At 35.7% G+C, this 57,671-nt stretch carries 51 protein-coding genes and 1 pseudogene (1 of these 52 running past the window's edge); 28 read left to right on the top strand and 24 right to left on the bottom strand.

Features of this window, described 5'->3' with window-relative positions; all coding sequences use genetic code 11:
* From murG to yfbR, 8 genes are all read left to right on the top strand, one after another.
* On the top strand, positions 1-981 hold the 3' portion of the coding sequence (gene murG, locus ACGH4F_RS02815) for an undecaprenyldiphospho-muramoylpentapeptide beta-N-acetylglucosaminyltransferase (RefSeq protein ID WP_411589922.1). 72 nt of this gene lie to the left of the window's left edge; only the last 981 of its 1,053 coding nucleotides appear in the window; its start codon lies beyond the left edge, outside the window; it ends in the stop codon at positions 979-981.
* Between the two features lie 167 nt (positions 982-1,148).
* Entirely contained in the window at positions 1,149-2,597 is a 1,449-nt protein-coding gene (murC, locus tag ACGH4F_RS02810; protein ID WP_411589921.1) for a UDP-N-acetylmuramate--L-alanine ligase, read from the top strand.
* Positions 2,597-3,505 carry a D-alanine--D-alanine ligase gene (locus tag ACGH4F_RS02805; protein ID WP_267352338.1) on the top strand — a complete coding sequence of 303 codons (909 nt, stop codon included), beginning with the start codon at positions 2,597-2,599 and terminating at the stop codon, positions 3,503-3,505. Before murC ends, ACGH4F_RS02805 begins: the two co-directional genes overlap by 1 nt.
* Positions 3,506-3,518: 13 nt before the next feature.
* A complete protein-coding gene (locus ACGH4F_RS02800) occupies positions 3,519-4,358 on the top strand; it encodes an FtsQ-type POTRA domain-containing protein (protein ID WP_411589920.1) in 840 nt (279 codons plus the stop codon).
* A gap of 14 nt (positions 4,359-4,372) precedes the next feature.
* Positions 4,373-5,626, top strand: a complete 1,254-nt coding sequence (ftsA, locus tag ACGH4F_RS02795) for a cell division protein FtsA (RefSeq protein ID WP_065558886.1) — start codon at positions 4,373-4,375, stop codon at positions 5,624-5,626.
* Between the two features lie 81 nt (positions 5,627-5,707).
* Positions 5,708-6,847, top strand: coding sequence for a cell division protein FtsZ (ftsZ, locus tag ACGH4F_RS02790; protein ID WP_065558885.1), 1,140 nt, complete (start codon positions 5,708-5,710; stop codon positions 6,845-6,847).
* 67 nt (positions 6,848-6,914) lie between these two features.
* The gene (gene lpxC, locus ACGH4F_RS02785) at positions 6,915-7,829 is read left to right on the top strand and encodes a UDP-3-O-acyl-N-acetylglucosamine deacetylase (protein WP_267352337.1); all 915 of its coding nucleotides are present in this window, start codon (positions 6,915-6,917) and stop codon (positions 7,827-7,829) included.
* 81 nt (positions 7,830-7,910) lie between these two features.
* Positions 7,911-8,504 carry a 5'-deoxynucleotidase gene (gene yfbR / locus ACGH4F_RS02780; RefSeq protein WP_267352336.1) on the top strand — a complete coding sequence of 198 codons (594 nt, stop codon included), beginning with the start codon at positions 7,911-7,913 and terminating at the stop codon, positions 8,502-8,504.
* Positions 8,505-8,606: 102 nt separating this feature from the next.
* Here yfbR and ACGH4F_RS02775 read toward each other — a convergent pair whose 3' ends face one another.
* The 19 genes from ACGH4F_RS02775 to ACGH4F_RS02685 all read right to left on the bottom strand — a co-directional run bounded on the left by ACGH4F_RS02775 (position 8,607) and on the right by ACGH4F_RS02685 (position 29,503).
* Complete coding sequence (locus ACGH4F_RS02775) at positions 8,607-10,226, bottom strand: ATP-binding protein (RefSeq protein ID WP_411589919.1); 1,620 nt, start codon at positions 10,224-10,226, stop codon at positions 8,607-8,609.
* A gap of 215 nt (positions 10,227-10,441) precedes the next feature.
* On the bottom strand, positions 10,442-10,573 hold the full coding sequence (locus tag ACGH4F_RS02770) for a hypothetical protein (RefSeq protein ID WP_411589918.1): 132 nt from the start codon (positions 10,571-10,573) through the stop codon (positions 10,442-10,444).
* Positions 10,574-10,815: 242 nt separating this feature from the next.
* Positions 10,816-13,260, bottom strand: coding sequence for an autotransporter outer membrane beta-barrel domain-containing protein (locus ACGH4F_RS02765; RefSeq protein WP_411589917.1), 2,445 nt, complete (start codon positions 13,258-13,260; stop codon positions 10,816-10,818).
* A 103-nt stretch (positions 13,261-13,363) separates the two neighbouring features.
* The gene (gene citG / locus ACGH4F_RS02760; RefSeq protein WP_411589916.1) at positions 13,364-14,248 is read right to left on the bottom strand and encodes a triphosphoribosyl-dephospho-CoA synthase CitG; all 885 of its coding nucleotides are present in this window, start codon (positions 14,246-14,248) and stop codon (positions 13,364-13,366) included.
* Between the two features lie 125 nt (positions 14,249-14,373).
* Positions 14,374-17,337, bottom strand: coding sequence for a DNA translocase FtsK 4TM domain-containing protein (locus ACGH4F_RS02755; protein WP_411589915.1), 2,964 nt, complete (start codon positions 17,335-17,337; stop codon positions 14,374-14,376).
* A 102-nt stretch (positions 17,338-17,439) separates the two neighbouring features.
* Positions 17,440-17,961, bottom strand: a complete 522-nt coding sequence (locus ACGH4F_RS02750) for a gamma carbonic anhydrase family protein (protein WP_411589914.1) — start codon at positions 17,959-17,961, stop codon at positions 17,440-17,442.
* Positions 17,958-19,205: a Bcr/CflA family multidrug efflux MFS transporter gene (locus ACGH4F_RS02745; protein ID WP_411589913.1), complete on the bottom strand. Its 1,248-nt coding sequence runs from the start codon at positions 19,203-19,205 to the stop codon at positions 17,958-17,960. The genes ACGH4F_RS02750 and ACGH4F_RS02745 overlap by 4 nt, the downstream gene beginning before the upstream one ends.
* A 123-nt stretch (positions 19,206-19,328) precedes the next feature.
* Entirely contained in the window at positions 19,329-20,021 is a 693-nt protein-coding gene (gene rsuA, locus ACGH4F_RS02740; RefSeq protein ID WP_411589912.1) for a 16S rRNA pseudouridine(516) synthase RsuA, read from the bottom strand.
* Between the two features lie 13 nt (positions 20,022-20,034).
* Entirely contained in the window at positions 20,035-20,772 is a 738-nt protein-coding gene (locus ACGH4F_RS02735) for a class I SAM-dependent methyltransferase (protein ID WP_411589911.1), read from the bottom strand.
* Positions 20,759-22,786: an oligopeptidase A gene (gene prlC, locus ACGH4F_RS02730; RefSeq protein WP_411589910.1), complete on the bottom strand. Its 2,028-nt coding sequence runs from the start codon at positions 22,784-22,786 to the stop codon at positions 20,759-20,761. The genes ACGH4F_RS02735 and prlC overlap by 14 nt, the downstream gene beginning before the upstream one ends.
* 89 nt (positions 22,787-22,875) lie before the next feature.
* Positions 22,876-23,133: a BolA family protein gene (locus ACGH4F_RS02725; protein ID WP_220216609.1), complete on the bottom strand. Its 258-nt coding sequence runs from the start codon at positions 23,131-23,133 to the stop codon at positions 22,876-22,878.
* 86 nt (positions 23,134-23,219) lie between these two features.
* Positions 23,220-23,492, bottom strand: a complete 273-nt coding sequence (locus tag ACGH4F_RS02720) for an STAS domain-containing protein (protein ID WP_065558874.1) — start codon at positions 23,490-23,492, stop codon at positions 23,220-23,222.
* A 6-nt stretch (positions 23,493-23,498) separates the two neighbouring features.
* The gene (gene mlaC, locus ACGH4F_RS02715) at positions 23,499-24,143 is read right to left on the bottom strand and encodes a phospholipid-binding protein MlaC (protein ID WP_411589909.1); all 645 of its coding nucleotides are present in this window, start codon (positions 24,141-24,143) and stop codon (positions 23,499-23,501) included.
* Positions 24,144-24,155: 12 nt separating this feature from the next.
* Positions 24,156-24,740: an outer membrane lipid asymmetry maintenance protein MlaD gene (mlaD, locus tag ACGH4F_RS02710; RefSeq protein ID WP_267352325.1), complete on the bottom strand. Its 585-nt coding sequence runs from the start codon at positions 24,738-24,740 to the stop codon at positions 24,156-24,158.
* 11 nt (positions 24,741-24,751) lie between these two features.
* Positions 24,752-25,531 (bottom strand): lipid asymmetry maintenance ABC transporter permease subunit MlaE, encoded by a 780-nt coding sequence (gene mlaE / locus ACGH4F_RS02705; protein ID WP_065558871.1) that lies wholly within the window; start codon positions 25,529-25,531, stop codon positions 24,752-24,754.
* A 3-nt stretch (positions 25,532-25,534) separates the two neighbouring features.
* Positions 25,535-26,347 (bottom strand): phospholipid ABC transporter ATP-binding protein MlaF, encoded by an 813-nt coding sequence (mlaF, locus tag ACGH4F_RS02700; protein ID WP_267361458.1) that lies wholly within the window; start codon positions 26,345-26,347, stop codon positions 25,535-25,537.
* A 263-nt stretch (positions 26,348-26,610) separates the two neighbouring features.
* Entirely contained in the window at positions 26,611-27,309 is a 699-nt protein-coding gene (locus tag ACGH4F_RS02695; protein ID WP_267380858.1) for a methionine ABC transporter permease, read from the bottom strand.
* Positions 27,310-28,353: a methionine ABC transporter ATP-binding protein gene (locus tag ACGH4F_RS02690; protein ID WP_411589907.1), complete on the bottom strand. Its 1,044-nt coding sequence runs from the start codon at positions 28,351-28,353 to the stop codon at positions 27,310-27,312.
* Positions 28,354-28,366: 13 nt separating this feature from the next.
* Positions 28,367-29,503 (bottom strand): amidohydrolase, encoded by a 1,137-nt coding sequence (locus ACGH4F_RS02685; RefSeq protein ID WP_411589906.1) that lies wholly within the window; start codon positions 29,501-29,503, stop codon positions 28,367-28,369.
* Positions 29,504-29,685: 182 nt separating this feature from the next.
* Between ACGH4F_RS02685 and ACGH4F_RS02680 the strand changes: the two genes are divergently transcribed.
* Positions 29,686-30,534: a MetQ/NlpA family ABC transporter substrate-binding protein gene (locus ACGH4F_RS02680; RefSeq protein ID WP_411589905.1), complete on the top strand. Its 849-nt coding sequence runs from the start codon at positions 29,686-29,688 to the stop codon at positions 30,532-30,534.
* A gap of 33 nt (positions 30,535-30,567) precedes the next feature.
* Here ACGH4F_RS02680 and ACGH4F_RS02675 read toward each other — a convergent pair whose 3' ends face one another.
* Both ACGH4F_RS02675 and pepN read right to left on the bottom strand, forming a co-directional pair.
* Entirely contained in the window at positions 30,568-30,900 is a 333-nt protein-coding gene (locus ACGH4F_RS02675; RefSeq protein ID WP_411589904.1) for a rhodanese-like domain-containing protein, read from the bottom strand.
* Positions 30,901-31,034: 134 nt separating this feature from the next.
* A complete protein-coding gene (gene pepN / locus ACGH4F_RS02670; RefSeq protein ID WP_411589903.1) occupies positions 31,035-33,671 on the bottom strand; it encodes an aminopeptidase N in 2,637 nt (878 codons plus the stop codon).
* Between the two features lie 251 nt (positions 33,672-33,922).
* Here pepN and pncB point away from each other — a divergent pair, with 251 nt between their 5' ends.
* From pncB to ACGH4F_RS02645, 5 genes are all read left to right on the top strand, one after another.
* A complete protein-coding gene (pncB, locus tag ACGH4F_RS02665; RefSeq protein WP_411589902.1) occupies positions 33,923-35,116 on the top strand; it encodes a nicotinate phosphoribosyltransferase in 1,194 nt (397 codons plus the stop codon).
* A gap of 163 nt (positions 35,117-35,279) precedes the next feature.
* Positions 35,280-36,683: an asparagine--tRNA ligase gene (gene asnS / locus ACGH4F_RS02660; RefSeq protein ID WP_065558865.1), complete on the top strand. Its 1,404-nt coding sequence runs from the start codon at positions 35,280-35,282 to the stop codon at positions 36,681-36,683.
* A 287-nt stretch (positions 36,684-36,970) separates the two neighbouring features.
* The gene (locus ACGH4F_RS02655; RefSeq protein WP_065558864.1) at positions 36,971-38,110 is read left to right on the top strand and encodes a porin; all 1,140 of its coding nucleotides are present in this window, start codon (positions 36,971-36,973) and stop codon (positions 38,108-38,110) included.
* A gap of 293 nt (positions 38,111-38,403) precedes the next feature.
* Positions 38,404-39,546, top strand: coding sequence for a porin (locus tag ACGH4F_RS02650; protein ID WP_267352315.1), 1,143 nt, complete (start codon positions 38,404-38,406; stop codon positions 39,544-39,546).
* Between the two features lie 134 nt (positions 39,547-39,680).
* Positions 39,681-40,139, top strand: a complete 459-nt coding sequence (locus ACGH4F_RS02645) for a methylglyoxal synthase (protein WP_267352314.1) — start codon at positions 39,681-39,683, stop codon at positions 40,137-40,139.
* A gap of 428 nt (positions 40,140-40,567) precedes the next feature.
* Here the strand turns inward: ACGH4F_RS02645 and ACGH4F_RS02640 are convergent, their stop codons facing one another.
* The gene (locus tag ACGH4F_RS02640) at positions 40,568-41,347 is read right to left on the bottom strand and encodes a class II glutamine amidotransferase (RefSeq protein WP_267380851.1); all 780 of its coding nucleotides are present in this window, start codon (positions 41,345-41,347) and stop codon (positions 40,568-40,570) included.
* Positions 41,348-41,926: a D-sedoheptulose 7-phosphate isomerase gene (lpcA, locus tag ACGH4F_RS02635; protein WP_267352312.1), complete on the bottom strand. Its 579-nt coding sequence runs from the start codon at positions 41,924-41,926 to the stop codon at positions 41,348-41,350. It abuts the gene before it with no gap.
* Positions 41,927-42,310: 384 nt separating this feature from the next.
* Between lpcA and ribE the strand changes: the two genes are divergently transcribed.
* The 10 genes and pseudogenes from ribE to gorA all read left to right on the top strand — a co-directional run bounded on the left by ribE (position 42,311) and on the right by gorA (position 50,933).
* Positions 42,311-42,781, top strand: coding sequence for a 6,7-dimethyl-8-ribityllumazine synthase (ribE, locus tag ACGH4F_RS02630; protein WP_411589901.1), 471 nt, complete (start codon positions 42,311-42,313; stop codon positions 42,779-42,781).
* Positions 42,782-42,785: 4 nt separating this feature from the next.
* Positions 42,786-43,205 (top strand): transcription antitermination factor NusB, encoded by a 420-nt coding sequence (gene nusB / locus ACGH4F_RS02625; protein WP_065558858.1) that lies wholly within the window; start codon positions 42,786-42,788, stop codon positions 43,203-43,205.
* Between the two features lie 21 nt (positions 43,206-43,226).
* Entirely contained in the window at positions 43,227-44,285 is a 1,059-nt protein-coding gene (locus ACGH4F_RS02620; RefSeq protein WP_267380850.1) for a TrmH family RNA methyltransferase, read from the top strand.
* A 161-nt stretch (positions 44,286-44,446) separates the two neighbouring features.
* Positions 44,447-45,382, top strand: a complete 936-nt coding sequence (gene nadR, locus ACGH4F_RS02615) for a multifunctional transcriptional regulator/nicotinamide-nucleotide adenylyltransferase/ribosylnicotinamide kinase NadR (protein WP_267352310.1) — start codon at positions 44,447-44,449, stop codon at positions 45,380-45,382.
* A 61-nt stretch (positions 45,383-45,443) separates the two neighbouring features.
* Positions 45,444-46,220 (top strand): bifunctional demethylmenaquinone methyltransferase/2-methoxy-6-polyprenyl-1,4-benzoquinol methylase UbiE, encoded by a 777-nt coding sequence (ubiE, locus tag ACGH4F_RS02610; protein WP_267380849.1) that lies wholly within the window; start codon positions 45,444-45,446, stop codon positions 46,218-46,220.
* A 13-nt stretch (positions 46,221-46,233) separates the two neighbouring features.
* Complete coding sequence (gene ubiB / locus ACGH4F_RS02605; protein ID WP_411589900.1) at positions 46,234-47,775, top strand: ubiquinone biosynthesis regulatory protein kinase UbiB; 1,542 nt, start codon at positions 46,234-46,236, stop codon at positions 47,773-47,775.
* A gap of 69 nt (positions 47,776-47,844) precedes the next feature.
* Positions 47,845-48,066, top strand: coding sequence for a twin-arginine translocase TatA/TatE family subunit (tatA, locus tag ACGH4F_RS02600; RefSeq protein WP_267352308.1), 222 nt, complete (start codon positions 47,845-47,847; stop codon positions 48,064-48,066).
* Positions 48,067-48,069: 3 nt separating this feature from the next.
* Positions 48,070-48,405: pseudogene (gene tatB / locus ACGH4F_RS02595) on the top strand (Sec-independent protein translocase protein TatB); the annotation flags it as partial.
* Positions 48,405-49,151 (top strand): twin-arginine translocase subunit TatC, encoded by a 747-nt coding sequence (gene tatC / locus ACGH4F_RS02590; protein ID WP_267352306.1) that lies wholly within the window; start codon positions 48,405-48,407, stop codon positions 49,149-49,151. The pseudogene tatB and the gene tatC, both read left to right, overlap by 1 nt.
* 429 nt (positions 49,152-49,580) lie before the next feature.
* Positions 49,581-50,933: a glutathione-disulfide reductase gene (gene gorA, locus ACGH4F_RS02585; protein WP_411589898.1), complete on the top strand. Its 1,353-nt coding sequence runs from the start codon at positions 49,581-49,583 to the stop codon at positions 50,931-50,933.
* Between the two features lie 68 nt (positions 50,934-51,001).
* Here gorA and ACGH4F_RS02580 read toward each other — a convergent pair whose 3' ends face one another.
* Positions 51,002-52,354, bottom strand: a complete 1,353-nt coding sequence (locus ACGH4F_RS02580) for an MFS transporter (protein WP_411589897.1) — start codon at positions 52,352-52,354, stop codon at positions 51,002-51,004.
* 234 nt (positions 52,355-52,588) lie between these two features.
* Here ACGH4F_RS02580 and ACGH4F_RS02575 point away from each other — a divergent pair, with 234 nt between their 5' ends.
* From ACGH4F_RS02575 to ACGH4F_RS02560, 4 genes are all read left to right on the top strand, one after another.
* Positions 52,589-53,152, top strand: a complete 564-nt coding sequence (locus tag ACGH4F_RS02575) for a DNA-3-methyladenine glycosylase I (protein WP_411589896.1) — start codon at positions 52,589-52,591, stop codon at positions 53,150-53,152.
* 12 nt (positions 53,153-53,164) lie between these two features.
* Positions 53,165-53,752 (top strand): YdcF family protein, encoded by a 588-nt coding sequence (locus ACGH4F_RS02570; protein WP_267380845.1) that lies wholly within the window; start codon positions 53,165-53,167, stop codon positions 53,750-53,752.
* A gap of 124 nt (positions 53,753-53,876) precedes the next feature.
* Positions 53,877-55,238, top strand: a complete 1,362-nt coding sequence (mnmE, locus tag ACGH4F_RS02565) for a tRNA uridine-5-carboxymethylaminomethyl(34) synthesis GTPase MnmE (RefSeq protein WP_267352301.1) — start codon at positions 53,877-53,879, stop codon at positions 55,236-55,238.
* Between the two features lie 448 nt (positions 55,239-55,686).
* On the top strand, positions 55,687-57,671 hold a 1,985-nt coding region (locus ACGH4F_RS02560), incomplete at its 3' end, for a toxin VasX (protein ID WP_411589894.1).

The raw sequence follows: 57,671 nt of genomic DNA, 5'->3' as shown, positions 1-57,671 counted from the left end.
TTAATGAAACAAGGCTGGCAAGTCAGATGGCTTGGCACAGCAGATCGAATGGAAGCGCATTTAGTCCCTGAAAATGGCATCGAGATTGATTTTATAGAAATATCAGGTCTACGCGGTAAAGGAATTGGTGCAATGCTAAAAGCACCTTATAAAATCTTAAAAGCGGTTCTACAAGCCAGAAAAATCTTAAAAACTTATCAACCGGATGTTGTACTTGGTATGGGAGGGTATGTGTCTGGGCCGGGTGGCATTGCAGCGAAGACATTAGGAATTCCTGTCGTATTACATGAGCAAAATGGTGTAGCAGGGTTAACTAATAAGTGGCTTGCAAAAATTGCAACTAAAGTTTTACAAGCATTTCCGACAGCTTTTCCAAAAGCTGAAGTAGTAGGAAATCCTGTTCGTGACGATTTATTAACTATTGCTGAACCTAACGAACGTTTTGAAAATCGTCAAGAACCAATTAGAGTTTTAGTCATGGGCGGAAGTCAAGGGGCAAAAGTACTCAATGATGTTGTTCCTCAGGTAATGACAAAATTATCCGATAAATTTGTTGTTTGGCATCAAACAGGAAAAGGCATGCTAGAACCTGTTATGCGAGCTTATCAAGATTGTGATATGACAAAAAATAAAGTGACTGAATTTATTACTGATGTAGCAGAAGCCTATCGTTGGGCGGATATTGTGATTTGTCGCAGTGGGGCATTAACGGTAAGTGAAATCGAAGTTGTCGGCATTGGTGCGATTTTTGTCCCTTTTATGCATAAAGATCGCCAACAATTTTGGAATGCTAAATCGCTTTCAGATATTGATGCTGCAAAGATTATTGAACAACCTGACTTTAATAGCGAATCATTGATGAGTGTGTTAAGAAATTTAAATAGAGATAAATTAATCGAAATGGCGGTTAAGGCGAAAAGTCTATCTATTACAAATTCTACCGAAAGAGTGGCGGATACGATAAAATCAGTGATAAAATAATTAGTTTTTGATATAACTTTATGTAATAATCGTGTCAAGATGTTGCAGGTTAGATCAATGTTTAGATAATAATAGCTTTAAATGCATAATTAGAATTTTACAAAATTAAAAAAGCTCAATAAAAAATAAACAAAATACTCAACTACAGAATATTTAGGAGTTAGATTGTGAATACAAAGGAATTAGCAGAATTAAGAGCAATTATTCCTCAAATGAAACGTGTCAAACATATCCATTTTGTGGGTATTGGTGGCGCAGGTATGGGAGGAATTGCTGAAGTTCTTGCTAATGAAGGTTACGAAATTAGTGGCTCAGATATTGCAGAAAATGCTGTTACTGAGCATCTAAAAAAATTAGGTGCGAAAATTGTGATTGGTCATGCAGCTGAAAATGTGATTAATTCAAGCGTTGTCGTAATCTCTTCCGCAATTTCACAAGATAATATTGAAGTTGTAGCAGCGCGGGAAGCTCGTATTCCTGTTATTCAGCGGGCTGAAATGTTAGCCGAGCTTATGCGTTTCCGATATGGTATCGCTATTGCGGGTACACATGGTAAAACAACGACAACCGCCATGGTCACCGCTATTTATGCCGAAGCGAAACTTGATCCAACGTTCGTTAATGGCGGTTTAGTTAAAGCGGCAGGCACGCATGCTAAATTAGGTAGTAGCCGTTATTTTATTGCTGAAGCAGATGAAAGTGATGCTTCATTTTTACACTTACAACCTATGGTTTCTATTGTTACCAATATTGAACCAGATCATATGGACACCTATCAAGGTAGTGTGGAAAATCTTAAACAAACATTCATCTCTTTTTTGCGTAATTTACCTTTTTATGGTCTAGCGGTGATGTGTTATGACGATCCAATTAATCGTGAATTATTACCGATTGTTGGACGTAAAATTATTACTTACGGTTTTAGTGAAGAAGCGGATGTGGTAATTAAAAATTATCGCCAAGAACGAGGCGTCAGTTACTACACTGTGTGTCGTCCAGATCGTAATGATTTAGAAATCGAATTAAATGCACCTGGTAAACATAATGCTTTAAATTCAGCGGCCGCAATTATTGCAGCGACTGAAGATGGCATAGATGATCAATCGATCATTAATGCATTGGCAAAATTTGCTGGTACAAGTCGGCGTTTTGATTTACTAGGCGTTTTTCCGCATGCTAATGGTAAAGACATTATGATGGTTGATGACTATGGTCATCATCCAAGTGAAGTTAATGCAACGATACAAGCGGCTAAAAATGGTTGGCCGGATCGTCGTTTAGTTATGCTATTCCAACCTCATCGATATACACGTACTCGTGATTTATTTGATGATTTTGCTCAAGTGCTATCTCAGGTTGATGCGCTTGTAATGTTAGACGTCTATTCTGCTGGTGAGCAACCGATTGCCGGAGCAGATAGTCGTTCTTTGTGCCGTTCAATTCGTAATCGGGGCAAAGTGGATCCGATTTATGTTTCAGATTTAGATCTCTTACCTGAAATGATGAAAGAAATTTTAAAAGGTGGAGATCTGTTATTAACTCAAGGCGCGGGTAGTGTAGGTCGTATTGCACGTCAGTTAGCCGATGCTCAAATTTTTTCAGGAGAAGGTCTATAATGATTGATAAAGTTGCGGTATTGTATGGTGGAACATCTGCAGAGCGGGAAGTATCGCTTAAATCAGGTCAAGCTGTACTAGCAGGATTATTGGCTAGTGGAGTTGATGCCCATCTTATAGATACTAAAGATCAACCAATTACCAACTTAAAAGAAGATGGCTTTACTAAAGCATTTGTCATTCTTCATGGTCGTGGTGGTGAAGATGGTATTGTTCAAGCAATTTTGACTTATCAAAATATTCCTTATACCGGTAGTGATGTTTTATCGTCTGCACTAACTATGGACAAGTTAAAAACTAAATTAGTTTGGAAAGCGCTAGGTTTACCAGTTGCTGATTATGTTATGGTAGAAAAGAGCTGCTCAATTGATACTGATGCCATTGTGCAAAAGCTTGGGCTTCCTTTATTTGTAAAACCAAGTCATGAAGGTTCAAGTGTAGGAATGACGCGAGTTAATCACGCTAATGAGCTTAAGACAGCTCTCGAACATGCTTTTAAATATGATAATTCTGTTATGGTTGAATCATTTTTATCTGGCCCAGAATTTACCGTTGCTATTGTTGGAGAAGACGTTTTACCGTCAATTCATATCAAACCGGCGACAAAGTTTTATGATTACGATGCAAAATATTTGTCAGATTCTACGCAGTATTTTTGCCCAAGTGGATTATCTGATGAAAAAGAGCAAGAGATCCGTAAGTTAGCACTTGATGCTTATAAAGCGGTTGGCTGCCGAGGTTGGGGACGAGTTGATATTATGTTTGATGCTAATCAAATCCCTTATTTGTTAGAAGTTAATACCGCACCAGGAATGACAGATCATAGTTTAGTTCCCATGGCTGCAAAACAATATGGCTGGTCATTTAAAGAGCTTGTTAGTCGAATCTTGAATTCAGCAACAATATAACTGGCCTTATTTTATGAAACAAATTCGGCAAGCCGCTCATAGAAGGGAAAACCTAAAAACTAGGCGCTTGCTTATTTTTAGTAGCAAAGAGCAGTTGATTGGCTTTTTGTTTCTACTAACAATTATTGTTATTAGCGTTTGGGTCATTCAAAGTGTTAAAAATTGGATGGATGATCCAGAGCAGATGGTATTGTCACAATTAAATTTTAGTGGCGAATACACTTATACGACCGAAGATGACCTTAGACAAGCGATTCTGGGATTAGGGTTACCTAATACTTATATTGGTCAAGATGTAAATGATATACAACAAGAAATATTAAGATTTCCGTGGGTAAAGCAGGTTAGTGTACGTAAGCAATGGCCAGATAAATTAATTGTTTATGTCGAAGAGTACAAACCGGTCTTTTATTGGAATGATTTATTTTTACTAGATAAAAATGGAAATGTATTTAGTGTGCCGCTAGATCGTATTGGCGAGTTAAAATTACCCAGACTTTATGGTCCGGAAGGTAAAGCAAAACCAGTATTAGAAACGTATTATAAATTAGATGATCTTTCAAAAAAATTAGCTAGTAATCAATTAGCTTTGCATATTCAATCTGCGATAGCTGATGAGCGAAATGCTTGGCAGCTAATGGTGAAACAGTGTATAGCCGATTTTTGTGAAGAAAATCATGAAATAAAATTGATGTTAGGTAACGAACATATCGAACAACGTTATCAACGATTTATCAAATTATTTCCTGAAATTCAATCAAGAATACCAGCTGATGAAAGAATAACGGTCGCTGATTTACGTTATGAGAATGGCATTTCAGTACAAAGAGAAAAATGGCTCAGTAGGGAATAATTTAAGGCTGAAATATGAAAGCAACAGAAAAAAAATTGGTGGTTGGACTAGAAGTAGGTACATCAAAAGTACTCGCTCTTGTTGGCGAAGTTCTTCCCGATGGTATTGTCAATATCATCGGCGTTGGACATTGCCCATCAAAGGGGGTTGATAAAGGTGGTGTAAACGATCTTGAGTCTGTAGTTAAATCAATCCAACGTGCAATTGATCAAGCTGAATTGATGGCTGATTGCCAGATTTCCTCTGTTTATTTAAGTCTTTCTGGCAAACACATACGTTGTCAAAATGAGATAGGCATGGTGCCAATTGCCGATGAAGAAGTGACTGCCGAAGATGTTGAGAATGTTGTTCATACTGCCAAATCAGTAAGAATACTAGATGAACACAGAATATTACATGTAATTGCGCAAGAATATTCTATTGACTTGCAAGAAGGAATTAAAAATCCAATAGGATTATCTGGCGTTCGGATGAAAGCGAAAGTGCATTTAGTCACTTGTCATAATGATATGGCAAGGAATATAGTAAAAGCAGTTGAACGTTGTGGATTGAAAGTTGATCAGCTTATTTTTTCGGGGTTAGCATCAAGCTATGCAGTATTAACTGATGATGAAAAAGAGTTAGGGGTTTGTGTCATTGATATCGGTGGTGGAACGATGGATGTGACAGTTTACACAGGCGGAGCATTACGCCATTCAGTTGTCATCCCTTATGCAGGAAATGTCGTGACGAGTGATATCGCTTATGCATTTGGTGCTCCTCCAATGGATGCAGAAAATATCAAAATTCGTTATGGATGTGCTGTTGGTTCATTAATCGGTAAAGATGAAGTTATTGATGTGCCAAGTGTCGGTGGTCGACCGTCTCGTTCTTTACAACGTCAAACACTGGCTGATGTCATTGAACCTCGCTATTCAGAATTATTATCGTTAGTACAAAAAGAATTATTATCATTACAAGATGAATTGAAAAAACAAAATGTAAAATATCAATTAGCTGCAGGTATAGTATTAACTGGTGGTGCAGCACAAATAAAAGGAATGGTGGAGTGTGCTGAAAAAGTTTTTCAAAATCAAGTTCGTGTAGGACAGCCGTTAAATATTTCAGGATTAACTGATTATGTACAAAAGCCTTATTGTTCAACGACAGTAGGATTATTACATTACGGGAAACAAAGTTTATTAAGTGATGATGGCAAAGATAATCATAAGTCATCATTAAAAGGGATAGCTAAACGATTGACCGGTTGGTTTAAAAAAGAATTTTAGCTAATATATTTCAAGAACTTCGTGGACATTGTTGGCGGTTATATGTACAATGTCCTTAGATCGTATATTTGGAGATAAGTTATGTTTGAGCCTATGGTTGCAGATGATGAACCAGCAGCAGTCATTAAAGTTATTGGTGTCGGTGGTGGCGGTGGTAATGCTGTCGAACATATGATTGCTGAGCATATTGAAGGTGTTGAATTTTTTGCGGCAAATACTGATGCGCAAGCATTGAAAAGAATTAAGGTAGGTCAAACTATCCAAATCGGCACGAATGTGACTAAAGGTCTTGGTGCAGGTGCTAATCCGGAAGTGGGTAGAAACTCTGCCGAGGAAGATCGTGAGGTCATCCGCAGTGCAATTGAAGGTGCTGATATGGTGTTTATTGCCGCTGGTATGGGTGGTGGCACAGGTACGGGCGCTGCTCCAGTTGTTGCCGAAATTGCTAAAGAATTGGGTATTTTGACGGTTGCTGTTGTGACTAAACCATTTGGATTTGAAGGTAAAAAGCGTATGGCTTTTGCTGAACAAGGCATCGCTGAGTTAGCAAAACACGTCGATTCACTTATTACTATACCAAATGATAAATTGTTAAAAGTTTTAGGTCGTGGTGTTAAACTATTAGATGCATTTGCCGCAGCAAATGGCGTATTAAAAGGTGCTGTGCAAGGTATCGCAGAATTAATCACCAAACCAGGACATATCAATGTTGACTTTGCTGACGTTAGAACAGTGATGTCAGAGATGGGATATGCTATGATGGGTTCTGGACGTGCAAGTGGCGATAATCGAGCTGAAGAGGCGGCTGAAATGGCTATTTCAAGTCCACTACTTGAAGACATCGACTTATCTGGTGCGCGTGGTGTATTAGTTAATGTAACCGCTGGTTTAGATCTTGGTTTGGAAGAGTTTGAAACAGTGGGTAGCACGGTAAGAGCTTTTGCTTCTGATAATGCAACAGTAGTTGTTGGTACAACTTTCGATCCAGATATGTCAGATGAAATTCGTGTTACTGTGGTTGCAACGGGTATTGGTATGGATAAACGTCCTGAAGCGAAAATAACCAAACCAATTCAACAAAACTCATTGTTTAGCCAAAATAACAATTTGGGTCAACAAGAAGAGAAATTAGCTAAAGTAGTGAATGAACAAGCAATTTCTCCGCTTGAAGAAAATAAGATTTTAGATATTCCTGCTTTTATTCGTAAACAAGCGAATTAAAAGTGAACTTAATTGATTTTTTATTGTCATAGTTCAATAGAAACAAATAAAAAAACAGTAGGTGCTAATGAAACAAAGAACATTAAAAAAGACAATTCAAGCAACTGGTGTCGGTTTACATACTGGCAAAAAAGTTACTTTGACGTTGCGTCCTGCTCCTGAAAATACGGGTGTTATATATCGTCGAACTGATTTGAATCCTTATGTTGATTTTCCTGTGGATGCTAAATCGGTTCGCGATACAATGCTTTGTACCTGTCTGGTTAATGAAGATAATGTGCGTATTTCGACGGTTGAGCACATCAATTCAGCATTAGCAGGACTGGGTATTGATAATATTATTATTGAGGTTAATGCACCAGAAATTCCTATTATGGATGGTAGCGCAAGCCCGTTTGTCTATTTGCTGCTTGATGCTGGCATTGTTGAACAAAATGCGCTTAAAAAGTTTTTACGCATCAAAGAGACGGTACGTGTTGAAAATGGGGATAAATGGGCTGAAGTGAGACCATATAGTGGATTCAGATTGGATTTTACAATCGATTTCCATCACCCAGCAATTGATAATAGTTCTCAACGTTATCAGTTGGATTTTTCATCTGAATCTTTCATTCGTCAGATTAGCCGTGCAAGAACGTTTGGTTTTATGCGAGATATCGAAGCATTACAATCTAAAGGTTTGTGCTTAGGTGGTAGTTTAGATTGTGCCATTGTGGTGGATGATTATAAAGTTCTCAATGAAGATGGTTTACGATTTGAGGATGAGTTTGTTCGCCATAAAATGCTAGATACTATCGGCGATCTGTATATGAGTGGTCACAACATGATAGGTGAAGTGATTTGTTACAAATCAGGACACGCATTAAATAATCAATTATTACAAGCGTTGTTAGCTAAACAAAGTGCATGGGAATATGTTACATTTGCTGATGATCAAACTGTTCCGCTCGCATTGGGTACAAAACAGCTTGTTTTAGCTTAACAATTTGTTTTAAAAATGAATTTAAACGCTTCCATTTTTTAATGGGAGCGTTTTTGTTTTTATAACTCATGAGATGATGATATGAATAAAAGCCATTTTTTTGCTCATCTTTCACGATTAAAATTAATTAATCGTTGGCCGTTAATGCGCAATGTCAGAACAGAAAATGTATCTGAGCATAGTCTTCAAGTTGCTTTTGTTGCACATGCGTTAGCAATCATCAAAAACAAACATTTTGATGGAAAAGTTAATCCTGAAAGAATCGCTTTATTAGCTATGTATCATGATGCATCTGAAGTGATTACTGGAGACCTTCCTACACCGACAAAATACTATAATCCTCAAATTACAACAGAATACAAAAAGATTGAAAAAATTGCACAAAACAAGCTAATTAATATGTTACCGCAAGAGTTACAAGATGATTTTAGAACGCTCATCGATGATGACTTTTATGATGAAACAGAAAAAAACATTGTCAAACAGGCTGATGCGTTATGTGCTTATCTTAAGACGATTGAAGAGCTTAGTGCCGGTAATAATGAGTTTAGATTGGCTGAGCAGCGTTTGAAAAAGACATTGTCTGAACGTGGAAGTCCTGAAATGAATTATTTTTTAGAAATATTTGTGCCAAGTTTTAGTTTATCGTTGGATGAAATCACGTTAGATAAATAATAAATGTTAAAGCCTAATTGCGGTTAACTACAATTAGGTAACTTATATGTTATTTAATTTCATTTTCATGAGACATATTTATAAATTATCAGGTCATTACAATTATGATACTTCTCGATAAAGGACTGCTAATGACAGTGATATTTTAAAGCATGTTCCTTTTTTCTTACCAAGATTGAATAACTGAATATTACCGCCAAGTTCATTAACACAAGATAAAACCAAATATAATCCCATACCACGATTATCTCCTTTGGTTGAATAGCCTTTTTGGAAGATATGCTGTACCTCTTTTTCAGAAATACCTATCCCGTTATCAATGATTTCGATGTAAAAATAGCCGTTTTGGACAGTAAAATTTATCTCTATTTTTTTATCAGCTAAACTATGAACGGCATCTAAACTATTATCGATTAGATTGCCAAGAATAGTGATTAAACTATGAATGACTAAGTGATTAGAAATAGGGGCGAGCATTCCATTAATGTTAAAAGTTAACGATACCCCTAATTCTTTTATTCGACTCAATTTACTATTGAGAAAGCCAGCAATAATGGGGTCTTTAATGTACTGACTAATCTCATCTAATTCTGGTTGTTTATTGCCAATAATACCTTCTAGATAATTGACTAATTCCTTTTTATTGTTTTGATATGCTAGCCCATAAATTACATGCAATTTATTACTAAATTCATGTGATTGAGAACGTAATGTGTCGGCATCACGATTAATGCCTTTTAATTTCTCTGCTAACTGGCGTATTGCTGTTATATCACGAAAAGAAGCAATGGCTCCGACTAATTTATTTTTTACATATAATGGAATACGATTAATCAAAATTACCACACCATCAATATTTTGCTCACAATCATATTCAGCAATCCCCTTGTTCATAACTTCATTTAAACGTGTATTAGGAATCAGGGTGCTAATAGATTTGCCAATAATGTTTTCCTTACTCTTATCCATATGTAATATTCTAATGGCTTCATCATTAATTTGTGAAATTAATCCATTTCGGTTAATCACCACTATGCCTTCTTTGACGGTTCTAATAATGGCATTATGTTCTTCAAAAAGTTGAGCCATTTGGGTAGGTTTAAATCCATACAATCGTTTCGAAATATGACGCGATAACAAACAAGCTAAAATAACAGCTAACGTAAAGGATACAAATAATGATAACCCGATTGGTTGGCTTGACTTTGAAGCCAGATAATTAATTTTTTGTCGTGTTTGTCCAACTAAAACCATACCAATTTGTTGACGTTTATCATTGAATATCGGACTCATTGCGCTAATTGAATCGTCAAATGTTCTTGTTGATGAGGATTGATGGGGCGCTTCTTGTAACGTTTTTTGTTCATTGCCACCTACTCTAGGTTCTCTTATATTATTTATATCGGGATGCGAATACCGTACACCTTGCATATTAAAAATGACAATAAAATCGACTAAAGAAAGTTGGCGAACTTGTTCGGTATAATGTTGGATTGCTTGTAAATTGTCTGACGTGGGATTACTGACTTGATCAATGAGATTATGATTAGTTGATACTAATTCGGCAATATCTTTAAATCGTTGAGAAGACAGATAAAAATACTCTTTGTTTATCACATAGATAATATAAATATATTGAACAACAACTGAAAATATAAATACAGCGCAAATCAAACTGATAAGCTTAGTTTTAAGCGTTAATTGATTAATCATAGATTTCATATTTTATTCTTCAGCAATAAAGTTGATGGTTCAAGAATATGAATGCAGATGAGATAAAAGTTATTAATTAAATACGCTATTTACAGATTTCATACTCTATCGATTTAATTAATGATTTTTTGGCTATGGGTTGTATTGTTGACTTATTCATCAATACGTTAGCAAACTTGGATTCAAATGCATTCGGTAAAATAGATTCAGAAGCAAGGTTATCATCAGTATTGGATCTTAAATAAAACCTTATCCGTGGCTAAAGTGGTATATTGAGGCTGATTATCTAAAGCATGATGAAATTTACACTGCAGTTTTGTACTTAATGCTAATGCTTTTTCTTCAAAGATTGTCATAACGCATTCCTTATGTTTGATAATAGTGTTAAGTGCTAAAATCAGAAGAGTAAATAAGTAAATAGCTAATTTTTATTAAAGACATCAGTGATAAATGTACGTTTTTATCATTAAAAGGCAGTTTACGAATGATACTGAATATCAAGAACGATTGAAAGATATTATTTAATATAAAACTAAGGTGATACATTTTACCACCATAGTTTTATATTGCGAACTTTAATACAATCAAGTTTGAAATTTTAGAAATCTATCTTAGCACTTGCTGTAAAATAATGACTATTCTTTTTACTTTGACCAAAGTATTGATAATCAAGATTTAAATTTATCAACTGATATTGATAATTGATTCCAGCCCCTAAATTATATTGATTTTTCGTTCTATTTGATGAATAGTTATGCATTTTAGATAATCCATTAATGCCATTAAGGGTAATATCACTATCAAATTTATTGCGACTAAAATTAAAAGTATAGCCGGTTTGACCCGTTAAAGTTAATTGACTATCCTTATTTTTGAAGAAAGAATATGTTGTGGTCAAATCAAGCGGCATCAATAGAGCAGAATTTGTCGCTTGACCATATTTGACTAAGTTGATCTTATCATAGCTAACATTGTGAGCACTGTTTTCGGTATAAATATAAGTTAAGCCAATACTTGGAATCATTGCAAATTCTTCGGTATTTTGCCAATGATAGCCAATAGCACCACCAAAATTCCATGTTTTGTTATTGAATTTTTCCTTGATAGTATTAAAACTATCGTGAGTTTTTAAATCATTTTTTCCGAAAGAATAGCCTGCGAACGTAGACCCAAGCATATTATTAGGAAATTTATAACTGCTGTATAACTGAATTTGATATTGATGGATATCAGAATCATTTGATGAAGCCGCTTTATCCTTATATTTTCCAGTGGAATAACCAATGGCACTACCCACTAAAAAATTATCGATAACTTCTTTATCAAACCCGAGCATAAAGCCATTAGAGGTGTATTTATATCCAGAAATGCCCTGATTATTATCGGTATTTTCATAATGGTGAGTCAGGTTAACCCATAAATTATTTTCTTCACCTTGATTTAGATGAAATTGGTGAGCTCGTTTATCTAAAATGGCTTTGGTATCATTCAGTGAATTCATTGCGATTTCAGTTAAGTGTAAACCATGATTGTTATTATAAAGCCCAGCGATATTTTGATTAAAAAATAGTGTCGTTCCTTTTGATTCAATGGCTAAATTACCACGTGCCATATTGCTGAGTATTTGCCAATTTAATTCCCCAGCTTTGGTATTAGTTTTACTTATCATTTCATTATTATTTGTGTTATACATTGATTCATAAGCGACTTTTACCAAATTATCAGTCAATCGTTTTGCGACATTTTTTGAAGAAATACCTGATTGTTGATAATAACGTGAGATTTGGCGTTTAGCTGCATTTTGTGCATTTTTTACATCATCGAAATTGGTGACATTGCTCGCATTGACAAATACAAGTTCATTTCCCGATTGCTTAAAGTTCAAGTCCCCATAAATATTTTGAACAAGTGGTTTTAGTTGACCGTCTTGAATAGAGTGTATAGTTAATTTATTATTTGCGGCTAAAACTGTCGCATTTACATCGGTTGTCGTATATTTCAATCCATTTTTGATAAAATCATCTGTTACTGAAAATTTGGCATTAGATGAAAGATTGATGTTATCACCGCGTATTACATTGACCTGTTTGGTATCAGAAATACCAAAGCTAACGATACCATCAATATTGAGTTGAGATGTTTTATTGGTTTGATCGCTAATTGACAGTGAACCCTTAGAGGATTCGATTGTCGCATTTTTACCAACATTTACTTGTCCATTTGGTGCGAGTTTTATAAAACCATTACCTCGGCTTGCACTCAAGATTCCTTGATCTACAACATCGAAATTACCACCACGACTGACATCAACCGTTCCCTCTCGCATGACAATCATTTTGCCTGTTTTACCTATTAAAACAGAAGAACGATTAGAATCCTTGTTTGTCGTTTCTAATACTGTTTTTGCACCAATGATTTCAATGTCTCCGCCCGTTAAATTAAAGGTACGGGTGGTCAGTCTTGCAGGGGCAGAGGCAGTGCCAGCTAGATGATTATCGCCACTACGAATATTCGTATCACCGTCAACAATAACCGTTGTTTTTCCTGTAGAATTTGGGCCGGCGCGCATTACGTTACCGGCTAAAATCATCAAACCACCTCGTTGTTTATCTGCACCTAACTCAACATTAATATCACCCGAAACATGAACGTTAATATCGTGCTCTATAGGATCAAAAGGAAAATCACTGTGTAATCCTAAATATTGGGTAAAGAATTTGGTATCAAATTTACCAATCCACGTGTCATTATAGATTTGAAAATTGCCTTTGATGAACATGTTAATGTCACCTTGTGCATTTGAGGCGGATTCGGTAGCTGTTTTGCCACTAAAACCCAAATGGAAAGATGCATCATCTTTAATCGTTAAACCATTTTCTGCAATAATATTCACTGGTGTAGTGCTGCTATTTGTTAAAAAATAACGTTCATCGATTTGGTTGAAAGGTAAAATGATGTCTGTAGTCACATCATGATTGTAAGCTTGTACACAATTGGCGCTAAAAGCACTGATTACTAATAAAGATATTGATTTCAATTTCATTGTTTTTTTAAGTTAATTTAATACTTTGGGGGGTGAAATAATATATTATTAGTAATGATAATCAATATTATTTTAAATTTTTTTTGATCAATATCATTTTTTGCTAGTAATGAGATAAAAACCAGGTTATTGCAATAAGATCAGCAGAACCACCAGGGCTTAAATTGCGTTCAATCAACTTATCATCAAGTTGAGTTAATAGCTGAATGCCATCTGGGTGTGTAATGCCACCTTGCAAAATAATCTGCTTAGCCTGTTGTTTGACAAAGTTTAAACCCTCAAGACCACCTCTTGATACCAAATTGGTATCCTGATTATAGGCAAGCAAGTATAGCAATGCTTGTAATAAGGAATCTTCTTCATTATAACCATTATGTTGCATCTGTTTGTAAATAGGGAGCGAGATATTTATTGCTGTAGCATAACCTGATTCTGCTTCTCCTCGTGCGCCAGATAGGTTGTGTAGTTTAAATAGCTTTTCACCCACGGATTTTATTTGATGATTTTGTTTAAGCTCATGATCAACAATGCCTTGGCAAATTGTCGACACTTCGTGGCTGATACTTTGAATATTGATTTGTCGTTGTTGTTTCGTTAATCTACCGATAGCGCCAAGTAGCAAACCAAAAGCAAAAATCCCACCTTTATGAGTATTAATTTGATGTGTAGCATGGTACATCGCTTGTTCACACTGTATCCCAATAGGTCTTATATCAGTTAAAAAAAGATGAGGATCTTTATTAGCTGAATCCATTCCATACTGATAGAAGGGTTCAAACCAACACGATATTGCCTCAATACTGGCAATAAAAGTTTGAAAATTCATATCACGGTGAGCACCGTTATTATTCATATCAACCAGCCCGGGTTTGGGTGATAAGCATATCTCTCTGATTAAAGCTTTAATGGCAAATTGTACTGGTAAAGATTGCTGATCTTTAATCAGTTTTGATTCTATGAATGCCACTTGCTTTGAATAATCGTTCATTATTGATTAATACCTATATGAAATGTCAAACTTGCTTGTCTTTTTGAAATTGTTAGAAAAGGTAACTGAATGAATTAAACCGGTACATTACCAATCTATTTAAAAATAGATTGGTAATTAAAGAACTAGTAATCATTATGCGATGATGTAGCAAGTACTTCACGATTTCCATTGTGGCTTGGCGCACTGATAATGCCTTCGACTTCCATTTGCTCCACAATTCTTGCTGCTCGGTTGTAACCAATTCTAAATTTTCGCTGAACGCTTGAAATTGAGGCTCGGCGAGTTTCAACAACAAATTCTACAACCTGATCGAATAGGGGATCCAGTTCTTCGTCAAGACTATCTGAACTACCGCTTTCGCCGTCATCGGTGGCTACGGTGACATTTTCAATGTATTTTGGCGTACCACGCGCTTTCCAATCTTGAACGACCGCATGGACTTCTTCATCACGGACAAATGCACCATGAACACGTATCGGAATTGAACTATTAGGCGCAAGATATAGCATATCTCCCATACCAAGTAACGATTCTGCCCCCATTTGATCCAAAATAGTGCGTGAGTCTATTTTACTCGAAACTGTAAAAGCAATACGCGTAGGGATGTTGGCTTTGATTAAACCTGTAATTACATCTACGGATGGACGCTGCGTGGCTAATACAAGGTGAATACCCGCAGCCCGTGCTTTTTGAGCAAGCCTTGCAATTAATTCTTCGACTTTTTTACCTACTGCCATGATAAGATCGGCAAATTCATCAACCATGACAACAATATAAGGTAATTTTTCCAATGTCGGCATATTGAGATCCATACTGTCGGTTGGTTTCCAAAGTGGATCGGGAATCGGTCTACCCATTTCTTCAGCTTGTTTAATTTTTTCATTATAACCGGCAATATTGCGTACACCTAAAACTGACATAAGTCGGTAACGCTTTTCCATCTCATTAACACACCAATTAAGGGCGTTAGCGGCGTCTTTCATATCGGTGACGACTTGTGTTAATAGATGCGGGATCCCTTCATAAATTGACAGCTCAAGCATTTTTGGGTCAATCATAATAAAGCGAACATCTTCTGGCGATGATTTATATAAGATGCTTAAAATCATAGCATTGACACCAACGGATTTACCTGACCCTGTGGTACCAGCAACCAATAAATGTGGCATTTTGGCTAAATCGGCAACCACAGATTGCCCTGAGATATCTTTACCTAACACAACCGTAAGTGGCGATTGAGCATTTCTAAATTGTGGGCTGTCTAAAACTTCTCTAAAGTAGACTGTTTGTCGATTTTTATTCGGTAACTCTATGCCAACATAAGGTTTGCCTGGAATGACTTCTACCACACGTACAGATGGCATTGAAAGCGAACGTGCCAAATCCCGATCTAGCGTAGAAATACGAGCAGCTTTGATACCCGGTGCAAGTTCAATTTCAAAACGAGTAATAACCGGACCCGGCATATAATCGACAACTTTCGCTTTGACTCGATAGTCAGAAAGGCTTTTTTCGATCAATTCTGACATCGCATTTAAGGCTGCATGATCCACTTCAATGCGTGCTGTTGGTGGTGCAGTAAGTAAGTTTAATGACGGTAGCGGTGTAGTTGGTTTTGGTAGTGGTTTATCATCACGTCTTAATAATGGGTGAATCAAACTTTCTCCATCATCATTTTCTTCCTCTTCGCTGTCACTATCACGCAATGTTAAAGTGTGTACTTGAGTCTCCTCTAGCCTTACCTCTTCTGGATAAATGTCATCTATAATTGGGTTTTCTTGTTTAAGAATGTCTATATCGACATCTTCAGGTGGTTGTGTTACTTGGTTTTCAACCTCAAAATTATGCTGAGTTTCAACTTTTGTGTTATAAGGTGTATTTATTTCTTTGAAATATGATATTTCTCTCGTTAGTTCATCTTGTGTTGCAACGATTGGACTATCAGGATTAGCTTCGTGCGCATTATGCGTTAAGGTAAATAACGGTTTGATCGGTGCATCGGTGATCGTGTATTTATCTTCTTCAAAAGGCTCTGTTATTTCAAGCTTTTTAGCTTGAAAGTCTTGACCGTCAGTTTGAATTATCTGGTCTTGATTTTGTTGTTCATTGATGTTTTTCAAAATCAATTCCATACGAGCTAAGATATCACTTTGATTAAGTTCAGTGCTATTCTTTTTGCTCGATGTTTTTTTAGATGATTGCGTTTGTTTTGATGTTTCTAATGTTTGTAGTAGCTCTGCTGCTGTTTTGATGAGTTGTTCATTATCGTTAGCCGCTAAAGAGGTTGTTGAATTATCAGATTTTTTATTAATGCTTGTTTCTAATGACGGCTCACTATTTTTACTGCCTATATTTGTTTGAAAATCATCCATAGTATCTAATTGACTACTATTTGAATTGATTGACAGTGTTATTTGAGGTTCTTGGTCTTGAGATAATTTTTGATTTTTGGGTTCAGTATCGATTTGATTAACGTGATTGACACGACGGGATAGCAATAACCATTTTACTGGTGTAAGCAAAACCATAACAAAAGCACCAAGTTTTTCAATTATGTAAAGCCAAGATAGCCCCGTTAATAAAGTTACACAAGCAAAACAAACAGCAAGAAGAATCAAAGAAAGAACAAAGTTATTCATCATAGGTAAAAGATTTTCTATGACGATTGAACCAAGATAACCACCAGCTTCAAATTCGCTTGGATCACTAATATTTAATGCAAAAAAACCCGTACTACTAAAAACAAAGGCTAAAATACCAATTATCCGAAAAGAGACACTGAAATAATTAATCGGTTCGTTAGCATGTCGATAAAAATAACCAACTAACTGTACACAAATTAATGCAATAATGACAGGTAAACTAAATGCAATATAGCCTAGAAATTGGAACAAAATATCGGAAGCATAGGCACCAATTAAACCGCCAAAATTACTGACAGGATAATGCCAAGCCGTACGTGACCAACCCGGATCCGATGAGTTATAAGTCGATAGTGATAAAAACAAGCAAACGGATAATCCTATTAACGCTAATAGAATAAGTTCAATTATTATCTGTTTTCCTGTGATTTTTTGCTTTTTCAAACATGTACCTTAAAAATATCGCAGTAAATGGTTGGTATTTTACCATAAATTGCAATCTCTCACAGAGTGAATATGTTTAAATCACAATTTATTGGGCTACGATTAATCGACAAGATTGAGCGTTTTATTGAATCTTTCGCCATTTTGAACATAATGTTGTGCATTTTCAATATTGGCTGCGATTTCTGCTTGCGTTAATTTACGTACGATTTTAGCTGGGGAGCCAAGAATTAAGCAACCTTCTTCATAGGGTAAGCTATGCGTAACAAGGGAATTGGCACCGACTAAACAGTTTTTGGCAATTTTAGCCCCATTTAGAATGGTACTGCCCATACCAATTAGAACGTTATTGTCAATGGTACAGCTATGAAGAATAACATTATGGCCTACGGTGACATTTTCACCTACGATACACGGAATATTCGTTTCAATATGTATCGTTGAATTATCTTGTATATTGCTATTTTTGCCAATGAGAATGGGTGCGATATCACCTCGTAAAACGGCATTAAACCAAATTGAAACACCTTCTTCTAAAACTACATTACCAATGATATCCGCCGAATTAGCTATAAAACAGCGTTGATGAATTTGTGGTTTTAAATCACCCAATTGATAGATCATTGTTCATTCCTTCTGAAAGATTTTATACGCAAAAATAAACTGACCGCAATAAAGTTACAGATTACCATTGAACCAACCATGAACCATTCGCTCATGTTATGATTAACGGTTGTCTGGGGATGAGCAGCGACTAACGTAGAAAGTATTACACCAATAGCCCCCGCTACCGCAAATCGAAGCGTGCCTGCCAGCGAAGATGCCGTGCCTGCGATATGAGAATAAAAATCTAACACCACCGCCATGCTATTTCCGCCAATGGTTGATATACAACCAATATAACCCGCTATACAGATAACTAAATAGATAAACCCTAAATTGGTTATAGTTACCACTGTAAGTGCGATAGCCATGATAAATTGAATTAAAAGCCCAAATTGCATCATTTTGATTGAACCGACACGGCGAACAAAACGGCTATTAATCGTATTCATTATAATCATTACGGTAATATTGAGGGCAAAATAATAACCAAAATGAATCGATTCGACACCATGCAAGTTCATATAGACAAATGGCCCTAAACTAAGAAATGAGAATAATCCAGCCCCTGAAAATGCGCCGATCATCATATACATCAATACTTGTCTATGCCGAAATAACGTTATGAAATTACTGAGAATGCGCGTTAAACTAAATTTATCTCGTTTAGATTGACTTAATGTTTCTGGAATAGTCGTAAAAACGAATACCAAACACAACAATGCAATTAATCCAAGGGCAAAAAAATTGGCTTGCCAATTAAACCAATATAATACAAATCCGCCAATAATCGGTGCAAGTAGCGGAGCGACATTTGAGATTAACATAACAAAAGACATCATTTTAGAAAACTCATCACGATCACGATAAATGTCTTTCATTAATGCGTTCACAACGATAGCTGTTGCAGCAGCAGCTATACCATGAAAAAATCGAGCCGTAATCAATTGATGAATGTTGGCCGCAATTCCACAACTTATAGAAGCTAATATGAAAATAATTAACCCAAAAATTAAGACATAACGGCGCCCATAGCTATCAGTTAAAGGACCAAAAATGAGTTGACCAAATGAAAATCCCAATAAATAACAACTAATGGTGAGTTGTACTGTTGCATCAGAAACATGAAAATTTTCGGCGATGGTTGGCATACTTGGTAAGTACATATCTATGGATAGTGGCATTAACATAGATAATAATCCAAGAATAAAAATAAGTGCTTTTTTCGAGATGTTGATCTCTATTGGTTTGTCATAGGGCTGCACGTAGCGATTCCTTCATGGATTGTTGGCTTTCATTAATTATTAACTTTTCATTTTTTGATAATAATGGCTCGATTAAATTAGCTTGATCATTAAATTCACTTATTAATGAAGGCTTTATATTGGCTATTTACAAAATGATTTAATCTCATCTTCCGTAAGCGGACGATATTCGCCTTCAGGAACATCGAGAATAATATTGCCAATTTGTTTGCGATGCAATGCAATAACATGATTATTTACCGCCGCAAACATTCGTTTAACTTGATGATAACGTCCTTCACTAATTATTAATTCCGCATGAAATTCATCGATAATTGTCAGTTTAGCCGGTTTTGTCAGTGTTTTTTCACTTTTTAACTGGATGCCATTGTGAAATATTTCAATTAAATTATCGGTTAATGGGTGTTCAACAGTCACTTGATATACTTTTTCGCAATGGTGCTTAGGAGATGTAATGCGATGTGACCACTGACCATCATCGGTTAATAACACAAGTCCAGTCGTATCTAGATCCAGTCGTCCTGCTGCATGAAGTTTTTCAGACATGGGTTCATCAATAAAATAGAGAATTGTTGGATGATCAGGATCATCCGTCGAGCAGACATAGCCTTGAGGTTTATTCAACATAAAGTAGCGGTTTTGTGTGATGGGTATGATTTCATAACCATCGTATTCGACAAGTTGTTCTGGACTAAGTTGATAAGCTCCTGATTTTATGATTTCACCATCCACGGTAACTTTTTTCGCTTTTAATTCTTTATTAACAATTGTACGGCTAATGCCTAAATGATGAGCGAGAAATTTATCTAATCGCATAATATTAACATTCCTATAGTGCACTGACAGGGGTATATATATCAAATCGGTGATTTTTGGTTTTAATTTCAGCGGTTGGTTTTTCATTGGCGAGAAAAGGTGCAGTATCTGGTCTTTTTACGACAACCCGTTTTTTAGCTAAGCGCCTTGCCGGTTCAAGTAGACTATCAGCATCACTATCACTCCCCACCAATTGTTGAAAAATACGCATTTCTTTTTTGACTAGCGCACTTTTTTGACGATGTGGAAACATCGGGTCAAGGTAGACAACATCTGGTTTTTCTGGATAGGACTCAAGTCCAGTAATACTCGAATGATAGATAAGATGTAAATGCTGCTGAAGCCAACTACCTATATTGGGATCTTGATAGGCACGTTGTAGACCATCGTCTAACAAAGCCGCAACGACAGGATGTCTTTCAAACATAGTAACATGACAACCTATAGCGGCTAATACAAATGCATCACGTCCAAGCCCAGCCGTTGCGTCCACGACGGTAGGTAAGTAATCACCTTTTACCCCAACAGCTTTTGCTATCGCTTCACCGCGTCCTCCACCAAATTGACGGCGATGCGCCATGGCGCCAGAGGTAAAATCAACAGCGATGGCACCTAATTTAGGCTCATCTGTTTTTTGTAGCGCTAGCTGATCATTTTGATTAAGTAGGACAAAAGGAAGATCTGCATGTGTGGATAACCACTGCTCAGCTAATTGGCTTAGCTGAGCGCAATGAGAACTAGTGGATACCATAATGACGTAGTAAAGCCTCTAGTTGGGGTTCGCGACCTCGGAAGTTTTTGAACAGTGTCATAGGTTCATCGCTTCCACCTTGCGATAAAATATTGTCGAGGAAAGCATTTCCCGTTTTTGTATTAAAAATGCCTTCTTCTTCAAAACGAGAAAAGGCGTCAGCAGATAATACTTCAGCCCAGAGATAGCTGTAATAACCTGCGGCATAGCCCCCTGCAAAAATATGGCTAAAGGCGTGAGGGAATCGTCCCCATTCAACAGTTGGAACCACAGCGACTAATTCTCGAACTTGCTTTAATGTTTCTAAAATATCAGGATCTTTTTGAATGTGAAGTTTAAAATCAAACAGTCCAAACTCTAACTGACGTAAAATAAATAGCGCTGCTTGATAATTTTTAGCATCTAACATTTTTTCAAGCATTTCAGCAGGTAAAGGTTCACCTGTTTCATAATGTCCAGAAATAAACGCTAATGCTTCGGGTTCCCAGCACCAGTTTTCTAAAAATTGGCTTGGTAATTCAACTGCATCCCATGGCACACCATTGATTCCTGCAACAGAAGAGACATCAATTTCAGTCAGCATATGATGAAGTCCATGTCCAAACTCATGAAATAGCGTTGTGACTTCATTATGTGTAAATAGTGCAGGTTTATCGCCAATAGGGCGGTTAAAATTGCAGGTTAAATAAGCAACTGGTTTTTGCACGTGACCATCAGCAAAACGCATACGACCAATACAATCATCCATCCATGCGCCTCCTCGTTTATGTTCACGAGCATATAAGTCAAGGTAAAAGCTACCTTTTAATTCACCATCTGTATTATAAAGGTCATAAAATTTAACTTCAGGATCCCAAACTTCGACGCCTTGTCGTTGTTTTGCTGTAATGCCAAATACACGATGAACAACTTCAAATAGACCATTTATAACAGTTTGCTCTGGGAAATAAGGGCGCAACTCTTCATCATTGATGGTATAAAGATATTGTTTTTGTTTTTCACTGTAATAAGCTATGTCCCAAGGTTTAATATCACTAGCGCCAAAAAATTCGTAAGCATAACGTTTTAAATCGGCTAGTTCTTTTTCGCCTTGCGGTTTTGCCTTACTTGCTAAATCAGTTAAAAATTCGATGACTTGCTGTGTAGATTCAGCCATTTTAGTTGCCAAGGATTTATCGGCATAAGTCTCAAAGCCTAATAAATGTGCTAGCTCATCACGCAATGATAAAATTTGTTTTATTATTTCAGTATTATCCCATTTACCCGCGTTGGGTCCTTGGTCTGATGCTCTTGTATTATAAGCTTGATAAAGCTCAAAACGCAGATCACGATTATCACAGTAAGTCATAATAGGTAAATAACTTGGGATATCAAGGGTGAGTAACCAGCCTTCTTGACCTTTGGCTTTGGCTTGCTCTTTAGCTGCTGCTAATGCACTTTCTGGCATGCCTTTAAGGTCATCTAAATTTGTGATTAATTTTGTCCACCCCATGGTCGCATCTAAAACATTGTTACTATATTTAGAGGAGAGTTCCGAAAGTTTAGCAACGATTTCACCATAGCGCTTTTGTTTATCTTCCGGTAATCCGATTCCGGATAACTCAAAGTCACGTAATGCATTATCGATCACTTTTTTTTGCGCTTTAGTCAGTTTGGTATACTCTTCACTTTCTTTAATCTGTTTATAGGCTTGATAAAGCGGTTTATGCTGTCCAACCCATGTGCTGTATTCTGATAATAATGGCAAACAAGCTTCATAGGCTTCTCTAAGTTCAGGGCTATTTTTTACAGAATTAAGATGGCTAATAGGAGACCATGCTCGACTAAATTTTTCGTCCATTTCATCAATGGGTTGGATTAAATTATCCCAAGTGTATTGACTATTTTTAGTTAATACGGTTTCAATCGTATGACGACAATTTTTCAAAGCCTCTTGAATTGCAGGTAAAACATGTTCAGGCTTGATTTGTGAAAATAAAGGAAGTGGTGTAGTTTTTAGTAATGGGTTTGTCATGTTGCGATACCTTTGTACAATGATATTGTTGTTTTATAGAACATCAGGTTATGGAAATAGCCATTCATTTAGTTTTGATGAAGAGGGCGCTATAATCCCATTAATTTCCGCTCACGTTGCCATTCTGTTGGAGTATAAGTTTTAATTGATAAGGCATGAATACGGTTATCATTAATAAATTCTGCGAGAGGAGCATAAATAGCTTGTTGCTTTTTTACTCTGCTTAGATCTGCAAATAATTCACCAATAGCAATGACCTGAAAATGACTACCATCATTAGTCATGACATGCACTTCCTCAAGATCAAGTGAACTTTTTAATTTATCTATTATTTGCTGTTTGTCCATTATTAAAACTCATTATTTTTTGTGATTTTATGTTGAATATTATTCATATTATCTTAATTTGTCTTTTGATTAAAGATGAGCGTAACTTATTTTAGTATCACTGGTTGTAAATCATAAAGCGCAATTAAAGTAAGTAACTGAGGATTCACACTGTCTAAAGTAACATTATATTTATTACAAAAATAGACAAGTGTGGCAAGTCCCGAAGAGTCAACACGAATCAGCTGTGCCACATCAATTTTTTTCACCTCTTTTAATAGTGTATTTTGTATTGACCATATATCACTTAAGGAGTGAGCATCAAGCTCACCCTTTAGATATAATATATCTTGTTGCTTTTCGGTTGTGATTCGTGACATGTTAAGTTAACCTTTAGGTTTTTGATTCGGGTCTATTTTACGATTGGAAAGATCATTTAATTGCTTCGTTAATGCATCAATACCATTTTGTCTTAAAATAGTTGACCATTCATTTTGCTTGGTAGTAATCATACTTACCCCTTCGGCAATTAAATCGTAAGCTTTCCATTCACCCGTCACCGAGTTCTTTCGCCATTGAAAATCAATACGTAATGGTTGTTGACCTTTGTCTGGTTGATTTAATAATACTCGAATAGAAATTAATGTTTTTCCAGTTAAATCTTTTGCTTTTTCAACTTGGTAAGATTGCCCATTATACATAGATAATGCTTGCGCAAAAGCTTGAACGAGATAGTTTTCAAAAGCATTAAAATAGGCTGTACGTTGCGCATCGGTCGCATCTTTATAGGCGTTGCCTAGAATTAGCGCACCCGCATATTTGACTTGTACATAAGGCAATAGGTCAGATTTCACAATATCTTTGAGCAAATTAGGATTTGATTTGATTGCTGATTGTTGTGCTTTCATGGTACTAAAAATTTTGTCAGCGGCCACTTGCATTTCATCATAAGGATTATTTTCAGCAAAAGCTGACATACTAACTGCTAAAGCGAAAATTAAAAAAATAGTTTGCTTAAATTTGGTTAACATAATGACAACTCCTTACTGTTCATTTGTATCTTGCGTATTTTGTTTCTTTTCTTTATTTGATGAATCACCCATACTATAAAGAAACTGACCAATTAAATCTTCTAACACCATTGCTGGTTTAGTATTGCTAACAACAAATCCTTCTTGAAAATAAGGTGGTTTGTCATTTTTTTGAGCCGTTGTATTAGTGGCATCAGGGGCATCTAATGCGTCAATGGCGAATTCGGTCGATTGATCTAACCCCAAATTGATATCAATAAATTGTTCACCTAAAATTCCTGAGGTTTTGATTGATAGCGAGCTGGAGCTTGGAATTTTATTGTACTGACTATCGATATCCATTGTTACATACGGTTTATAAATATCACTTCCTGATGATGTTAAGCTAATATTGGTTATTCGCCCAATTACCACCCCACCAATTTTGATTGGTGATCTAACTTTTAATCCGCCAATATTGTCAAATACGGCGTATACTCGATATGAATTATGGCTAGTAAAAGATGTAGGATCGGTAACGCGAAAACATAAAAATAGTACTGAGCAAATGACTAGTACCATGAATAATCCAACTGTAATTTCGACTTTACGACTCATGTTTAATGACCTCAATGACTAAACATTAATGCGGTTAAAATAAAATCTAACCCCAAAATAACTAATGATGAATAAACAACTGTATTGGTAGTTGCTCGACTAATTCCTTCAGATGTTGGTACGCAATCGTAACCATTAAAAAGTGCAATCCAAGTACTGGCAATTGCAAAGGCAAAACTTTTTACAAAACAGTTGCCTAAATCATGCCACCAGTCAACATTACTTTGAATGGAAGACCAAAAAAATCCTGCATCAATACCTTTCCAATCAACGCCAACTAATACACCACCTAAAATACCAACTGCGACAAAAATAGCCGTTAAAAACGGCATAGAGAAAAATCCAGCCCAGAAACGGGGTGCAATAATACGCCGTAAGGGATCGACTGCCATCATTTCCATGCTTGATAGTTGTTCGGTAGCTTTCATGAGACCAATTTCAGCTGTTAACGCCGACCCGGCACGTCCAGCAAATAATAATCCAGCAACAACAGGGCCTAGTTCACGCAATAAAGCCAGCGCAACCATCATACCTAAACTTGCCTCAGCACCAAATGTGGTTAAGATAAAATAACCTTGTAGTGCAAGCACCATACCAATAAAAAGTCCAGATACAATAATAATCGTTAAAGATTGTACGCCAACAAAATAAAATTGTTTGACCAGTAATGGGAACTGTTTCGCAAATTGTGGACGTCCAATGAGTGCTCCAAAAAGCATCATCCCTGAACGCCCCATTAAAGCGATAAGATTAATTAACCATTTTCCCAATCTTTCAAGTAAATTAAACATATGTTATATACCTCGGCTTAGGTCTAATTTATAGTCATCAGCGGGATAATGAAAAGGGACTGGTCCATCAGCTAAGCCTTCAAGAAATTGTTTTACACGCAAGTCGTCATTTTCGCGTAATTGCTGTGAGGTTCCGCCTGCAATAATGTGTTGTTCAGCAACGATGTAAGCATAGTCCGCAATACTAAGAACTTCATTCACATCATGACTGACAACAATACAGGTTAATCCAAGCGATTGATTGATTTCTGAGATTAATTTAACAATGACGCCCATTGAGATTGGGTCTTGACCGGCAAAAGGTTCATCAAACATAATTAAATCAGGGTCAAGGGCAATGGCTCTGGCTAGCGCGGCTCGCCTTGCCATACCTCCGGATAATTCTGACGGCATCATATGGGCGGCGCCTCGAAGACCAACAGACTGGAGTTTCATCAATACTAAATTGTGTAATACAGGCTCAGGTAAATCAAGGTGTTCACGAATCGGGTAGGCAACATTATCGAAAACAGAAAGATCGGTAAATAGTGCGCCAGATTGGAATAGCATGCTCATGCGTTTTCTAACTTCATAGAGTCGGGCGCGAGACATACTTGGAATATCTTCACCATCGAATAATATTTTTCCTGATTGAGGTTTTAATTGACCACCGATTAGACGCAGTAGCGTGGTTTTACCAATACCTGAAGGCCCCATAATCGCTGTCACTTTGCCTTTTGGGACATTCAAGCTCATATTTTTATAAATTGGTCTTGTTCCTCGATAAAATGACATATCATGAATTTCAACCAAATTTTGCTGTAATGAGTCAGTCACTATGATTCCTACACTACCTTAATTAATTAAAATTAACGTTATTTTACTTGATAATGGCAAATAAAGAAATCGATAAAACATATTGTCAATCCTTATATTATGGTAATGCTTAAGGTAAAAAGCATTTTTTAATTAAAAATCACTGAATCTTGATTTGTAATAGTCAAAAAAACTAAATAAGGTTTTTAGCGTGTTAAATCATTTTTTAGTCTGGCATTAAGCTGCGTTTCTAATCGGTTCAAATAATAATCACATATTCTGATTTATTCATGCCTTGCTTTGCGAGCTAAAAAATTACCTGTGCTTTGCACCAATTGAATCACAATAACTAAAATGACCACGCAAATATAGGTAACTGTGGTATCAAAACGTTGATAACCATATGAAATGGCTAAGTCACCAATACCGCCTGCGCCAACTGCACCCGCCATTGCTGTCGCTCCAATTAAGCCGATAGTGGCAGTGGTTAGGGTTAAAATCAATGAACTAAATGCTTCAGGTAATATAAAGTACCAAATGATCTGGATTGGTGTTGCCCCCATTGATTCAGCGGCTTCAATAATGCCACTGTTTACTTCAAGTAAAGAATTTTCAACTAAGCGAGCAATGTAAGGGGCGACATAAAATGTTAAAGGCACGATAGCTGCTGTTGTACCAATCGAACTACCCACAATAAATTTAGTAAAAGGGACAATTGCCACTAGTAAAATAATAAAAGGTAGCGAACGAACTAAATTAATAATAGGATTCATAATCCGATATATTCGATTATTTTCAAGCAATCCTCCTGGGCGAGTTGTCACTAAACAAACACCGAGTGAAATACCAATTAATGAACCCAGTATTAAAGCGAAAAACACCATATAAAATGTTTCATAACTCGCTTGGATAAATTGCTCAACTGTCACGGTGGTTGAAATATTAGCTTTGAAATATTCAAGGATATTGGTGAAAATTTGCATTTAGTTTTCCTCCCAGTGGTTTATTTCAGTAACTTGTACGCCATGTTCTCGAAGGAATTGTACGGCTTCTTGGATATTGCTATCGTTACCTTTTAACTGAATAAACATACTGCCTAAAACCGTTTTTTCAATTTCAGACATATGAGCAAATAGAATATTAACGACAACAATTTGTTTTAAAATGAGTGAGTTGATAACAGGCTCTGAAGCTGAGCGACCTAAAAATTCAAGTTTAAATAGTTTAATATTGTCTTTTTTGCCTTCTAGCTCTAACAAATTTTCAACAACACCCTTTGGGATTTGATTACTAATGACTGAATTGACAAAATTTCGAGTTGTTTGGTGTTGTGGGTGTCCAAATACATCCAGCACGTTGCCTTGTTCAATAATTTTACCTTTTTCCATTACGGCTACCTTATGGCAAATTTGTTCAATAACATGCATTTCGTGAGTGATTAAAACTACCGTTATTTTATATTTTTCATTGATTTTTTTGATTAAATCTAAGATTGCTCGTGTAGTTTGAGGATCAAGTGCCGAAGTCGCCTCATCACAGAGTAAAATATCAGGATCGTTAGCTAACGCTCTTGCTATGCCGATTCGCTGTTTTTGTCCACCAGACAGCTCTTTAGGATAACTATCTGCTTTGTCACTTAATCCAACAAATTCTAATAATTCATTTACTTTTTGTTTAATCGTATGTTTATCTTTTTTGATTAGAATTAAAGGAATAGCAATGTTTTCATAAACGGTTTTTGATTCAAGTAAATTAAAGTGCTGAAATATCATGCCGATCTTTCGCCTAACTTGGCGTAAATCAGAACTGGATAGTTGATTTAAAATTTGATTTTGTACGATCACTTGACCTTGTGTCGGTTTTTCAAGGTAATTAATTAAACGAACTAAAGTGCTTTTACCTGCACCACTATAACCAATGATGCCAAAAATATCCCCTTTATCAATAGTTAAGTTGATCTTGTCTAAGGCTTGAGTGGTGATGCCGTTTCGCTCATATTGCTTGGATACATTTTCAAATCTAATCATTCTTGCGTCCCTATTAACTTTGGTCTATTTGGATAAGCGCTTGTTTGGCAAGTTTAGCTAAATAGTTTGCTGCAGGTATTATCATGTCAGGATTAATTTGAAATTTAGGGTGGTGAAGTGCATAAGGGCTTTGAGAACCAAGGTTAATAAATGCGCCCGGTACATGATGTAAATAATGGGCAAAATCTTCACCGCCTAATTGAGGTTGAAAATCAATGATTTCATAACCTTCTTGTCTTGCAATATTTTTTGCAAGCTCGACCCAATTTTCTACATTTATGATTGAAGGAGGGCCTTCGAACCATTTTAATTCAGCTTTTGCGCCCATTGCAATAGCAATATGTTCAATAATAGACCTTAACTGTTGTTTGACTTTAGCTCTGATTTGCGGTGTAAGAGTTCTTACCGTGCCTTCCATTTCAACCTTTTCAGGTATCACGTTCCAAGTATTTCCACCTTCAAATTTAGTAATGCTGACAATTACAGCATCAAGACCACTTACAGAACGACTTGAAATAGTTTGTATGGCGTTTACAATTTGTGCACCAATAACAATAGGATCAATACCCGATTCAGGTCTTGCTGCATGTGCTCCAACACCGGTTATGGTAATTTCAATGCGATCGACATTAGCTGAAAAAGGGCCAGCTCGTGATGCCATTTGATTAATGGTTAAATTAGGGTTGTTGTGTAAACCGAGTATGGCATCGACTCCTTTTAATGCCCCAATTTTGATAAACTGTAGAGCTCCACTAAAGTTTTCTTCCGCAGGTTGGAATAGTAAACGAATGGTCCCTGTTAAATCTTTTTCGTGTTCTTTTAAAAGATAAGCCGCTCCCATCAAAATTGAGGCATGTACATCATGCCCACAAGCGTGCATAACATTTTTATTTTGGGAACGATAATCACAATTTGTTTGTTCATGGATGGGTAACGCATCAATATCAGCTCGTAAAGCCAGAATAGGGGAGCCTGTTCCAATTTCGGCAATGACCCCCGTTTTAGCACCTAATTCTATTATTTTAATGTTTGCTTTTTCTAAATAGGTTTTCAATATTTTAGTCGTTTCGAATTCTTGATTTGAAAGCTCAGGATTTTGATGTAATGTAACAAAAAGTTGATGAATAGTTTGTGCAATGGGCTGATGCATAATATATCCAAAAAATGATTATGAGATGTTTTTAACGTTAGCACAGCTTAATTTTTCAACCTAATAATCGTTTTTTATATCTTATTCCAAAAAGTTATAAGATAGAATTACTTGGAATAAATAAACCATTATTTCTGTGCTAGAGTAAAACAAATGTCGATAGCCGATAAAGGGTAACTCAAATGAAAAATGGTTTTATCAAACATAAATTCTTACAACATATTGCTATTGTGGTTTTATTTAGTTCTGCATGTTTAATGAGCGCTTGTGATAATTCCTCAAAACAAGCTAATAATCAAACCAAAAAAGAGATTAGTATGGGGGTATCACCCGGTCCATATAATGATCTTTTTAGAGATGCGGTAAAACCTATTCTTGAATCAGAAGGATATAAAGTTAAATTGGTTAATTTTCCACATTTATTAGAATCGGATGTGGCATTGAGTGAAGGAAGCATTGATTTAACCGTTGCACAACATACTGCTTATATGAATGTATTTAATGCCCAACGCAAAGCTAATTTAAAGCCAGTTGTGCATGTGCCATCCGTACCCGCGGCGATTTTCTCTAATAAGTATCAATCATTAGATAAGGTTTTTTCAGGGGCTAAAGTGGCGATTCCTCAAGATGCTTCAAATGCTGCACGGTCTTATAATTTACTTGAAAAAGCAGGATGGATTAAATTGAAAGAAAATACGAATCCTATTTTAGCGAGTAAAAATGATATCGCTGAAAACTTAGAGGGCATCGATATTATTGAAATGGATTCGGCAAATATTCCTAGAGTTCTTAATGAGCTTGATTTTGCTGTCATTCCGGGGAGTATTGTTTATTCGGCCAACATTGATTCAAGCAAAGCATTGCTTTTGGAAACCATTGTCCCCGATTTAGAAATTATGGTTGTGGTGAATGAAGGTAATGAAAACAGTCAATGGGCGCAGGATGTCAAACGTATTTATCAATCCCAACAATTTAAGGATTATATGCAAGCTCACAATCAAAATGGTTATTGGGTGATGCCACAAGAATAAAATCCAAAATGTGCCCGTTGTGAAGGCGGGCATTTAATATCTTGGCATTTGCGTGTCAACGGTTAATGCCCAAGCATCAATCCCACCACTAAGATTATAAAGATAATCAGTATCAAAACCATTTTCAGCTAAATAATTGGCAACATTAAGGCTCCGAACTCCGTGGTGACAGTAAAGTACAATGTCGATTTCATCGGGTATTTTATCTAAATAAAGTGGGATAAGATTCATTGGAATATGGACGGAATTTTCAAGGCGGCATATGGCTACTTCGTTAGATTCACGTACATCAAGTAAAAATAGAGGATGTTTCTGATTTAATTTTTCTGCAACTTCTGTCGGTGTAATAGATTTTATGTTGGTCATGATTTTTAATATTGTTAAGTAATGGTAAAAAATTGGATGTTTTATTTGTGTCTGAATATAAAGCAAAAACATATCAAGTTTCAAATGATTTTAACATCATCCTGTTCGAGGAAAACAGGATGATGTGTTGAGTGTTATGCAGCTAAAGCTTTGCTAATTTTTTCATATAAGTCTTTTGATAAATGATCCAGTTTTAATAAGGTTTCAAGTGCTTGACGCATTTGTTGCTGACGTTGTTGATCATAACGTTTCAATCTGATTAATGGATCGATCAATCTTGCCGCAACCTGCGGATTTTTTTGATTTAATTCCATTAATATTTCGACTAAAAATTGATATCCACTCCCATCAGTTGCATGGAAAGCTACAGGATTATTATTAACAAAAGCACCGATTAAAGCGCGAATCCGATTGGGATTACTGAGCGAAAAGGATCGATGAGTTAAAAGTTTTTTCACCGTTGAAAGTGCATTTTTTTCTGGACTCGATGCATTCAAAGCTAACCACTTATCCATCACTAATCCGTCTTGATGCCATTTATTATCAAAATCGGCTAAAAGTTCTTGATGACAATCAAGCTGAGCTTTAACAGCAACTGTTAATGCAGCGATGGTATCTGTCATATTGTCTGCTTGATAATATTGTTGATGAACCAGATGATTTGCTTGTGATTTCTCATCGGCATGGGCTAAAAGCATCAAACAGGCATTTTTTAATGAGCGTTTAGCAATATCTTCATGTTCAATCCGATAATTTTCGATTTTATTGTGACGGTAAACTGCGGTTAATTCATCATAAAGTGCATTACCAAAACACGTTAATAAAAACAGGCGGACTTGATAGATGGCTATTGGGTCAACGACACTAAATAAATTGGCTAGTTCATTTTCCGAAGGTAAAGTGATGATTTGGGCAATAAGAGAGGGATCTGTTGATTCGGATAATAATATTGCTCTAAATGCATCGATAACTGAATCAGGAAGGCTTAGTTGTCGATTATCTTGATAATTTTTAACATTTTCCCGAATATATTTAATTAATAGCATTTGCGCAGCATCATAACGACTAAACGCATTGGTTGCATGTTGCATCAAAAAAATCAAATCACTATCTTGATAATCATAGGTCATTTTTACCGGTGCAGAAAAATCACGTAATAATGAAATAATCGGTTTTTCATTCACGTTATCGAAAACAAATTGTTGTTTTGCTTGTGTTAAATTTAAAACGTGATGAATTGGCAGTTGGTTATGCTCAAGTTTAATGATTTCGCCGTTATGTTGATATAATTCAATATCAACAGGGATATGCAAAGCTTTCTTTTCAGCTTGATCTAAGGTTGCAGGCGTGTTTTGTTCGATAGTTAAATAATAGTGTTTGCTTTTTTCATCATAGCTATCTGTAATGGTTAATTCTGGTGTACCTGATTGGCTGTACCATAATTTGAATTGTGTTAAATCAATGCCTGAAGCATCTTGCATCGCAGCGACAAAGTCATCGCAAGTTGCTGCACTTCCGTCATGACGTTCAAAATAGCGTTTCATGCCAGCTTGAAACTTATCTTCGCCTAACAAGGTATGCATCATTCGTATCACTTCAGCCCCTTTTTCGTACACAGTTACCGTATAGAAATTATTCATTTCTATGACTTGATCAGGACGAATAGGATGGGACATCGGACTTGCATCTTCAGCAAATTGGACACTACGTAAGATTTTAACATCATCAATTCGCTTAACGGCTCTAGAGCCCATATCTGCGCTAAACTCTTGATCACGAAAAACCGTCAAACCTTCTTTTAAGCTAAGTTGAAACCAATCACGACAAGTAACACGATTACCTGTCCAATTATGAAAGTATTCGTGACCAATAACACTTTCGATACCTAAATAATCATCATCAGTAGCCGTTTCTGGTTTGGCAAGAACATATTTTGAGTTGAAAATATTCAGACCTTTGTTTTCCATTGCGCCCATATTAAAAAAGTCAACGGCAACAATCATAAAAATATCTAAGTCATATTCTAATCCAAAACGAGTTTCATCCCAGCGCATAGCATTTTTTAAACTGGTCATTGCCCAATGTGAACGATCTAAATTGCCTTTATCAACATAAATCTCCAGATCAACTTTACGGTTTGAACGAGTTATAAACTGATCTTTAAGAATATCAAAATCTCCGGCAACCAATGCAAACAAGTAGGCGGGTTTAGGAAATGGATCTTGCCATTGTACCCAATGACGACCGTCTGAAAGTTCTCCTTGTGCAATGCGGTTACCATTAGAAAGCAGATATGGGTATTGTTGTTTATTGGCGGTAATACGAGTTGAAAAACGCGCTAAAACATCGGGTCTATCTAAATAGTATGTGATATGACGAAAACCTTCAGCTTCACATTGTGTACAAAGTGCTTCTCCAGAAACATACAATCCTTCTAGTGCAGTGTTATCAATCGGTTTTATTTCATTGACAATGGTTAGTGTAAATTCATCTGAAGGAACATTATGAATAATAATGCCTGAGTTGGTAATGTGATAATCCTGCCAAGGCTGTTCATCGATATTGATAGCGATTAATGTTAAGTCTTCTCCATCTAAAACTAAGTCTGAGGCTTTAGCATTTTTTTGTATAATATGGCTTCGAGCCGTGACTGTTGTGATTTCTGCGGATAAGTTAAAATCAAGATCGATATCCGTAATGGTAAAATCGGGTGCTTTATAGTCCAGTCGATACTTTGCAGTTGGTTGTGTTTTGGTATTATTCGTTGTCATAGTTATTGTGCCTTTTATTTTTATAAATAATTAAAATTCGATAAATATTGCATGATTTTCACAACTGCACTTATCGTTATTGGTGATGTTTAATTAATTCTTTTGAGTATAGTTAAGTTATACTATTTAATCTGGTTTGTTATTAATATTATAGCCTAATGAAGATAGGTTATTATATATTTAATCTATATCTTCAATATTATTCTGCTATAATCTCTAGAATTTTTTTAGAGTATTAACAACAAAAAGACATGTTACCAGCTATAATTACATCAATCTTAGATACTGATGCTTATAAGTTGCATATGCAGCAAGCCGTTTTTCATCATTACCCAGATACCACCGTCGTTGCGGAGTTTCGTTGTAGAAGTGATGATTTATTAGGTCAATATGCTGATGAAATAAAACATCAAGTCAAATTAATGGAATCATTAACGCTTTCCGATGATGAATTTCAATATCTATCTGGCATCTCCTTTTTTAAATCTGATTATTTAAACTGGCTCAAGAATTGGCGTTTTAATAGTCAATTATTGACGATAACTAATCAAGAAGGAAGACTTGATATAAGAATTGAAGGAAAGTGGTTGGATGTAATTTTATGGGAAGTCCCATTACTGGCAGTTATTAGCGAAATAGCACATAGAGATCGTTCTCCTAATATTGGCGTGTCGGAAGCTATAGCCCAACTCAAAAATAAATTGACAAGATTTAACGAGCAAACTGCAAATATGGATATGTCGGGCTTTAATTTAATGGATTTTGGAACCCGAAGGCGTTACTCATTTGCCGTACAATCAGCTGTTGTCGATTACCTAAAAAAACATTTTGACAATTTTCATAGTACCAGTAACTATTTACTGGCTTATCGACTAGGACTTACCCCTGTTGGTACTCAAGCACATGAATGGTTTCAAGCTCATCAGCGATTAACCCCAACTTTGCAAGATTGCCAAAAAACAGCGCTTAAAGTTTGGTTAGAGGAATATCCTCAAGATTTGGGGGTAGCCCTAACAGACTGTATTACCATGGACGCATTTTTGCGTGATTTTGATACTTACTTTGCTAATCACTATCAAGGATTACGCCATGATTCGGGTGATTCGATTGAATGGGGTGAAAAGGCGATTGCCCATTACCAACAATTAGGGATTGATCCTAAAACAAAAATGTTAGTATTTTCCGATAGTTTAACTTTTGACAAAGCGATAAAGATTTATCAACATTTTCATCATCGAGTAAAATTGTCTTTTGGTATCGGGGGCTTTCTGGCGTGTGATATTCCGTCTACTGAAGCAAATACCAAAGCCTTAAATATCGTATTGAAATTGACGCAATGCAATAATCAGTCTGTTGCAAAATTGTCAGACAGTCCAGGAAAAACAATATCGCAAGATTTAGCTTTTATTAATGAATTAAAAAGAACGTTTAACGTTAATCATTAAACTTATTTTTATAAAAAACGTGAATCAAATTATGAATGTTTTATTTAAAAATTTAATTTAATGCCAACTGAGACTAAAGTTAGGTAACTAAGTGGCATTTAGAATATACTTGTATTATTTTTAATACTATTTAACTTAATTAATATAGAGATGGATAATTAAAATGAATTCAGTTGCTCCTATTGTTGATGTGTTACAAGGCAAAATTGCTGTTGGTAGCACTATTTCTGTTCAAGGCTGGGTAAGAACGCGCCGTGATTCGAAAGCCGGTATTTCATTTCTAGCTGTTTATGATGGTTCGTGCTTTGATCCCATTCAAGCTGTTATAGAAAAAGATCTACCAAATTATGAACAAGATATTTTACGGTTAACGGCAGGTTGTTCAGTTAAAGTAACAGGTAAAGTTGTTGAATCTCCGGGACAAGGACAAAAATACGAGCTACAAGCAACACAAGTTGAGGTTTATGGATTTGTTGATGATCCTGAAACTTACCCAATGGCTGCTAAACGTCATTCAATTGAATATTTACGAGAAGTTGCTCATTTAAGAGCAAGAACCAACATTGTTGGCGCGATTACTCGTGTACGTCATACATTAGCGCAAGCCATTCACCAATTTTTTGATGAACGAGGCTTTTTTTGGCTTTCTACGCCAATTATTACCGCATCAGATACTGAAGGTGCAGGTGAAATGTTCCGTGTATCCACCCTTGATATGTTAAATCTACCTAAAACTGACAAGGGGAAAGTCGATTTTGATAAAGATTTTTTCGGAAAAGAAGCTTTTTTAACGGTGTCAGGACAATTAAATGCAGAAACGTACGCTTGTGCATTGTCTAAAGTTTATACTTTTGGGCCAACTTTTAGAGCTGAAAATTCCAATACAACACGCCATTTAGCTGAATTTTGGATGATGGAACCTGAAGTTGCGTTTGCTGATTTAAATGATAATGCAAAACTTGCAGAAGATATGTTGAAGTATGTCTTTAAAACCGTGCTTGAAAAACGTGCTGATGATATGCAATTTTTTGCTCAGCATATTGATAAAGAAGCAATCAATCGTTTAGAAAACTTTATTAATGCCGATTTTGCTCAAGTTGATTACACCGATGCCATTACTATTTTACAAAACTGTGATGCCAAATTTGAAAATCCAGTGAGTTGGGGAATCGATTTAGCGTCAGAGCATGAACGTTATTTAGCTGAACAGCATTTTAAAGCGCCTGTCGTTGTTAAAAATTATCCAAAAGATATTAAAGCATTTTATATGCGTATGAATGACGATGGTAAAACGGTTGCTGCAATGGATGTGTTAGCGCCAGGCATTGGCGAAATCATTGGCGGATCGCAACGTGAAGAGCGTTTAGATATGTTAGATAAGCGCATGGACGAAATGGGGCTTAAAAAAGAAGATTATTGGTGGTACCGTGATTTACGTCGATATGGTACTGTTCCCCATTCTGGATTCGGTCTTGGATTTGAGCGCTTAATTGTTTATGTCACTGGCGTACAAAACGTAAGGGATGTGATTCCTTTCCCAAGAACGCCACGAAATGCAAATTTTTAACTGGTATAAATAAACAAACATTTTTGGATGTTTATGATAAAACGCAAATTAGTGATAATTAGCAAATATGTATAAATTATAATCAAACGGTTTCGTTTTTGGGGTTAGACATCAAAATTAACGAAAAGTTCACTTGCTTTTAAAAAATTTTTATACATAATTTACACTACTGTAAAAAGTGGAAGAAAATAATAGTAATATTATTTTTGGATGAATAATCATTGTACATAAATAGGCACTAAACTTTTTAGTTAGTGTCTTTTAATAAATAACCATGAGGGTAAGAAATGAAACGTAATCTATTAGCAATCGCTATTCCTGCACTTTTAGTTGCAGCTAGCGCAAATGCATCTATTGAAGTTTGGAACAAAGATGGTAATAAAGTAGACTTTTACGGTCGTGTAAAAGCAGCTAACCACATCACTGATCGTGGTCAAGCAGGTGAAGGCGATGATACTTCTGCTCGTTTAGGTATGTCAGGTCAAACCCAAATCACAGATTGGTTATCTGGTTATGGTCGTTGGGAATATGAAGCTAAATCTGGAAAAGATGATCAAAAACCTGGTCATAGTGAAGTTCGTTATGCATTTGCTGGATTAAATTTTGGTGACTTCGGTTCATTTGATTATGGTCGTAATGATGGCGTATTAAAAGCAATTACTGCATATACTGACGTATTACCAGAATTTGGTGGTGACGCTGCAAACAACAATTGGAACGTGCTTTCTGCTCGTACTAAAGCTGTAGCAACTTACCGTAACAATAACTTCTTTGGTTTAAATGATGATATCAGCTTTGCAGTACAATATGCTGATAATGGTGATAACTCACTTACTAAAGATAATATTCGTGGTGAATCAAGAGAAGCTTGGGGTACAAACGTTCAATGGAACATTTTTGACACAGGCTTAACTGCAGGTATTGGTTATGCTCAATCAACTTCAAGTGATCAACGTCACAATACTTGGGCTACTGGTATTAAATACGATAACTATAATTTATATTTAGCTGCTAACTATTTCCAAAGCAAGTTAAAAAATCGTTATATCGATCATAAAGGTCATATTGCAGATGAAAAAGTTAAAGGTATCGAATTAGTTGCTCAATATGGCATTGAATTAGATGTTGGTCGTTTAACTCCTTCTTTAGCTTATGTTCAACATAAACTAACAAGTGGTTATGATGGTGATAATAAAGCGCATTACCGTTCAGGATCTCATAGCTCACCTATGGCTAAATACGTATCTTTAGGTGCAACTTATGATCTTAACAAAAATTTCAGCGCTATCGTAGAATATAAATTTAATCTACTTGACCATAAAGACATTGGTGCAGCGATGAATACGACTAATAATCGTGGTCATAAGAAAGCGAATACTCCAGGTACAAAAGATGTGTTAGGTGTTGGTTTAATCTACCAATTCTAATTCTTCTTAAATTATAAAAAAGACACTTAGGTGTCTTTTTTATCGCCTTTTGAATTTATTCCCGCCCAAAAAAACATTTTATGCTTAAAAAAATTTATTGTAGGTACTAAAATAAACTAAATTTCGTAGAAATTTACTTATTTGCATTGTTTATCTGCAATGTAAGCAGAAATCTTATATCTAATACAAGATATCACAGTAATAATATAATTGCTTAATTTTGCAGTTATTTATTAACCGAGAGCAAAGTAATTTGCATCTTTAAAAATATAAATACCTATGAGGGTAACAAAATGAAACGTAATCTATTAGCAATCGCTATTCCTGCTCTTTTAATTGCAGGTACTGCAAACGCTTCTATTGAAGTGTGGAATAAAGACGGCAATAAAGTCGATTTTTATGGTCGAGTTTATGCATTAAACTATATTACTGACAGAAACAACCAAACAGGCGAAGGTGATAAAACGACTGCACGTTTAGGTATGTCAGGTCAAACTCAAGTTACTGACTGGTTATCTGGTTACGGACGTTGGGAATATGAAGCTAAAACTGGTAAAAATGCTGACAACGAAACTCGTTATGCATTTGCTGGTTTGAATTTTGGTGATTTTGGTTCATTCGATTATGGTCGTAATGACGGTGTGCTAAAAACTTTAACTTCTTATACAGACGTTTTACCAGAATTTGGTGGTGATGCTTCAAATAATGATCTTTATGCATTATCTGCACGTACTAAAGCTGTAGCAACTTATCGTAATACTGATCTATTCGGTTTAGTTGATGGTTTACGCTTTGCTGTTCAATATGCTGATAACGGTGATAACAGCTCAACTAGCCATTTCAATGCAGTGAATCGTAACAACGGTCATGATAGTGCGGAAGCATGGGGTTCTGTTATCGATTGGGATGTGCTTGATACTGGTTTATCTGTTGGTGCTGGTTACACTCAAACTAGTGGTCACAAAAATGCTAAAGCATGGTCAGCAGGTATCAAATACGACAATGACAATGTTTATTTAGCTGCGCTATATATTCAAGGCAAACAAAAATATGGTTGGGATAATGCATCATCTAACCACAATGCAGATGACTTAAAAACCAAAGGTATTGAAATTGTTGCTCAATACGGAATCGACTTTGATATTGGTCGTTTAACTCCATCTGTTGCTTATATCCAACACAAAGTTAAAGATGCTTCTAGCTATTCTAGCGATGCAGGGCTTAAAGGTAATGACCTTGTTAAATATGTTGATGTTGGTTTAACTTATGCATTCAACAAAAACTTACAAGCTATTGTAGATTATAAAATCAACTTGTTAGATAAAGATGATATCGGTGCACGTCGTGCATTATATGATAGCAGCACATTTAGCAAATCAGAAATTAAAGCGACAACAAAAGATACTGTTGCACTTGGTTTAATCTATCAATTCTAATTAATTGCAATTTGATATTTTTTAAAGGCACTTTGGTGCCTTTTTTATTGTCCCGAATTTAATCAAATAAAACTTGAATTTTAATTGATACTCTGTTAAAAACATCAGCAATAATAATAGATTAGGACAACATTATGCGTTATACCACTCGTCAGTTAGCTGCTAAAAAAAATATTGCTTTAGTCGCACATGATCACTTAAAAGAGTCATTATTAAATTGGTGTAAAAAAAATCGAGAAGAGCTTTCTCATCATCATTTATGTGGTACAGGAACTACGGGAACATTAATTAAACAAGAAACAGGTCTAAATATTACACCTATGCTTAGTGGCCCTATGGGTGGCGATCAACAAATAGGTGCATTAATTGCCGAAGGAAAAATTGATATTCTTATCTTTTTTTGGGATCCGCTCAATGCGGTACCACACGATCCTGATGTCAAAGCTTTACTTCGTTTATCAACGGTCTGGAATATTCCGGTTGCGACTAATCAAGCAACCGCTAATGCACTGATTCAATCCTCCATTTTTACGCAAGAAATAGAAATTGAAATTCCTGACTATCAAGGTTATTTAGCTGAAAGGTTAAAATAATTGCCAATATAATCCCAAATACTACATAACAGAAAGGGCAAATATTGCCACAGAAAAGAGGGTCTAACATGTCGGCTTTATTGTTAATGTCTTTTGGGATTCTGATTATTGGTATTACAAAAACATTATCGGTAGTACCACTTTTAATTGCATTGTTTAAATGAGGTATTTTTATTGCCAAGCCTGTAAGAGAATGTTGAACAACAAATCAGAGTAATTTAAAAGTAAAACTATTGCGTGGGATTGAATTAATTCGAATTGGCTATGGCGAAGTTTGTTGGCTTATACCTATCGCCGTTTATTTATATTAGTTGCTCGATATAAAAATCGGATTTTGATATGCAACTTTAATAATTTTAATACTAATCGAATTGACAGTTGTCGGCTTTCTACAGTATTAATTTAAAATGAAGTTTCAATATTGTGAGTTAAAATGAAGAAAACGGATTAATTTCCCCTTTATTAAATAAAATCGCTTCTCCAGTATTCAGCTTGTACCATGTTTCATTAGAAGTTAATGGCAACGTTGAAATGATTGTGACGATATCATTAGGCGTAGTGTGTTTTTGAAAATCAATTTCAACATCTTCGTCAAGAAGTTTTGCTTTTCCGAAAGGTGCTTTACGTGTTATCCAATGTAAGTCAGTTGAACAATAAGCAAAAACATATTGACCGTCAGAGAGTAACATATTAAATACCCCAAGTTGGCTTAGTTTGTCAGCGCATTGCTTAATATAGCTGAATACTTCCAGATCATTACTGGGTTTTTGCGGATATTTCTTGTGAAGTTGATTAATGAGATAACAAAATGCATATTCACTATCAGTCAGACCTACAGGTTCAAATATCCCCATATCAAGATCTTCATAAGCTGTTAGCTGCCCGTTATGGGCAAAAGTCCAATTTTTTCCCCATAACTCACGCGTAAAAGGATGCGTATTTTCAAGTGCTACGCCTCCTCGATTTGCTTGGCGAATGTGGGCTATGACTGCTTTTGACTTTATTGGATACTGTTGAACAAGTTTGGCAATAGGCGAATAACTGCAAGGTTCAGGATCTTTAAATGTACGGCACCCCTTATCTTCATAAAAAGTAATACCCCACCCATCTTTATGCGGGCCCTTATCACCACCACGTTTGACTAAACTGGTGAAACTAAAACAGATATCTGTTGGCACATTCGCACTCATGCCCAATAATTCGCACATTTACTTGCTCATCTCTTTTTCGATTAGCATGATTAAAATATGAATCACTTTAATATGAATTTCTTGAACACGATCAGCATAACCAAAATGAGGAACTCGAATATCCACATCAGCAAGACCATGCATTTTACCGCCATCTTTACCGGTTAACGTAATCACTTTCATCCCTTTTTGTTTTGCTGCTTCAATTGCTTTTAGCACATTAGCAGAGTTACCTGAGGTAGAAATACCTAGTAGTACATCACCTTTTTGACCTACACCCTCGATATACCGAGAAAAAATCGAATCAAACCCAAAATCATTACCTACACACGAAATATGACTAACATCAGATATCGCTATTGCAGGATAAGCAGGGCGATTGTTGCGATAACGTCCAGTTAACTCTTCTGCAAAATGCATAGCATCACAGTGAGAACCGCCATTCCCACATGATAGCACTTTACCACCATGTTTGAACGAATCAGCCAATAATATAGCGGCTTGCTGAATATGTTCTAAATTTTTATCATCTGAAATAAATTTATTTAACACATCAGCTGCTTCATTTAACTCATTTCGAATATTATCAATATACATTAATCTTACCCTCATAAAAAATTTAGCCACCATTGTAATTCTTTCAAAATAGCTTGCAAGTACTAAAAAATAAATTTAATTCTCATTCATTTTTTTATTTTTCATGACTGGTCAATTAAAACATCGTCTTGAAAATAAAAACTAAAATGAGTGATCAGTCTTAAAACATCAATTATTCTAAATTGATTATCTACAATATGAGCTTAATTAAATTATTTTTAAAAATAGTACAGTCTTATTTTTAGATATTTGATGTAAAGATCTTGCTCGTAGCGCTATTTGCTAATAGGAGAAGTCTGCAGTTTGTGATACAATTTGGCAGTTATTTTTTCACGAATAAAGATAGTGAAATTGCATTTAAAAATCAATTGATAAGGAATTAGTATGCAAACTATTGAAGCTAAAGTTATCGCACCAAAAGCAAAAGTTGCCATTATTGTGGCACGTTTTAATCATTTTATAAATGATAGTCTTGTTAATGGCGCTACCGATGCATTAAAACGTATTGGGCAAGTCGATGATAAAAACATTACAGTCATTTGGGTACCTGGTGCTTATGAGATCCCACTAGCGGCAAAAGTTGCAGCACAATCCAAAAAATATGATGCAATAGTTGCATTAGGAACCGTGATTCGAGGTAGTACGGCGCATTTTGATTTTGTTGCTGGCGAATCAAGTTCTGGTTTATTAAGTGCAAGCCTAGATTATTCGATCCCAGTTGGATTTGGTATTTTAACAACTGAATCTATAGAACAAGCTATTGAACGTGCAGGCACAAAAGCGGGTAACAAAGGTGCTGAAGCAGCATTAACTGCGCTTGAAATGCTAAACGTTATTAAAGCAATTAAGGAGTAAGTTAGTGGCATCAGTCAATCCTCGTCGTCGAGCAAGAGAGTGTGCGGTACAAGCAATATACTCTTGGCAAGTTTCCCGAAATGATCTTGCCGATGTTGAGACCAGTTTTATTGCAGAACAAGATATGAAAGGCGTTGACTCCAAGTATTTTCGAGAACTCTTAAATGGGGTGGGTAAAAATACAGCAGAGTTAGATGATAAAATGGCGCCATACCTCACTGAACGTACAGTTGAAGAGCTAGGTCTAATTGAATTAGCAATATTGCGAATTGCGCTATATGAATTAACCAAACGCCAAGATGTACCGTACAAAGTCGTGATTAATGAAGCAATCGATCTAACAAAAACGTTTGGTGCTGCTGATAGCCACAAATTTGTTAACGGTGTATTAGATAAAATAGCTCCAACCATTCGTACACGATAACTGACCAAAAGTGAGATTGAAATGAACAACAATTCTGAAAAAAATAAACCAACCATTTTTTTTGCGAAGAACAGTGAACCTCAGAAACGTTCTCGCTCAACTCAGCAGAAAATGACGGGTCGTAAAGACAATTTTAAAAAAGATTCATTTCAGTCTAAAACCAAAATTAGACAATCAGTAAATGACCGTATTGAAGTATTTAAACCTAAAACCAATAAACCCGGGACAGAAAAACTGACTCGTAATTTAGAATCAAATTTTAAGTATGGTCAATTTGTCGAGCATGATTCCCCATGGCAGAAAAAAGTTCGTGATAATGAGCAAACGCCTACTTATGGTTATGATGAATATCGTCAACGTAAAGAAGAAACCCTCGTTTATAGTGAAAACAGTTGTAAAGCTGTTTTCAAACATCGACGCTCAGCAATCGTCAAATTATTTATTACTCAAGATATGACCTATCAGTTTAAAGATTTAATTAGCTGGTTAGTCAATCAACGTTTAGGCTACGATGTCGTATCGGTTGAACAAATTGCGAAAATAACCCAAACGGAGCATCATGGTGGGATCTGTTTAATTGTTAAAAAACGTATACCACTTACATTAGTCGATTACCTCGAAAAAAATAGTGGCAAAAACCAAGATTGTGTTTTAGCAATTGATGATGTGAATAATCCCCATAACTTAGGTGGAATTATTCGAAGTGCCGCATTTTATGGTGTAAACGGGGTCATATTACGTCAGACTAATTTACTCAATAGTGGCGCAGCAATGCGTATTGCCGAAGGGGGAATCGAAGCGATTGAGTCGATAAAGAGTGATGACTTTGTTGCTTCGCTTGAACGATTAAAACAACATGATTATCAGATTGTTGCCTTATTACCATGCCCGGTTAAGTCAATTAAATCGAGTGAATTACACCAAATTAAATTCAATAAAAAAGTCGCTATCGTTATTTTTCAACAAATTAATCGAAAACTGGTAGAATGTGCAGATGTAGTTGTACATTTACACGGTAATGATAATATGGCGGCACTAAATATTTCTGTTGCTACAGGTATCTTATTATCAACATTATAATTAAAAAATATGATTACTTTATTTTTGCTCAAAACATTAATACCTATAAAGGTTAATGGGATTTGATAAAATAGAGTATATGTTAAATAGCATCAATTGGTTAGAAAATGAATATTTTTTCTGTAGATTGTTAACAAGTTTTAAATGCATTGGTAAGTGGTATGGAGTCTAAACATAAAGTTGGTTTAATTTTTGGTAAGTTTTATCCTCTACATAGTGGACATATATATTTAATTGAAAAAGCGATGAGTCAGGTCAATGAATTACATATTTTTCTTGGCTGTGAACCATCACGTGATCAACAACTGTTTGACAAAAGCCATTTATCAAAACAACCCAAAGTCAGTGATCGATTCACATGGCTGAAAGAAACCTTCAAAGACCGTCATAATATTCATATTCATGTTTTAGATGAAGCTGGAATCCAGTCTTATCCAAATGGCTGGAAAGACTGGAGTGATCGTGTCAAACTTATTTTGAATGAATATAAAATCAAACCAACGGTTATATTTACCAGTGAACCTCAAGATATAAAAAATCATGAGCTTTATTTCGGTTGCCCAGCAATTATTATTGATGCTGATCGCAACTTTATAAATATTAGTGCTACTCAAATACGCGAAAACCCCTACCAAAATTGGTCTTTTATTGCACAAGCTGCCAAGCCTTTTTTTGTCAGAAAAGTGGCGATTATAGGACAAGGAATATTTAAAGAACTTCCAATACAGCTCGCTAATATTTATAACACGCAATACGTATCAAATGGCTATATTAATTATATCGAGCGGGAATTAACAAACTCACATAATAAGCGTTATTTGAGTGAGGCTGATTACCTTAAAATTGCAATGTTACATGTTGAACGGATATCGAGTGCTGAAGTACAGGCTAATAAATTACTGTTTGCTTCAATCGATTTTGATACGTTAGCACATTATTATCAGCAAGTGTTTGATAAAGAACATCAAGTTTTAAACGCATTAAAAGAAAATTATCATTTTGATTTGGTCATCCATGAAAAAGATTTTGACCCAAATCTTTCATCATTAGAATATTTTGAAACCGTATCCAATATGGTCGAAAGGTTGTTGATTTAGTTCATCACTTTTATTCTGGCTTATGCTAAAATAGCCTAAATCTTTTTGATGGGTAAATTTTATGTCTCAATCTTCTGACAAACAAAATAACGATAATCAAGAAAAAATAGATTTTGGTTTTACGCAAGTTTTAAAACAAGATAAAGTAAAACGTGTTGCGGATGTCTTTCATTCCGTTGCCGACAAATATGATGTAATGAATGATTTAATGTCATTTGGTATTCATCGTATTTGGAAAAAAATTACCATTGAATATAGCAGTGTGCGTAAAGGTCAAAAAGTATTAGATCTTGCTGGTGGCACTGGAGATTTAACTGCAAAATTCTCACAATTAGTCGGCGATAACGGATTAGTGGTGCTCGCTGATATCAATGAATCCATGTTAAAAGTTGGACGCGAAAAGCTTCGAGACAAAGGATTATTCAAAAATATTGAATATGTGCAAGCTAACGCTGAAGAGTTACCTTTTGCGGACAATTTTTTTGACTGTATTACCATTTCTTTTGGTCTACGTAATGTGACTGACAAAAATAAAGCGTTACAATCCATGTGGCGAGTATTAAAACCTGGTGGTCGTTTATTAATTCTTGAATTTTCCAAACCGCAATACCCAATTTTAAATAAAGCTTATGATCTTTATTCATTTACTATGTTACCGTTAATGGGCAAAGTTATTGCGAATGATGCTGACAGTTACCGTTATTTAGCCGAATCAATTCGGATGCATCCTGATCAAAAAACATTGAAAAAAATGATGGAAGATGCAGGATTTGTAGATGTCAAATATCACAACATGACAGGTGGTATTGTGGCGTTACATACTGGTTTTAAATTTTAAGCGATGAAATCTAATGACATTTTTCAGACTCTATAAAATATTAACCGTTTTTCGTGCATATCAATTAAATGAATTATTGCCAACTAATCGATTTTCAAAGTGGTTACCAATTTTAATATCATGTTTATTTTGGATAAGGCCGAAAGCAAAACATGAAGAAATTGGCGAGCGATTACGTCAAGCATTGCAAGAGCTTGGGCCAGTATGGATAAAATTTGGTCAAATGATATCAACTCGTCGAGATGTGCTTTCTAAAGATATTGCAGACAGTTTAGCTAAATTACAAGACCAAGTTGATCCTTTTGACGGGAAGTTGGCAAAACAATTAATCGAAAAAGCACTAGGTCAGCCAATTGATCATTATTTTTCAGATTTTGATGAACAACCATTGGCATCGGCATCGATTGCACAAGTTCATACAGCCATATTAAAACGCAGCCAAGCTGAAATTGTCATTAAAGTATTGCGTCCTAACATTATACCAGTCATCAAAGCGGATATTGGCTTAATGTATTGGCTTGCCAAACAGTTTACTAAACGCATTAAGTTCGGTGCAAAGTTACGAGCAATTGAAATCGTACGTGATTATGAACTTACCTTAATGAAAGAGTTAGACTTAAAACAAGAAGCTTATAATACCATACGCTTACGTGACAATTTTATTAATAGCAACATATTATATATACCTTACATTTATCAAGAACTCTGTCGAGAAAACATCTTAGTTGAGGAACGCATTAAAGGTGTGCCAATTGGTGATAGCCAAACACTTAAACAACACAACATTGATATGAAGCTACTTGCTGAACGAGGTGTTCAAGCTTTTTTCACGCAGGTTTTCAAAGATAATTTTTTCCATGCTGATATGCATCCGGGCAATATTTTTGTTGACATTACCGAGCCACAAAACCCCCGTTACATTGGAATTGATTGCGCTATTATTGGAATTTTAACAGAAGATGATCAGTACTATCTTGCTGAAAATTTCCTTGCCTTTTTTAATCAAGATTATCGCAAAATAGCCGAAACCTATATTGCATCGGGTTGGGTTCCTGAATCTACCGATCCGATTGCTTTTGAAATGGCTATGCGCAACGTATGTGAACCTGCATTTGCAAAACCGTTGGCTGAAATCTCATTCTCACAAATTTTACTAAAACTATTTGATGTTGCCAGACGATTTGAAATGGAGATTCAACCACAATTAATCTTGTTGCAAAAAACGCTATTTTATATTGAAGGTTTGGGGCGTCAACTATATCCAGAACTCGATTTATGGCAAACCGCTAAACCATTTTTAGAAAAATGGTATGAAGACAAATATAGTGCTAAAACAATTATTCAGCAAGCATGGGCTTCATTACCACAATGGCGAACGCTCTTGCCCGAACTGCCTGCAAAACTTAATGATTACGCACGCATGACAAAACAGATGAATCATCAAATTAGACAGATTAATTACGAACTAACGTGTCGAAAAAAACGAGAACGAATTTTATACAGCGCAATAGGAATACTCAGTATATTATTTATCTCTATGCTAATTATTCATTAGATGAGTTATTTGGGAATCTGATAATTTAAGTGTATAATCAAATCACAAATGACGTCGGAGATAATTATCATGATGCCAAGTTGGCCTCAATTACTCATATTAATTGCAGTTATTGTATTACTGTTTGGAACCAAAAAATTACGCTCATTAGGTTCGGATCTTGGTGCATCAATTAAAGGCTTTAAAAAAGCAATGAATGAGGATGATGATAAAAAAACATCAACAGAACAACCAAATAAAGTTGAAACTGTAGACTCCTCTAACGATGAACAAACGACAAAAAAAGAGTAGGTTGTGTTCGATATCAGCTTTGGTCAATTATTATTAGTTTTAATTATTGGACTGGTTGTATTAGGGCCAGAGCGTTTGCCTATTGCAATTAAAACCGTTGCAGGTTGGATTAAAGTATTACGACGAATGTCGGCAACGGTTCAACTTGAACTCAACAAAGAGCTAAAACTGCAAGAGTTACAAGATAGTTTAAAAAAAGCAGAACAAAGTGGTTTAACCAACTTAACACCTGAAATTCAAGAATCAATTGATGATTTAAAACGTGTGACAGAATCGTTACAAAAAGAGATTGATTCAGCAACCCAAACCGATATTGAAAACCCAAATAAAGACAAACCATGACAGACGACGCATCTCAACCTTTAATTGGACACCTTGTTGAACTCAGAACACGACTTTTACGTTGTATTATCTGCATTTTATTGGTTTTAATTTGTCTACTTTACTTTTCTAATGATATTTATCACATCGTTGCTAATCCGTTAATTAGTCAATTACCTACAGGTAGTAGCATGATTGCAACTGATATCGCAGCCCCTTTTTTTACACCGATTAAATTAACGGCAGTGGTGGCGATATTTATTTCTATTCCCTATGTACTTTATCAAGTGTGGGGATTTGTTGCACCCGCGTTATATCAAAATGAAAAACGTTTAGTCGTGCCACTGATTATATCAAGCACAGTGTTATTTTATATAGGTATTGCTTTTGCTTATTTTGTGGTATTCCCGCTTGCATTTTACTTTTTTATCCACACAGCACCGATTGATGTTGCAATCAATACCGATATCACCAAATATCTTGATTTTGTTATGACGTTATTTGTGGTATTCGGATTTGCTTTTGAAGTCCCTGTCGCCATTATACTACTCTGTTGGACTGGCGTGACCACACCAAAAAGTTTACGGAAAAAAAGACCTTACATCATTGTGGCTGTGTTCGCCGTTGCTATGTTTGTTACCCCACCTGATGTATTTTCACAAATATTATTAGCGATACCAATTTGTTTACTTTTCGAAATTGGGACTTTTTTCGCCCGTTTTTATCAACCCCGTAAACATGATGAAGACGAAAATAATGAATAACAAACACAATAAATACGGACTTTGATGCAAGCAAAAAAAGCACCAAAATACAAATATTGAGACTGGCATAAAATTACGTCAACAATGGAAACACTTGTCCCTTCTATAAACCGATCCTAAGGGCAGCATCGACCAATACCGACAAAAAACGAACGCTTTAACATAGTCCCTAATTTTTGATATTTTTATGTATTACTAAAAAACCTATCACAATAACTGGGAAACAACGCTGTTAAAAAATCATTTAAAACCAATAAATTATTATTAAAAATTAACCCATTAGAAAAATGATTTATTAAATAAAAATCTACTAATTGTAATTATTAATCGTTAATAACTATTGTTAAATTTTAAAATAAATACTTTTTTTATTTTTCACTTTATGCAAAGCTAATAGCTAATTTTAGTAATCAGCACGAAGGAAATTTAATGACTAAACATTATGATTATATTGCAATCGGTGGTGGTAGTGGTGGCATTGCATCGGTAAACCGAGCGGCTTCATATGGCAAAAAATGCGCAATCATCGAAGCAAAATCTTTAGGTGGGACTTGCGTGAACGTGGGTTGTGTGCCCAAAAAAATCATGTGGTATGGCGCTCAAATTGCTGAAGCAATCAATCATTATGGTTCTGATTATGGATTCGATACGACTATCAATCAATTTAGTTGGGATAAACTACTGGCTAGCCGAAACGCCTACATCGACCGAATACATCAATCTTATGACCGTGTACTAACTAATAATAAAGTTGATGTCATTTATGGTTATGCCAAATTTGTTGATTCTCACACTATTGACGTTAATGGCGAACAATATACCGCCGATCACATATTAATAGCCGTTGGTGGAAAACCGAGTATACCAAATATTCCTGGTGCGGAACATGGTATTACATCGGATGGTTTTTTTGCGCTCAAAGCTTTACCTAAACGAGTAGCTGTCGTGGGGGCAGGGTATATTGCTTGTGAAATAGCCAGCGTATTACATTCATTAGGTTCTCAAACTCATCAATTTATACGCCAAGCGACACCATTACGCAGTTTTGATCCACTCATTATTGAAACCTTAATGGAAGTCATAGCCAGCGAAGGTCAACAACTCCACACGTTTGCGATACCAAAATCAGTGACTAAAAATAGTGATGACTCGTTAACATTACACCTTGAAAATGGAGAAAGTTATACTGTTGATTGTCTAATTTGGGCAATTGGTCGTGAACCCGCAACACAAAATATGAATTTAGCAGCGGCAGGTATTAAGGTTAACGATAATGGATTTATTGTTGTAGACAAGTACCAAAACACTAATGTTGCCGGTGTTTACTCGGTTGGCGATGATACAGGCGCAACAGCCCTAACCCCTGTTGCTGTGGCTGCAGGACGTCGTTTATCTGAACGGTTATTTAATAATAAACCTGATGAACATCTAGATTATAACAATATTCCAACTGTTGTCTTTACGCATCCTGCAATTGGTACTGTTGGATTAACAGAACCTGAAGCGATTTTGCAATATGGACAAGAAAACGTTAAAGTCTATAAATCAACATTTACCGCGATGTATACAGCTGTAACACAGCATCGCCAACCTTGTCGAATGAAATTAGTCTGTGTTGGTGAAGAAGAAAAAATTATCGGTATTCATGGTATCGGTTATGGTATGGATGAAATATTACAAGGTTTTGCGGTAGCACTCAAAATGGGTGCAACCAAAAAAGATTTTGATAACACCATAGCCATTCATCCAACCGCCGCAGAAGAATTTGTCACCATGCGGTAATAGTCGAGCTGTCTGGATTCAAAATAGAATAAAAAAGCAGGAAACATCCTGCTTTTTTATTGATAGAATTATTTATTATTGGCTTTATTTGACCAACCTTTTTTTGCTAACGGATAAAAACCCACCGCAACTGCAATTAACGCGACAAACGAGATATAAATACCTGCACCAAGATAACTATATTGACCCAGTAAATGGTCGGGGCTTAAAAGATAAATTGTTAAAGTCGGTGTAATGGCACTAAATAAAGCGTAGGCTAAATTATAAGAAAACGATAAACCCGAATAACGAATCGCAGGTGGAAAAGTTCTTGTACCAATGATTGGTGTCATGGCGACAGCGCTAATAAATAAACCAAATATTGCCCAAGTTAAATATAATTCAGTAAGTGAAATTGTTGGTGACAAAGTATTATAAAAATAGATACTCATCACAGCTAAACCACCCCATGTTATGATCACTGTTTTTGTTGTCCCCAGTTTGTCTTCTAACCAACCAGAAATAACACAACCGATAGTTAAGGTTAATGCTGCAATACAACCACCAATTCGCCAATCCAGATTAGCAAAATGATACATCCCACCAACAATACGACCAGGTGTTATTAAGATACCCACCATAATCGCAGTGGATAATGACCAAGTTAAAAGTGCTACAATCAAACACGCCGTTTTATGATTTTTTAAAACAGAGATGACAGGAATATTTTTTTCAATTGCCTTACGGGCAGCTAATTCTTTGAAAATAGGGGTTTCGGATAAAAACCGACGCAAATAAACCGAAATGACACCAAAAATACCACCAACAATAAAAGGGATCCGCCAAGCATAATCTAAAATATTTTGTTGGTTAAAACAAAGATCAATAATAATGGTCACAATAAAACCAAGTAAAATACCCCCAGTAATACCCGAAGTTAAGGTTCCGACACCAAAGCCATAACGTTGTTTTGGCACGTGTTCAGCAATAAAAACCCAAGCGCCCGGCATTTCACCGCCAATGGCTGCTCCTTGCAACATACGCATCACTAATAATAACAACGGTGCAAAAATTCCAATGGTTTCGTAGGTGGGTAAAATACCAATAATAAATGTGGGTAAAGCCATCATTGCCACGCTAAGTGTGAACATTTTTTTGCGACCGACTTTATCGCCAAAATGAGCCATAATGATACCGCCAACAGGGCGAACCAAGTAGCCAGCAGCAAAAATTCCCCATGCAAAAAGATCTAATGTTAAAGGTGATAACGTATGAGGTAAAAAAAGAGGTTTGACAATCGTATCGATATACAGGGCATAGATGACAAAATCATAAAATTCTAACGTTCCCCCCAAAGAAGACAAAACTAATGTTTTTAAATCTTTACTGTTTAATGGCCTTGCAGCAGGCTGCCATTCTGCGTTAATTTCAGATTGACTCATGAAAAAACCTTAATTGTATGGTTAATATAAAATAGAAAATAAAGAAAATGACTCTTTTATAACTAAAACTTGTTATAAAAATCACATTCTGCCATAAAAAATTGTATTTAATTTCATCATAAAAAAATTTAATGAATGCGGTAAAACTGAACATTTGATTTATAATAATTAAAACATTTAATTATTTTATGTTGTACTATCAATAAACTATTTTAACTAAGGATGAATTTGGGGATGATGACTAAAACAAAAATACGCTGTGACTGGGTTTCAAACGATCCTTTATACATAAATTATCACGACAACGAATGGGGAATTGCCCAGTATGATAGTCTTAAATTATTTGAAAAAATCTGTTTAGAAGGACAACAAGCGGGATTATCTTGGATCACCGTATTGAAAAAACGTGAAGAATATCGGCGCTGTTTTTTTGATTTTAACCCTGAAAAAATTATTACGTTAACCCAAAAAGATGTTGAACGTTTACTCGAAAACAAAGGACTGATTCGAAATCGATTAAAACTAAATAGTATTATAAAAAATGCACAAGCTTATCTAACAATGAAAAGTAATAATGAAGATTTTTCGACATTTATTTGGTCTTTTGTCGACGGTAAACCAATTATCAATCACTACAAAGACCTTAGTGAAGTGCCTGTCAGTACCGATATATCTGATAAACTATCAAAGGCATTAAAAAAACGAGGCTTTTCTTTTGTTGGGTCAACAATTTGTTACGCTTTTATGCAATCAATGGGATTAGTCAATGACCATTTTGAACATTGTTATAAAAAATAGGAGTTAAAAGAAATGATCGCCAAATTATTTAAGTATGGCTTAGCGTTAATCTTGACTTATTTTGTTATCACTAACATCGTTATTTATCTTTATTCTAAACAAAAGCCAGCGCCAGATGCCGACACCTTAGTTGTATTAGGCGCACTTGTTGTAGGTAATCCTGCTGTTCCTCATTACACCTTAGCCCAACGATTAGATGTTGCCTACGATTATTTACAACGTAATCCACGAACGAAAGTTGTTGTGTGTGGGGGACAAGGTAATAATGAGTCGGCGACCGAAGCAAGTGTGATGGCACAATATCTAATTAATAAAGGTATTGATCCAAAACGGGTATACCAAGAAGATAAATCGACGCGAACAGCTCAACAATTTGTGTATGCCAATCGTGTATTGCCGTTAGGCAAGACAGTTGTGGTAACTAATGATTTTCATATGCTGCGTTCGCTAATGCTGGCTAAACGTTCAGGCTTTAACGAAATATCAGGTTTATCGGCACCATTAGGGTGGGGAAATGAAGAAAAATATGTCGCATTAATCCGAGAACCCCTAGCATTGGCAAATTCTTGGTTATTCGATCATCCAAAGAAAGATGAATAATCAGCCGACTGATTCTATCACTTAAATAATCAATGAATAACGGCAAAACCCATAGTCACTACTGTTTTTGCCGTGCGTCCATGCTATTATTAGGCATTCAAATTTAAATCAGCTACAAACATATATGAAAACAGATACCATTGTTGCACAAGCAACGCCACCCGGTCGAGGTGGTGTGGGCATTTTGCGAATTTCGGGACCACAGGCGCAAACCGTTGCGCAAGCGATACTCGGTAAAATACCAAAACCTCGCTATGCGGAGTATCTTCCATTTTTAGCTTCTGACGGCACAACCTTAGACGAAGGAATAGCGCTATTTTTTCCTAATCCTCACTCTTTTACGGGCGAAGATGTACTAGAGTTACAAGGGCATGGTGGGCCTGTCATTTTAGATTTGCTTTTAAAACGGGTATTAGAGATTGCTAACGTCCGTATTGCAAAGCCGGGTGAATTTTCAGAGCGGGCTTTTTTGAATGATAAATTAGATTTAGCCCAAGCCGAAGCCATAGCCGATTTAATTGATGCAAGTTCTGAGCAAGCTGCAAAATCAGCGATTTCATCTTTGCAAGGCGTGTTTTCGAAAAAAATTAATGAATTGGTTGAATCATTAATTCATTTACGCATTTTTACCGAAGCCGCAATAGACTTTCCTGAAGAAGAGATCGACTTTTTATCAGATGGCAAAATTGAAGCACAACTTAATGAAGTGATTACTCGCTTAAACGAAGTTCGCCAAGAAGCAAAACAAGGCTCACTGTTACGAGAAGGGATGAAAGTGGTGATAGCTGGTCGTCCAAATGCCGGTAAATCAAGCTTACTGAATGCGCTGGCGGGTCGTGATGCGGCGATTGTTACCGATATTGCAGGCACAACGCGTGACGTATTACGTGAACATATTCATATCGATGGTATGCCCCTACATATTATTGATACTGCGGGTTTACGTGATGCCAGTGACGAAGTTGAACGCATTGGTATTGAACGAGCTTGGCAAGAAATTGAACAAGCAGATAGGGTACTATTTATGGTCGATAGCACCACCACAACCGAAACCAATCCCGAAAAGTTATGGCCAGAATTTATAGAACGGCTACCCAAAAATATGCCTGTTACAGTCATACGCAACAAAGCAGATTTAACTGGTGAAGCATTAGGTTACAATCAAGTCAATGGTTACTCACTTATCCAACTTTCTGCACGAACAGGGGAAGGGGTAACGTTACTTCGTGATCACTTAAAACAAGCCATGGGTTTTACCAGTAGTACTGAAGGCGGCTTTTTAGCACGTCGACGACACCTGCAAGCACTCGAAAAAGCGTCAGAACACCTCAACAATGGTAAGTACCAACTTACGGCTTTCCATGCTGGTGAACTTCTTGCCGAAGAACTCAGACTTGCCCAAGAAGCGCTAAGCGAAATCACTGGTGAATTCACGTCAGATGATTTATTAGGTCGTATCTTCAGTTCGTTTTGTATTGGAAAATAAGACTTAACTAGGTTACTGCATTTAAATTTAATGAATTTTCATAGTGTTACTCTTTAAAATTAACTATTGCAAAATGTTCAAAAAAAGGGTAATTTTACGTTTAGATATTGTTAACAATTTTTAAAGAATATTTAAAATATAAAATTGTATAAATTTGAAAGCAGTAACTGAAAAACTAGAAAAATTTTTAGATTATTGATTTTTTAACTAATATTAAATCAATTAAGCTTAATTTGTGAATACAAAATAAATCATAATATCTTGCCTTAAGGTCAGATATATTAATAGGTAAAAACCTGCCACATTGTAAACTTCACACTCATCGCTTCAATTTTAACAATATCTTATTCAAAATATCGCAAAATAAATATTTTTATATTTATCACATGGAAATAACTCACACCAAGTTGAGTTAAAAGGAATATTAAAAAAAATTGGAATGAATTAAATGGAAAAGCATACAACCACCAAAACCACAAAAGAAGAACAACTTCAAAAACAAAAAGAAGAGCAAGCCGCTGAACTCGAAGATCGCATTATTTATGCTGAAGCAAACAAGGATGGCAAAGATTCTCGTTCAGCTTTAGCAAATGGTGGTTGTGGCGTTTGCGAACGTCAAGGATTTCCCATTTTTCTGGTCAGAAAAGCGCCGATTAGTAAAAATTTCAACTTAGCCCAAAAAATGGGTGAAACCATTAAATTATTGGAAGACAATCGAGAGCCACCCATTGATTTAGTCACCCATAAATATGTCTATCGAACCTTACGCGTGGGTTACGTTTATATCTTAGTCAAACATAAAACGAAAGGGTGGGAGTTTTTAGGATATGAAGTGACGCCTTCAGGCGTATTTCGCCATAAAACCATTACTGACTTAAAAGAGCGAAACATTAAAGAGATCCCAGAAAGTTGTACCAAAGACGGCAATCACCATATACCCGGTTCTTTTATCAATATTGACACCTCAATATATGAAGGCGAAGCCTACATTGCTTACACTCGTCGAGCCTGGTCTCAAGGTAAAAACAGTACAATAGAAAAATACCTAAAATTAATGAATGAATCGTCGATCACAATTGAAGTACCTTCTAGAAAAAGATCTTCTTCGACAACCGGTGATTCTTCGACAAAAGAACATTTTGAGAGAGATATTCTTTTAGAAGAAGCGATTAAACGTTTTACTAAAATTAACCTGAATCAAGAAGCATACAAAGATCCAAGCAAATTAACTGACGGGGGCAAGCGAAGTTTTGAGTTTCAAAAACTCAAATCCGATAATTCATTATTAGAGCTGGCTGCTGATCCACGATTTATCATCACACATGACGGTAAAAAACGTTTGTTAAGTTCGAAAAACTTTATCACAGCCCACAAATTTAACTCATTACGAGACAGGTCAAACGCAAATAATAAAGAGTTTTTAGCGACAAGCTTTGTCTTAGATGCGCAAATTGAGAAATTAGAACAAACGCGTGAATACAAAGTCCCTGTTGTGGTTCTGGAAGATACGTTTGGTATAGCGGAAGAACTGAGCTTACAACGACAATTAAGGATTGAGCCCATAGCGCAACTGGTGATCAAATCCGAAGAGATTTATAACCAAAAAATTGATGAACATTTCAATAAAATCTTGGGATCTAAACGTGTGGATATACCAAGTCATGAAGATGACAATGATGAAAATGTCAATCAACCCAAAAATACCCCAAATTCAAATAACATAATGATAAGCCAAGATTATAATTACTATTACAATGCGACTTTGGCTGCGGGAGTAAATGCAGATTATTTTAGAGAAAAAACACTGCATAAACGTAAAACGTTATCATTGATAAATGAATATCGCAATCAAATCAAAGCAATAGAATTATCAAAAGCACGAGAAGAGCTAGAGTATGACTATATATCAGAATCCAGGATAGGAATTAACAGGCAAACTAGTTTTTGGCCAAAAACAGAATACTTACTATCAAAGGGATATTTTGAAGTTCCGATGACAGCTGAAGAAAAAATTAACCATCTGAAAAAAATTAATAAAAAGGATGGTTTTTTTAAAAAAGCTGAATATTTCGATGTCAAAGCTTTTAAACATAACAGCATAATAAATGGTCGTGCCGAACTCGATGCTTTAATGAGAACCAGCAAACATTTGGAAAAATATGAAAAGCTATTAAAACCGGGTGCTGAAACTCAATTTACCAATTTAGAAAAAAACAGATATAACGCTATAATCAGTTCGATTAATCACTTTTCGCAGGACTATTTGTATTATTTGCTATGGTTATTGGGATATCCAATCTTGTCAAAACATACTCCGGACAAAATGATCCGATTTAATAGTTGCAAATTTTGGTTTATAGAGTGTGATACAAATTGCTCTAACAACCATGTAGGTTATCTTTCAGATTTTTTGGCAATCATTGATTTTACATG

The organism is Gilliamella sp. CG35 (assembly GCF_046635745.1).
Lineage (GTDB): Bacteria > Pseudomonadota > Gammaproteobacteria > Enterobacterales > Orbaceae > Gilliamella > Gilliamella apicola_I.
Note: the sequence above shows the minus strand (reverse complement) of the source record. Positions and strands in the feature narration are given on the sequence as shown.

What these genes read in the sequence shown, in the direction of transcription:
- ACGH4F_RS02640 (WP_267380851.1), bottom strand. Translation starts at nt 41,347, where the DNA reads ATGTGCGAATTATTGGGCATGAGTGCGAATGTGCCAACAGATATCTGT.
- gorA (WP_411589898.1), top strand. Translation starts at nt 49,581, where the DNA reads ATGACTAAACATTATGATTATATTGCAATCGGTGGTGGTAGTGGTGGC.
- mlaE (WP_065558871.1), bottom strand. Translation starts at nt 25,531, where the DNA reads ATGTTTAATTTACTTGAAAGATTGGGAAAATGGTTAATTAATCTTATC.
- ACGH4F_RS02655 (WP_065558864.1), top strand. Translation starts at nt 36,971, where the DNA reads ATGAAACGTAATCTATTAGCAATCGCTATTCCTGCACTTTTAGTTGCA.
- mnmE (WP_267352301.1), top strand. Translation starts at nt 53,877, where the DNA reads ATGAAAACAGATACCATTGTTGCACAAGCAACGCCACCCGGTCGAGGT.
- ACGH4F_RS02805 (WP_267352338.1), top strand. Translation starts at nt 2,597, where the DNA reads ATGATTGATAAAGTTGCGGTATTGTATGGTGGAACATCTGCAGAGCGG.
- ACGH4F_RS02645 (WP_267352314.1), top strand. Translation starts at nt 39,681, where the DNA reads ATGCGTTATACCACTCGTCAGTTAGCTGCTAAAAAAAATATTGCTTTA.
- ubiB (WP_411589900.1), top strand. Translation starts at nt 46,234, where the DNA reads ATGACATTTTTCAGACTCTATAAAATATTAACCGTTTTTCGTGCATAT.
- ACGH4F_RS02690 (WP_411589907.1), bottom strand. Translation starts at nt 28,353, where the DNA reads ATGATTAGATTTGAAAATGTATCCAAGCAATATGAGCGAAACGGCATC.
- asnS (WP_065558865.1), top strand. Translation starts at nt 35,280, where the DNA reads ATGAATTCAGTTGCTCCTATTGTTGATGTGTTACAAGGCAAAATTGCT.
- citG (WP_411589916.1), bottom strand. Translation starts at nt 14,248, where the DNA reads ATGAACGATTATTCAAAGCAAGTGGCATTCATAGAATCAAAACTGATT.
- pncB (WP_411589902.1), top strand. Translation starts at nt 33,923, where the DNA reads ATGTTACCAGCTATAATTACATCAATCTTAGATACTGATGCTTATAAG.
- ACGH4F_RS02720 (WP_065558874.1), bottom strand. Translation starts at nt 23,492, where the DNA reads ATGTCACGAATCACAACCGAAAAGCAACAAGATATATTATATCTAAAG.
- ACGH4F_RS02580 (WP_411589897.1), bottom strand. Translation starts at nt 52,354, where the DNA reads ATGAGTCAATCTGAAATTAACGCAGAATGGCAGCCTGCTGCAAGGCCA.
- ACGH4F_RS02770 (WP_411589918.1), bottom strand. Translation starts at nt 10,573, where the DNA reads ATGACAATCTTTGAAGAAAAAGCATTAGCATTAAGTACAAAACTGCAG.
- prlC (WP_411589910.1), bottom strand. Translation starts at nt 22,786, where the DNA reads ATGACAAACCCATTACTAAAAACTACACCACTTCCTTTATTTTCACAA.
- yfbR (WP_267352336.1), top strand. Translation starts at nt 7,911, where the DNA reads ATGAATAAAAGCCATTTTTTTGCTCATCTTTCACGATTAAAATTAATT.
- ACGH4F_RS02725 (WP_220216609.1), bottom strand. Translation starts at nt 23,133, where the DNA reads ATGGACAAACAGCAAATAATAGATAAATTAAAAAGTTCACTTGATCTT.
- ACGH4F_RS02620 (WP_267380850.1), top strand. Translation starts at nt 43,227, where the DNA reads ATGAACAACAATTCTGAAAAAAATAAACCAACCATTTTTTTTGCGAAG.
- ACGH4F_RS02680 (WP_411589905.1), top strand. Translation starts at nt 29,686, where the DNA reads ATGAAAAATGGTTTTATCAAACATAAATTCTTACAACATATTGCTATT.
- ACGH4F_RS02800 (WP_411589920.1), top strand. Translation starts at nt 3,519, where the DNA reads ATGAAACAAATTCGGCAAGCCGCTCATAGAAGGGAAAACCTAAAAACT.
- tatC (WP_267352306.1), top strand. Translation starts at nt 48,405, where the DNA reads ATGACAGACGACGCATCTCAACCTTTAATTGGACACCTTGTTGAACTC.
- ubiE (WP_267380849.1), top strand. Translation starts at nt 45,444, where the DNA reads ATGTCTCAATCTTCTGACAAACAAAATAACGATAATCAAGAAAAAATA.
- ACGH4F_RS02675 (WP_411589904.1), bottom strand. Translation starts at nt 30,900, where the DNA reads ATGACCAACATAAAATCTATTACACCGACAGAAGTTGCAGAAAAATTA.
- ACGH4F_RS02650 (WP_267352315.1), top strand. Translation starts at nt 38,404, where the DNA reads ATGAAACGTAATCTATTAGCAATCGCTATTCCTGCTCTTTTAATTGCA.
- ACGH4F_RS02765 (WP_411589917.1), bottom strand. Translation starts at nt 13,260, where the DNA reads ATGAAATTGAAATCAATATCTTTATTAGTAATCAGTGCTTTTAGCGCC.
- ribE (WP_411589901.1), top strand. Translation starts at nt 42,311, where the DNA reads ATGCAAACTATTGAAGCTAAAGTTATCGCACCAAAAGCAAAAGTTGCC.
- lpxC (WP_267352337.1), top strand. Translation starts at nt 6,915, where the DNA reads ATGAAACAAAGAACATTAAAAAAGACAATTCAAGCAACTGGTGTCGGT.
- ACGH4F_RS02575 (WP_411589896.1), top strand. Translation starts at nt 52,589, where the DNA reads ATGATGACTAAAACAAAAATACGCTGTGACTGGGTTTCAAACGATCCT.
- rsuA (WP_411589912.1), bottom strand. Translation starts at nt 20,021, where the DNA reads ATGCGATTAGATAAATTTCTCGCTCATCATTTAGGCATTAGCCGTACA.
- ACGH4F_RS02735 (WP_411589911.1), bottom strand. Translation starts at nt 20,772, where the DNA reads ATGGTATCCACTAGTTCTCATTGCGCTCAGCTAAGCCAATTAGCTGAG.
- pepN (WP_411589903.1), bottom strand. Translation starts at nt 33,671, where the DNA reads ATGACAACGAATAATACCAAAACACAACCAACTGCAAAGTATCGACTG.
- nadR (WP_267352310.1), top strand. Translation starts at nt 44,447, where the DNA reads ATGGAGTCTAAACATAAAGTTGGTTTAATTTTTGGTAAGTTTTATCCT.
- mlaC (WP_411589909.1), bottom strand. Translation starts at nt 24,143, where the DNA reads ATGTTAACCAAATTTAAGCAAACTATTTTTTTAATTTTCGCTTTAGCA.
- ACGH4F_RS02570 (WP_267380845.1), top strand. Translation starts at nt 53,165, where the DNA reads ATGATCGCCAAATTATTTAAGTATGGCTTAGCGTTAATCTTGACTTAT.
- ACGH4F_RS02750 (WP_411589914.1), bottom strand. Translation starts at nt 17,961, where the DNA reads ATGATCTATCAATTGGGTGATTTAAAACCACAAATTCATCAACGCTGT.
- ACGH4F_RS02695 (WP_267380858.1), bottom strand. Translation starts at nt 27,309, where the DNA reads ATGCAAATTTTCACCAATATCCTTGAATATTTCAAAGCTAATATTTCA.
- lpcA (WP_267352312.1), bottom strand. Translation starts at nt 41,926, where the DNA reads ATGTATATTGATAATATTCGAAATGAGTTAAATGAAGCAGCTGATGTG.
- ftsZ (WP_065558885.1), top strand. Translation starts at nt 5,708, where the DNA reads ATGTTTGAGCCTATGGTTGCAGATGATGAACCAGCAGCAGTCATTAAA.
- ACGH4F_RS02775 (WP_411589919.1), bottom strand. Translation starts at nt 10,226, where the DNA reads ATGAAATCTATGATTAATCAATTAACGCTTAAAACTAAGCTTATCAGT.
- tatA (WP_267352308.1), top strand. Translation starts at nt 47,845, where the DNA reads ATGATGCCAAGTTGGCCTCAATTACTCATATTAATTGCAGTTATTGTA.
- ACGH4F_RS02685 (WP_411589906.1), bottom strand. Translation starts at nt 29,503, where the DNA reads ATGCATCAGCCCATTGCACAAACTATTCATCAACTTTTTGTTACATTA.
- ftsA (WP_065558886.1), top strand. Translation starts at nt 4,373, where the DNA reads ATGAAAGCAACAGAAAAAAAATTGGTGGTTGGACTAGAAGTAGGTACA.
- mlaD (WP_267352325.1), bottom strand. Translation starts at nt 24,740, where the DNA reads ATGAGTCGTAAAGTCGAAATTACAGTTGGATTATTCATGGTACTAGTC.